At 67.8% G+C, this 57,671-nt stretch carries 51 protein-coding genes and 1 pseudogene (2 of these 52 running past the window's edge); 22 read left to right on the plus strand and 30 right to left on the minus strand.

From position 1 onward, the window contains the following. Window positions 1–1,051 carry the 3' portion of a precorrin-2 C(20)-methyltransferase gene (locus A5692_RS22740; RefSeq protein WP_068060180.1) on the plus strand. 443 nt of this gene lie to the left of the window's left edge, so 1,051 of the gene's 1,494 nt are visible here — the last part of the coding sequence; the start codon falls outside the window, past its left edge; it ends in the stop codon at window positions 1,049–1,051. Here the strand turns inward: A5692_RS22740 and A5692_RS22745 are convergent. After that, window positions 1,048–2,625, minus strand: a complete 1,578-nt coding sequence (locus A5692_RS22745; RefSeq protein ID WP_068060183.1) for a PPE family protein — start codon at window positions 2,623–2,625, stop codon at window positions 1,048–1,050. The genes A5692_RS22740 and A5692_RS22745 overlap by 4 nt on opposite strands. Window positions 2,626–2,781: 156 nt before the next feature. Between A5692_RS22745 and A5692_RS30030 the strand changes: the two are divergent. Next, a pseudogene (locus tag A5692_RS30030) lies at window positions 2,782–3,423 on the plus strand (DUF2275 domain-containing protein); the annotation flags it as partial. A gap of 156 nt (window positions 3,424–3,579) precedes the next feature. Continuing rightward, window positions 3,580–4,134: an RNA polymerase sigma factor SigC gene (gene sigC, locus A5692_RS30035; protein WP_231984426.1), complete on the plus strand. Its 555-nt coding sequence runs from the start codon at window positions 3,580–3,582 to the stop codon at window positions 4,132–4,134. On the opposite strand, the gene A5692_RS22755 is transcribed toward sigC, so the two are convergent. From A5692_RS22755 to A5692_RS22770, 4 genes are read right to left on the minus strand one after another with little or no spacing between them, the layout of a single operon-like run. Next, window positions 4,131–4,859 carry a cobalt-precorrin-6A reductase gene (locus tag A5692_RS22755; RefSeq protein ID WP_197514544.1) on the minus strand — a complete coding sequence of 243 codons (729 nt, stop codon included), beginning with the start codon at window positions 4,857–4,859 and terminating at the stop codon, window positions 4,131–4,133. The genes sigC and A5692_RS22755 overlap by 4 nt on opposite strands. Then, the gene (gene cobM / locus A5692_RS22760) at window positions 4,856–5,611 is read right to left on the minus strand and encodes a precorrin-4 C(11)-methyltransferase (RefSeq protein WP_068060368.1); all 756 of its coding nucleotides are present in this window, start codon (window positions 5,609–5,611) and stop codon (window positions 4,856–4,858) included. Before cobM ends, A5692_RS22755 begins: the two co-directional genes overlap by 4 nt. Beyond that, the gene (locus tag A5692_RS22765) at window positions 5,608–6,780 is read right to left on the minus strand and encodes a bifunctional cobalt-precorrin-7 (C(5))-methyltransferase/cobalt-precorrin-6B (C(15))-methyltransferase (RefSeq protein ID WP_068060188.1); all 1,173 of its coding nucleotides are present in this window, start codon (window positions 6,778–6,780) and stop codon (window positions 5,608–5,610) included. The genes cobM and A5692_RS22765 overlap by 4 nt, the downstream gene beginning before the upstream one ends. Window positions 6,781–6,829: 49 nt before the next feature. Continuing rightward, entirely contained in the window at window positions 6,830–7,579 is a 750-nt protein-coding gene (locus A5692_RS22770; protein WP_068060191.1) for an SDR family NAD(P)-dependent oxidoreductase, read from the minus strand. 35 nt (window positions 7,580–7,614) lie between these two features. On the opposite strand from A5692_RS22770, the gene A5692_RS22775 reads away from it, so the two are divergent. Next, window positions 7,615–8,028, plus strand: a complete 414-nt coding sequence (locus A5692_RS22775; RefSeq protein ID WP_068060196.1) for a F420-dependent biliverdin reductase — start codon at window positions 7,615–7,617, stop codon at window positions 8,026–8,028. 309 nt (window positions 8,029–8,337) lie between these two features. Here the strand turns inward: A5692_RS22775 and A5692_RS30040 are convergent, their stop codons facing one another. The 5 genes from A5692_RS30040 to A5692_RS22805 form a co-directional block, all read right to left on the minus strand. Continuing rightward, the gene (locus A5692_RS30040; RefSeq protein ID WP_082963014.1) at window positions 8,338–8,601 is read right to left on the minus strand and encodes a hypothetical protein; all 264 of its coding nucleotides are present in this window, start codon (window positions 8,599–8,601) and stop codon (window positions 8,338–8,340) included. Window positions 8,602–8,635: 34 nt separating this feature from the next. Beyond that, window positions 8,636–9,145 (minus strand): TNT antitoxin family protein, encoded by a 510-nt coding sequence (locus A5692_RS28615; protein WP_231984422.1) that lies wholly within the window; start codon window positions 9,143–9,145, stop codon window positions 8,636–8,638. Continuing rightward, on the minus strand, window positions 9,138–11,990 hold the full coding sequence (locus A5692_RS28620) for a glycohydrolase toxin TNT-related protein (protein ID WP_082963018.1): 2,853 nt from the start codon (window positions 11,988–11,990) through the stop codon (window positions 9,138–9,140). Before A5692_RS28620 ends, A5692_RS28615 begins: the two co-directional genes overlap by 8 nt. Before the next feature lie 89 nt (window positions 11,991–12,079). Continuing rightward, the gene (locus A5692_RS22800; protein ID WP_068060208.1) at window positions 12,080–14,335 is read right to left on the minus strand and encodes an alpha/beta hydrolase-fold protein; all 2,256 of its coding nucleotides are present in this window, start codon (window positions 14,333–14,335) and stop codon (window positions 12,080–12,082) included. A gap of 34 nt (window positions 14,336–14,369) precedes the next feature. Then, window positions 14,370–15,497 (minus strand): Xaa-Pro peptidase family protein, encoded by a 1,128-nt coding sequence (locus tag A5692_RS22805; RefSeq protein WP_068060212.1) that lies wholly within the window; start codon window positions 15,495–15,497, stop codon window positions 14,370–14,372. 51 nt (window positions 15,498–15,548) lie between these two features. Between A5692_RS22805 and A5692_RS22810 the strand changes: the two genes are divergently transcribed. Beyond that, a complete protein-coding gene (locus A5692_RS22810) occupies window positions 15,549–16,559 on the plus strand; it encodes a 5'-3' exonuclease (protein WP_197514541.1) in 1,011 nt (336 codons plus the stop codon). Between the two features lie 4 nt (window positions 16,560–16,563). Here A5692_RS22810 and A5692_RS22815 read toward each other — a convergent pair whose 3' ends face one another. The 11 genes from A5692_RS22815 to dop form a co-directional block, all read right to left on the minus strand. Further along, window positions 16,564–17,322, minus strand: coding sequence for a DUF4333 domain-containing protein (locus A5692_RS22815; RefSeq protein WP_068060217.1), 759 nt, complete (start codon window positions 17,320–17,322; stop codon window positions 16,564–16,566). A 79-nt stretch (window positions 17,323–17,401) separates the two neighbouring features. After that, window positions 17,402–20,191 (minus strand): RNA helicase, encoded by a 2,790-nt coding sequence (locus tag A5692_RS22820; protein WP_068060377.1) that lies wholly within the window; start codon window positions 20,189–20,191, stop codon window positions 17,402–17,404. A 16-nt stretch (window positions 20,192–20,207) separates the two neighbouring features. Then, window positions 20,208–21,176: a twin-arginine translocase subunit TatC gene (gene tatC / locus A5692_RS22825; protein WP_156766227.1), complete on the minus strand. Its 969-nt coding sequence runs from the start codon at window positions 21,174–21,176 to the stop codon at window positions 20,208–20,210. Between the two features lie 45 nt (window positions 21,177–21,221). Beyond that, window positions 21,222–21,503: a Sec-independent protein translocase subunit TatA gene (tatA, locus tag A5692_RS22830; protein WP_068060219.1), complete on the minus strand. Its 282-nt coding sequence runs from the start codon at window positions 21,501–21,503 to the stop codon at window positions 21,222–21,224. A gap of 72 nt (window positions 21,504–21,575) precedes the next feature. Next, on the minus strand, window positions 21,576–22,547 hold the full coding sequence (locus A5692_RS22835) for a YafY family protein (RefSeq protein ID WP_068060221.1): 972 nt from the start codon (window positions 22,545–22,547) through the stop codon (window positions 21,576–21,578). After that, window positions 22,544–23,545 carry a YafY family protein gene (locus A5692_RS22840; RefSeq protein WP_068060224.1) on the minus strand — a complete coding sequence of 334 codons (1,002 nt, stop codon included), beginning with the start codon at window positions 23,543–23,545 and terminating at the stop codon, window positions 22,544–22,546. Before A5692_RS22840 ends, A5692_RS22835 begins: the two co-directional genes overlap by 4 nt. A gap of 136 nt (window positions 23,546–23,681) precedes the next feature. After that, on the minus strand, window positions 23,682–25,040 hold the full coding sequence (pafA, locus tag A5692_RS22845; protein ID WP_156766228.1) for a Pup--protein ligase: 1,359 nt from the start codon (window positions 25,038–25,040) through the stop codon (window positions 23,682–23,684). Window positions 25,041–25,222: 182 nt separating this feature from the next. After that, window positions 25,223–25,996 carry a proteasome subunit alpha gene (prcA, locus tag A5692_RS22850; RefSeq protein ID WP_068060230.1) on the minus strand — a complete coding sequence of 258 codons (774 nt, stop codon included), beginning with the start codon at window positions 25,994–25,996 and terminating at the stop codon, window positions 25,223–25,225. After that, complete coding sequence (gene prcB / locus A5692_RS22855) at window positions 25,993–26,871, minus strand: proteasome subunit beta (RefSeq protein ID WP_068060233.1); 879 nt, start codon at window positions 26,869–26,871, stop codon at window positions 25,993–25,995. Before prcB ends, prcA begins: the two co-directional genes overlap by 4 nt. Then, window positions 26,868–27,062 carry a ubiquitin-like protein Pup gene (locus A5692_RS22860; RefSeq protein ID WP_068060237.1) on the minus strand — a complete coding sequence of 65 codons (195 nt, stop codon included), beginning with the start codon at window positions 27,060–27,062 and terminating at the stop codon, window positions 26,868–26,870. Before A5692_RS22860 ends, prcB begins: the two co-directional genes overlap by 4 nt. Before the next feature lie 120 nt (window positions 27,063–27,182). Beyond that, complete coding sequence (gene dop / locus A5692_RS22865) at window positions 27,183–28,691, minus strand: pup deamidase/depupylase (RefSeq protein WP_067919988.1); 1,509 nt, start codon at window positions 28,689–28,691, stop codon at window positions 27,183–27,185. A 186-nt stretch (window positions 28,692–28,877) separates the two neighbouring features. On the opposite strand from dop, the gene A5692_RS22870 reads away from it, so the two are divergent. After that, window positions 28,878–30,068 (plus strand): hypothetical protein, encoded by a 1,191-nt coding sequence (locus tag A5692_RS22870; RefSeq protein ID WP_068060240.1) that lies wholly within the window; start codon window positions 28,878–28,880, stop codon window positions 30,066–30,068. Between the two features lie 9 nt (window positions 30,069–30,077). After that, the gene (locus A5692_RS22875; RefSeq protein WP_068060244.1) at window positions 30,078–30,719 is read left to right on the plus strand and encodes a hypothetical protein; all 642 of its coding nucleotides are present in this window, start codon (window positions 30,078–30,080) and stop codon (window positions 30,717–30,719) included. A gap of 78 nt (window positions 30,720–30,797) precedes the next feature. On the opposite strand, the gene arc is transcribed toward A5692_RS22875, so the two are convergent. After that, the gene (gene arc, locus A5692_RS22880) at window positions 30,798–32,627 is read right to left on the minus strand and encodes a proteasome ATPase (protein WP_068060380.1); all 1,830 of its coding nucleotides are present in this window, start codon (window positions 32,625–32,627) and stop codon (window positions 30,798–30,800) included. A gap of 322 nt (window positions 32,628–32,949) precedes the next feature. Between arc and A5692_RS22885 the strand changes: the two genes are divergently transcribed. Further along, window positions 32,950–33,537: a hypothetical protein gene (locus A5692_RS22885; RefSeq protein WP_068060247.1), complete on the plus strand. Its 588-nt coding sequence runs from the start codon at window positions 32,950–32,952 to the stop codon at window positions 33,535–33,537. Window positions 33,538–33,545: 8 nt separating this feature from the next. Next, window positions 33,546–33,839, plus strand: coding sequence for a DUF503 domain-containing protein (locus A5692_RS22890; protein ID WP_068060250.1), 294 nt, complete (start codon window positions 33,546–33,548; stop codon window positions 33,837–33,839). Here the strand turns inward: A5692_RS22890 and trmI are convergent, their stop codons facing one another. Continuing rightward, entirely contained in the window at window positions 33,840–34,682 is an 843-nt protein-coding gene (trmI, locus tag A5692_RS22895; RefSeq protein ID WP_068060253.1) for a tRNA (adenine(58)-N(1))-methyltransferase TrmI, read from the minus strand. Between the two features lie 73 nt (window positions 34,683–34,755). On the opposite strand from trmI, the gene A5692_RS22900 reads away from it, so the two are divergent. Continuing rightward, window positions 34,756–35,616, plus strand: coding sequence for a RecB family exonuclease (locus tag A5692_RS22900; RefSeq protein WP_068060256.1), 861 nt, complete (start codon window positions 34,756–34,758; stop codon window positions 35,614–35,616). Window positions 35,617–35,897: 281 nt separating this feature from the next. Further along, entirely contained in the window at window positions 35,898–37,193 is a 1,296-nt protein-coding gene (locus tag A5692_RS22905) for a DEAD/DEAH box helicase (RefSeq protein WP_068060259.1), read from the plus strand. Window positions 37,194–37,305: 112 nt separating this feature from the next. On the opposite strand, the gene A5692_RS22910 is transcribed toward A5692_RS22905, so the two are convergent. The 5 genes from A5692_RS22910 to A5692_RS22930 form a co-directional block, all read right to left on the minus strand. Further along, the gene (locus tag A5692_RS22910) at window positions 37,306–38,676 is read right to left on the minus strand and encodes an FAD-containing oxidoreductase (protein WP_068060262.1); all 1,371 of its coding nucleotides are present in this window, start codon (window positions 38,674–38,676) and stop codon (window positions 37,306–37,308) included. Window positions 38,677–38,696: 20 nt separating this feature from the next. Further along, window positions 38,697–39,206, minus strand: a complete 510-nt coding sequence (locus A5692_RS22915) for a DUF4126 domain-containing protein (RefSeq protein WP_068060265.1) — start codon at window positions 39,204–39,206, stop codon at window positions 38,697–38,699. Window positions 39,207–39,320: 114 nt separating this feature from the next. Further along, window positions 39,321–40,178 (minus strand): ATP phosphoribosyltransferase, encoded by an 858-nt coding sequence (gene hisG / locus A5692_RS22920; protein ID WP_068060269.1) that lies wholly within the window; start codon window positions 40,176–40,178, stop codon window positions 39,321–39,323. 2 nt (window positions 40,179–40,180) lie between these two features. Continuing rightward, complete coding sequence (locus A5692_RS22925; protein WP_067310353.1) at window positions 40,181–40,462, minus strand: phosphoribosyl-ATP diphosphatase; 282 nt, start codon at window positions 40,460–40,462, stop codon at window positions 40,181–40,183. A 56-nt stretch (window positions 40,463–40,518) separates the two neighbouring features. Beyond that, window positions 40,519–41,121, minus strand: a complete 603-nt coding sequence (locus A5692_RS22930; RefSeq protein ID WP_068060272.1) for a TetR family transcriptional regulator — start codon at window positions 41,119–41,121, stop codon at window positions 40,519–40,521. Between the two features lie 326 nt (window positions 41,122–41,447). Here A5692_RS22930 and A5692_RS22935 point away from each other — a divergent pair, with 326 nt between their 5' ends. From A5692_RS22935 to A5692_RS22980, 10 genes are read left to right on the plus strand one after another with little or no spacing between them, the layout of a single operon-like run. Further along, window positions 41,448–42,287, plus strand: a complete 840-nt coding sequence (locus tag A5692_RS22935) for an ABC transporter permease (protein ID WP_068060276.1) — start codon at window positions 41,448–41,450, stop codon at window positions 42,285–42,287. Window position 42,288: 1 nt separating this feature from the next. Further along, on the plus strand, window positions 42,289–43,152 hold the full coding sequence (locus tag A5692_RS22940; protein WP_068060278.1) for an ABC transporter permease: 864 nt from the start codon (window positions 42,289–42,291) through the stop codon (window positions 43,150–43,152). An 11-nt stretch (window positions 43,153–43,163) separates the two neighbouring features. Further along, entirely contained in the window at window positions 43,164–44,732 is a 1,569-nt protein-coding gene (locus A5692_RS22945) for an MlaD family protein (RefSeq protein ID WP_068060280.1), read from the plus strand. Then, entirely contained in the window at window positions 44,729–45,784 is a 1,056-nt protein-coding gene (locus A5692_RS22950; RefSeq protein ID WP_068060282.1) for an MCE family protein, read from the plus strand. Before A5692_RS22945 ends, A5692_RS22950 begins: the two co-directional genes overlap by 4 nt. Continuing rightward, window positions 45,777–46,832: an MlaD family protein gene (locus A5692_RS22955; RefSeq protein WP_068060285.1), complete on the plus strand. Its 1,056-nt coding sequence runs from the start codon at window positions 45,777–45,779 to the stop codon at window positions 46,830–46,832. The genes A5692_RS22950 and A5692_RS22955 overlap by 8 nt, the downstream gene beginning before the upstream one ends. Further along, a complete protein-coding gene (locus A5692_RS22960; protein WP_068060288.1) occupies window positions 46,829–47,944 on the plus strand; it encodes an MCE family protein in 1,116 nt (371 codons plus the stop codon). The genes A5692_RS22955 and A5692_RS22960 overlap by 4 nt, the downstream gene beginning before the upstream one ends. Then, window positions 47,941–49,188 carry an MlaD family protein gene (locus A5692_RS22965; protein WP_068060290.1) on the plus strand — a complete coding sequence of 416 codons (1,248 nt, stop codon included), beginning with the start codon at window positions 47,941–47,943 and terminating at the stop codon, window positions 49,186–49,188. Before A5692_RS22960 ends, A5692_RS22965 begins: the two co-directional genes overlap by 4 nt. Beyond that, window positions 49,185–50,444: an MlaD family protein gene (locus A5692_RS22970; protein WP_068060293.1), complete on the plus strand. Its 1,260-nt coding sequence runs from the start codon at window positions 49,185–49,187 to the stop codon at window positions 50,442–50,444. Before A5692_RS22965 ends, A5692_RS22970 begins: the two co-directional genes overlap by 4 nt. A 31-nt stretch (window positions 50,445–50,475) precedes the next feature. Continuing rightward, the gene (locus A5692_RS22975; protein ID WP_068060296.1) at window positions 50,476–51,171 is read left to right on the plus strand and encodes a tetratricopeptide repeat protein; all 696 of its coding nucleotides are present in this window, start codon (window positions 50,476–50,478) and stop codon (window positions 51,169–51,171) included. Continuing rightward, window positions 51,168–51,929 carry a mannan-binding family protein gene (locus A5692_RS22980; protein WP_082963021.1) on the plus strand — a complete coding sequence of 254 codons (762 nt, stop codon included), beginning with the start codon at window positions 51,168–51,170 and terminating at the stop codon, window positions 51,927–51,929. Before A5692_RS22975 ends, A5692_RS22980 begins: the two co-directional genes overlap by 4 nt. A 99-nt stretch (window positions 51,930–52,028) precedes the next feature. Here the strand turns inward: A5692_RS22980 and metH are convergent, their stop codons facing one another. Then, the gene (gene metH, locus A5692_RS22985; RefSeq protein WP_068060301.1) at window positions 52,029–55,829 is read right to left on the minus strand and encodes a methionine synthase; all 3,801 of its coding nucleotides are present in this window, start codon (window positions 55,827–55,829) and stop codon (window positions 52,029–52,031) included. Window positions 55,830–56,198: 369 nt separating this feature from the next. On the opposite strand from metH, the gene A5692_RS22990 reads away from it, so the two are divergent. Beyond that, a complete protein-coding gene (locus A5692_RS22990; RefSeq protein WP_197514542.1) occupies window positions 56,199–57,089 on the plus strand; it encodes a PAC2 family protein in 891 nt (296 codons plus the stop codon). Here the strand turns inward: A5692_RS22990 and A5692_RS22995 are convergent. Next, window positions 57,086–57,671: the 3' portion of an SDR family oxidoreductase gene (locus tag A5692_RS22995; RefSeq protein ID WP_068060303.1), read on the minus strand. The gene runs 296 nt beyond the window's last position; 586 of the gene's 882 nt are visible here — the last part of the coding sequence; its start codon lies beyond the right edge, outside the window — the gene reads right to left on this strand; it ends in the stop codon at window positions 57,086–57,088. The two genes, A5692_RS22990 and A5692_RS22995, sit on opposite strands and share 4 nt — an antisense overlap.

Below are 57,671 nucleotides of genomic sequence, written 5' to 3' on the forward strand. Positions count from 1 at the left end.
GGCCATCGCGACCCCGTTGGTCGCCGGTGACGAGGTGCTGTCGGTGCTGCCCGGTACCCTGCCGGTCGCGGAGCTGACCCGCCGCCTCGCCGACGCCGACGCCGCCGTGGTGCTGAAACTCGGTCGCTCGTATCATGCCGTGCGCGAAGCGCTTTCAGCGTCCGGGCAGCTCGACGACGCGTATTACGTCGAACGTGCCAGTACCGCGGGGCAGCGCATCCTGCCCGCCGCCGAGGTCGACGAGGCGGGCGTGCCGTACTTCTCGCTGGCCATGCTGCCCGGTGGGCGGCGCCGACGGCAGCCCTCCCCGGCCGGCGCGGTCGCGGTGGTGGGTCTGGGACCCGGCGACGCCGACTGGATGACGCCGCAGAGCCGGCGCGAGCTGGCCGCCGCCACCGACCTGATCGGCTACGGCGGCTACCTGGACCGCGTCCCGCTGCGCGACGGCCAGCGGCGTCATCCCAGCGACAACACCGACGAACCCGCGCGCGCCCGACTGGCCTGCGCGTTGGCCGAGCAAGGGCGCTCCGTCGCGGTGGTGTCGTCGGGCGATCCCGGGGTCTTCGCCATGGCGACCGCCGTGTTGGAAGAGGCCAAGGAGTGGCCGGGAGTGCGGGTGCGGGTCATTCCGGCGATGACCGCCGCCCAGGCCGTCGCCAGCCGGGTCGGTGCTCCGCTGGGCCACGACTACGCGGTGATCTCGCTGTCCGACCGGCTCAAGCCGTGGGAGATCATCGCCCGGCGGTTGTCGGCGGCGGCCGCCGCCGACCTCGTACTGGCCATCTACAACCCGGCCTCCAAGACCCGGACGTGGCAGGTCGCCGCGATGCGGGACCTCCTCTTGGAACACCGCGAACCCGGGACGCCGGTGGTGATCGGCCGCAACGTTTCCGGCCCCGACGAGGACGTGCGTGTGGTGCGGCTGGCCGACCTGGATCCCGCCGAGGTGGACATGCGCTGCTTGCTGATCGTCGGTTCCTCGCAAACCCAGTGGTACCCGGGCGATTCCGGCGACCGGGTGTTCACGCCCCGGCGCTACCCCCTCGGCTAGGCGTCGCCGTCCCAGCTGCTGGGCATCATCGGCACGGCGGGGCCGTCACCCAACCCGCCACGGGTCAGCGTGGCCAACCCGGCCGGCTGGCTGACACCGGATCTGGTTGCGGCCCCGGCGAATCCGAGCGGGCCCCCGCCCTGATCCGAGGCACCCACCGTGGCCCAGTCTTCCTCGTCGGCGCCCGCGTCCTGGTCGAGGTCCAGGAATTCGTAGCGGTAGGCGCGGTCGGTGGCGGTACCGGCGCGGCGCCGGCGCGCCCGGGCCTTCTTCCTGGCCGCTGCGGCCGCCGCGGCCGCAGCGGGCGCGTCGACGTCGTCGGGCGCCGGTTCCTCAGACTTCCGCCGGGCCCGGCCGCTGGCGGTGCCGCGCGCCGCCAGCCCCGACAGCGCCGCGGCGTAGAGGGCGTCGGACATGCCCGCGCCGATGCCGTCCGTGGCGGTCGGACTGAAACCGGGGCCCGGTCCGCCGCCGGCCGGCCCGCCCCCGGCGGGGGTGGCCACGGTCGACGCGGGAGCGCTGGACGCCGTCGGGGCATTGCTCACGCTCGCCGGAGCGGTGCCGACGGTGGGGGGCGCCGCGGACGCCATCGGCGCCGGGGCGGACGCGGGCGCCGGCAGCGGCGCGGTGACCGCGAGCGGCGTCGCGACGCTCACCGCGGTGACCGCCACCGCCGCGCCGCCGGCCGCGGCGGCACCCAGGACCGAAACGATCATCGGTGCGAGCACGACGGCCATCTGGATGGCGGCCTGCATGAACGGCCAGAAGATCATCAGCGTGTGGAAGATCGCCCATCCGAGCGCACTGGAGAGGGCCGGCGAGAATCCCAGCTGACCGAAGAACGAGGCGAGGCCGTTGACGAACGGCACCGGCGGGAACGGCCAGCCCCCGGGGTTGAGGTCTTTGGACACCGGCCAGGCGAAATTCTTGGTGTACTGCTGCAGCCAGGCCGTGAGCTGGTCCTGCCAGGACGGATAGCTCTGAGTGGCTTGCTGCTGGGCGGCTTGCGCGGTCGCGACGCTGGCCTCCGCGCCCGGGGTGACGATCGGCGGCGCGGGCGTGGTCGCCGGAACCGCCGCGAGGGCGGATTCCGCCACCACCTGATAGGTGGTCATCGTGGTGGCGGCCTGCACCCACATGCGCGCGTAGTCGGCCTCGTTCACGGCGATCGGAACGGTATTGATGCCGAAGAAGTTGGTCGCGACCAGCGCCGCGTGGGTCGCATGGTTCGCCGCGAGCTCGGGCATCGTCGGCATGGCGGCCAGCGCCGTGGTGTAAGCGCCGGCCGCGGTTTCGTGCAGTGCGGCCGCGGTCGCGCTCTTGGCCGAGCTCTCCTCCAGCCAAGCCAGGTACGGCCCATGTGCCGCGACGTACTGTTCGGCGCTGGGCCCCTCCCATGCACCGCCCTGCACGGCGCCCAACAGCCCACCGAGTTCCGCTGCGGCGTCGGCGTATTGGCCACTCATCGACGACCACGTCGCGGCGGCGGCGAGCAGCGATCCGGGTCCGGGACCGCTGCTGAGCAGGGTCGAGTGCACTTCCGGAGGGAAGGCGATCCAGATCGGGGCGGTCATCGTCGGGGGCCTTCGGGCACGAACACGAATACCTCTTTGGTGGATGTCGGGGGTGGGCTGCTGATGTTCAGTGGTCGGTTTCCCGGGCGGATTAGTTCCCGCCGGCCGTTTCGAACGCTCTTTGCACCCGGACCGGGCATGCGCAACGATGCAGGGATGCGGTGTGACGCGGCGCGTGAGGCGCTTTCGGCTCGACTGGACGGCGAACGTCCCCAGGTGCTCGCGCAGCAGGTCGACGCTCATCTCGAATCGTGCCGGCGGTGCCGCTCCTGGCTCATCGACGCCGCGGCCCAGACCCGCCGGCTGGCCACCGTTGAGCCGGGCGAGGGGCCCGACCTGGTCGCGAAGATCATGGCGAGCATCGGCGAGGAATCCTCCGGGCGCCAGCGCAGGATGCGTTGGCTGCGCAAGCACTACCGGCGGTGGGGCCTGATCGGAGTCGGTCTCTTCCAGGTGGCGATCGCCGCCGCGCAAATCAGCGGCATCGATTTCGGGATGGTGTCGAGCCACATGCACGGCGCCATGTCCGGAGAACATTTGATGCACGAGTCCACCGCCTGGTTGCTGGCGCTGGGCCTGGCTATGGTCGCCGCCGGTGTTTGGCCCGTCACCGCGATTGGGGTGGCGGCGATTACGGGCGTCTATTCGGTCGCGCTACTGGGTTACGTGGTCGTCGACGCCTTCGCCGGCGACGTCACCGCGACGCGCATCGCCAGTCACATGCCCCTGCTGTTGGGGCTCGCGTTCGCGTTACTGGTGGCGCGGGAACGGATCAGGTCGGATCGCGCAGGCGCGCCCGAGGTGGCCGATCATGGGTTCTGGCCCAGCGAGTTCCCCGCCCCCCGACGCCGCGGTCACCTGTGGCCCATCAATCGATCGGCTTCCCACCCCGCCACCGCCGCTACGACAGAGCGTCGTAGACTCGGTGAGCCCGCGACACAAAGGTGGTTCGCCATGATCGCGTCAAACGACGACGAGGTTACCGATCTCGCGTTGGCCGCCGCGCGTGGGAACGACAGGGCGCTCGAGGCTTTCATCAAGGCTACCCAGCAAGACGTGTGGCGGTTCGTTGCATATCTGTCGGACGCGGGCAGCGCCGACGACCTGACCCAGGAGACCTTCCTGCGCGCGATCGGCGCCATCGAACGATTCTCCGGGCGCTCGAGCGCCCGGACCTGGCTGCTGTCCATCGCGCGCCGTGTCGTGGCCGATCACATCCGCCACGTCCAGTCGCGTCCCCGCGCCGCGCTCGGTGCCGACCCGGAGCACGTACTGCGCGGCGACCGTCACGCGCGCGGATTCGAAGACCTGGTCGAGGTCACCACGATGATCGCGAACCTCACCGCCGAGCAACGAGAAGCCTTGTTGCTCACCCAATTGCTCGGGCTGCCTTACGCCGACGCGGCGGCGGTGTGCGGCTGCCCGGTGGGCACGATCCGATCCCGCGTCGCCCGCGCCCGCGACGCGCTGCTCGCCGCCGACGCCGAGCGCGACGACCTGACCGCCTAATCCAGTCCCACCAGCCATTCGGCGGCTTGTTCGACGCTGCCCACGGCGCTCACCCCGGCCGGAAGCGGCGGGCGCGCCACCATCACCACCGGGATGCCCAGGGCCGCAGCGGCGTCCAATTTCGCCCGAGTCATGTTTCCCCCGCTGTTCTTGGTGACCAACGCGTCGATCCGGTGCTCCCGCAACAGCGCGACCTCGCCGTCGTAGTGGTACGGACCGCGAGAGAGCACCAGCTGGTGATGGCGGGGCAAAGACGCGGGGTCGGGTTCAGTGACCGCGCGGATCAGAAACCACGCGTCGCTGTCGGCGAAGGCCCTCGTCCCCGAGCGTCCGGTGGTGAGAAATACCCGCGAGAAGCGTTCCTTTGCAACGGTTTCGGCGGCCCTGGTGTCGGATTCCACGATGATCGCATCGCCGGGCTCCCACGCCGGGCGGGCCAGGACCAGATGCGGAATCTGCAACTCGCCGCACGCTTGCGCGGCGTGCGCGGTCATGGTCGCGGCGAACGGATGGGTCGCGTCAATGACGGCGTCGACGCCTTGCTCGAGCAGCCAGCGCCGGAGGCCCTCGACGCCGCCGAAGCCGCCGATGCGTACCGTGCCCACCGGCAGGGCGGGGTCCGGCACCCGGCCGGCCAGGGAGCTGACGATGTCGATGCGCGGGTGCAGGTTTTTGGCCAGCGCGCGACCTTCGGCCGTGCCGCCGAGCAGCAGCACTCGCATCAGTGCCCGCTCCCCCGTGTCCGCCCGGCCGAATACAGGTAGCTGTCGGTGAATCCCTCGGCGGCCAGCACTTCACCGACGATGATCACCGCCGTCTTGGTGATACCCGCCTGTTGCGTCTGCCCGGCGATGTCGGCGAGCGTGCCGCGCAGCACTGCCTCTTCCGGCCAACTCGCGAAAGCCACGACGGCGGCTGGTGTTTCGGGACGATACCCGCCGTCGAGGAGTTGCGGCACGATGACATCGATCTGCGCCGCGGCCAGGTGCAGGACCAGCGTAGCGCCGGATCGGGCGAGGGTGGCCAGGTCTTCCCCGGGCGGCATGGCCGTCGACAGGGTGGCGACCCGGGTCAGCGTCACCGTCTGCGCGACCCCGGGGACCGTGAGCTCGCGCTTGAGCGCGGCCGCCGCCGCGGCGAAAGACGGCACCCCGGGCACGATTTCGTAGTCGATGCCCAGCGTGTCGAGCCGCCGGCATTGTTCGGCCAGCGCGCTATAGAGCGACGGGTCACCGGAATGCAGGCGCGCGACGTCGTGGCCGGCGGCGTCGGCGTCCGCGAGTTCGGTGATGATCTGCTCGAGCGTCAGCGGGCCGGTGTCAATGACTTTCGCCCCGGGCGGGCACAGCGCCAAAAGATCGTCGGGCATGATCGATCCCGCGTATAGGCACACCGGGCACCTTTCGAGGAGCCGCTGGCCGCGGACGGTGATCAGGTCGGCGGCGCCCGGGCCCGCGCCGATGAAATACACCGTCACTTGGTCACCGACCACTGGGTGACCGGCATCTGTGGGCGCCATCCGGTGAAGCCGCCGAGCGGCTCGCCGTGGTAGTGCTGGAAGCGTCTCAGCTGGCCCCCGAAACGCGAATGCGACTGTGCCAGCAGTGCTTCGGATTCCGCGGTGACCGCGTTGGCGACGAGGCGGCCGCCGTCCGGCAGGCTGGCGAGGCAGGCGTCGAGCAGGCCGGGTTGGGTGAGGCCGCCGCCGATGAAGATCGCCGACGGTGGCTCGAGCCCGCCGAAGGCGCCCGGAGCGTCGCCGTGAACGTCGATGGCGGCGCCGCAGGCCGCGGCGTTGAAGGCGATGTTGTGGCGGCGGCGTTCGTCGCGCTCGAATGCGGCCGCGCTGCAACCGATGCCGCTCAGACACCACTGGACGCTGATGCTGCCCGAGCCCGCGCCCACATCCCACAGCCGCTCGCCCGGGCGCGGCGCCAGCGCCGCCAGCGTCACCGCGCGGATGCCATGCTTGGTGATCTGCCCGTCATGGCGGAACGCGTCGTCGGGCAGCGGCGACAGCCGTTCGTCGGGCAGGTAGCGGATCGCGACGACGTTGAGGTCGTCGACGTCGTGGGGCGCGTCCGCGGCCCATTGGCGCACGGTGGCGTCGCGACGCCGTTCGGTTGGGCCACCGAGGTTTTCGAGGACGCTCATTTCGGAATCACCGCGGCCGTGGGCTTCGAGCAATGCGGCGAGCTCTCGGGGCGTGGCCGCGCTTTTCGACAGCACGATCGCTTGGCCGCCGCGGCGCACTGCGGTGTGCAGCGGCGCGGTAACGAGGCTGATGACCTCCGTGTCGTGGGCGTTCCAGCCCATCCGGGCACACGCCAGCGTCGCCGAGGACACGTGCGGCAGGACCCGGACGTGTTCGGGGCCGTAGAGCCGGATCAGCGTGCCCCCGATGCCGTGCATGAGCGGGTCGCCGCTGGCCACCACATGGATGTCGTCGGCGTGGCGGTCTCGCAGGGTTTGCAGGGCGGGCAGCATCGGCGAGGGCCATTGCCGGCGCGGCGCGGTCACAGTGTCGTCGAGCAGGTCGAGTTGCCGTTTTGACCCGTAGATTACTGTTGCGCTTCGCAATTCACCGCGAGAGGTTTCCGCGAGTCCCGCCATGCCGTCGGCCCCAATGCCGACCACGATGATCATGAGCGCCGTTCCTCCCCATCGCTTCGCTCTGCATCGTCACCGGCGCGGATCATCGCGGCATCCTGCGCCACAGCGACTGCGGCAGCAGCCGCATCACGGCGGCCGCTGGCCCCAACGCCCACGGGATCCACACGGTGCGTCGACCCTTGGCCAGCGCACGCGCGGTGGCCGCGGCCACCTGGGCGGGCGTGCTGGACAGCGGCGCGGGATCCATACCTTGCGTCATGCGTCCGATCACGAAACCCGGTCGGGCGATCAGCAGTTTCACGCCGGTGCCGTGCAGGGCGTCGGCCAGCCCGCTCGCGAAGCCGTCCAGGCCGGCCTTGGCCGAGCCGTAGACGTAGTTGGCGCGACGCACACGCGCGCCGGCGATCGAGGAGAACACCACCAGCTGGCCGCTGTCGGCTGTGCGCATCGCGGCCGCCAAATGGGTGAGGATGCTGACCTGCGCGACGTAGTCGGTGTGCACGATGGCGACCGCGTGCGCGGCGTCGGTCTCAGCGCGGGCTTGGTCGCCGAGGATTCCGAAGGCCAGCACCGCCGTGGCGATGGGTCCGTGGCCGGCGACGACCGAGTCGACCAGCGGACCGTGCGAGCCCAGGTCGTCGGCATCGAACTCGACTGTGTGCACCGTGTTGGCCCCGGCGGCTTTGAGCGCGGCGACCTGCTCGTCGAGTTGGCCGGCCTTGCGTGCGGCCAGCACCACCGTCGCCCCGGGCGCGAGGAGCCGCGCCAGCTCGATGCCGATCTCGCTGCGGCCGCCCAGGATCAGTACTGGACCTGCGCCCGTGTCGTCCACGGCTGCGATTATGACCTGCGCTAGCGTGAGCGGTGATGGCGAATACCACTACCCGGCTCACCGACGATGCGCTGGCGTTCCTGTCCGAACGGCATCTGGCCATGCTGACCACGCTGCGAGCCGACAATTCGCCGCATGTCGTGGCGGTGGGTTTCACCTTCGACCCCAAGACGCACATCGCGCGGGTCATCACCACCGGCGGATCGCAGAAGGCGGTGAACGCCGACCGCGGCGGGGTGGCGGTGCTCAGTCAGGTCGACGGCGCGCGGTGGTTGTCACTGGAGGGCCGGTCGAAGGTGAACAGCGATGTCGACGCGGTCCGCGACGCCGAACTGCGATACGCCCAGCGCTACCGGACTCCGCGGCCGAATCCGCGGCGGGTGGTCATCGAGGTGCGCGTGGAGCGGGTGCTGGGTTCGTCAGGGTTGCTGGACCGGGGCGAGGTGTAGGGCACGCCCGCCGACATGTCGGACCGCCGCTAACTGCCTTTCCTCCGAGGGTCGTACTCCGTCCCTGAGATGTCATCCCAGAACTTTGGCGAGACATCTGTCGCCCTGTCTTCCGGAGCAACAGCGTTTACTTTCTGCTCAAATTCATCGAACGCTCTGCGCGCGTCCGCCAGCTGCGCTTCCGTCGGAGGAGTCACGCCAGCCTCTTCTGGCGTAGAGAAAATCTTCCCGGCGATTTTTCTGCTCATTACACCGCATCCGCCCTTCTACTGCGCCTTTTGGCGCACCGTTCAGCTGTGCACTGCGTCTTTAGACAGGTGTTCCTCGGTTACTGCCTGGCGCCTGGAGAAGGAGATGGTCGCGCTCCCTCCTACGGCATGCGTCTACGAACTCGATCGCAGCTGCCCGGTCGTCAAGAAAGTGGCGGTACTGACCAGGCGTAAGTTCGTAGTGCTCTTCATAGTCGACAATGCCGTTGCTAACTGGTATTGACGCGTAGTAACGGCTGGCGATCGATTCAACACCTATAGAGTATTTATCTTCTCGTGAGAAATATGTGTCGTCGAATTTCATCGCTTCCTGCTAATTAAAGATCTCCGCTTGATGCCTAATGAGCAAACAGCCGCCCGCCATCGGGATCGAGGAATGATTTTTCAATGGTTTGTACAGGTACATCGACATAATGCGATAACTCAACGAGCCTATCATCTGCAGAAATCGCTATCATTGAACCTTCAGGACCTATGAGCGTGTCCCGCTCGCGATCATGGAAAGCAGTCTTGCCAAGGTTATACTTTTGGGCTAATTCATCCGGCATGGAAGGTTTCCGCACGCGGGGCAAACCGCGATTCTTGCGTACTGCATTACCAAAATAACCGTAAAGGTACTTTTCAATAAGCTCGCGACTCACCGCGCCCAGATGGAAACTTTCTCTGCCCATGCGGTCAGAAGACGTAATTATAAAAAAGCCGTCGACGGCGCTAATGAAATATCGCCGTTCTCCACCTTTGTTCCAGATCTGGGTTCGTCCATCATCCGTTTTGGACCCTTGGATCAGTTCCATCCCGGCGAGCCGAATCCACTCTTGCACGCCGGACGAGAGGTCCACATCACCCACCACGGGTCAACACCTTTCCAATCAATTCCTCGACGGTGCGCGACTCACCCTGGGCATCGAAGATCCGCACCTGCAGCGATCCACCAGGCTGACCGAGCCCGGGAGCCACCTCCGATACTTCGATTGTCCACTTTTCGGGCAGTTGACTCAGTGTGTATGCGTTGTACGGGTCTCGTAGAGAACTTACGTGAAGGCCACGCTCTTCCCAAGTCGCCGCGTGCCCGTCCTCCATAACCGCCAGATACGCGCCTTCGTCATCGCCAATGCGATCAACAAGGTCCCCATAATCTCGAACGAACACACTCAGGTTTGAATAAGCGACTCGCGTGCCTGGCACCGCCCCAGCGTTCTTGGGAAAATTGTACCAATGTTGGCCCCCTGGACCGAGTTTATTAAAACGCTCCTCGTATTCTTGCTGAGAATATGCGTGACCTTGCGCATCGCGTCCGAATGGGGCTTCGGGATCCTTTATCAGCTTTCTGACGGCCGAGTGTATGTGGCTCATATCTGAAGGATCGTACGGATAATTCCAATGTTCAGGTAATGGTTCTCCATAATGTGGGTCAAGTGGCTCATCCGGTAATCGATGCCATCCATCACCAGCGGGCTCATGTGAATGCACGGGGTCCTGGCGTTCACCACCCGGAGAATCGGCACCGCCACCGCCGTCGGGCGGTCGGTCATCTCCGCGGTCACCGGATGAATCTCCGTCGCCATGGTCTCCACGGTGGCCGCCGCCTGGCGGTTGTCCGTCTGGCTTACCGCCATCCGCATCGCTGCCGCGGGGGCCGCCCGGTTGTCCGCCATGCGGCGGCTGACCGTCTGGCGGACCAGCGTCACCCGGACTGTGCCAGTCGCGGCCAGGTGCGGCCATTTCCGACGGGCGAATGTCAGGAGGGGTGAAATGCGGTGCAGTAGCCGCGGACGCAACAGGCGCCGGCGCGCTGGCACCGCCCGGCGCGGCCTCAACCGACGATCCGCTCGGCATTACCGGCGCTCGCGCCGGCGAATGCTCGCCTAGTTGCGCCATGCCCGCCGGCACACGATCGACCGCTGCGGCGGGTACGGCTGCCGAAGCCGACCCGGGTGCCGTGGCCGGTAGCGGCTCCCGCGGCTCACCAAAGGGGGTTGGCACCGATTCATTTGGGCGACCCGACGGCACGGACACTGGGTCGCGAGGGCTCTCGACGGGCGCGGACCTAGGCTCATGCGGACCGCCACCAACCGCAGCGCCCGAACCATCCGAGGGCTTTGGCCCAGACGGAGAGCTCGGGCCTTGCACACCTGGTGCGCCATCATCCGGCCGGGGCGCCGACTCAACCGGTGGTTCAAACGGCTTACCGGGCGCCATTGCCACAGGAGTACCGCCAGCGGGCGGTTTGATTTCCGGCAGATCACGGGTGGCCCCTTCGAGGTTCTTGGTCACGTCACCGCCGGCTTTGGTGATATCGGTCAGCACGCCGCGCGCTCCCGCTGCGCCTTCCCCACCAGCACGCCCCGCAGCGCCACCCGCAGCCTCCGCCTCTTCCTCTGCGCCAAGTGCGGCGGCTCCCGCACCGTCGGCCGCCGCACCCGCCTCACCGAGGCCCGGTGCGAACAGGGTGGCGCCGTCGAATGCGACTTCGCCGGCGCCCAATCCCGGCCGAGCCGTACTCCAATCCTCGGCATGCACAAGGCCTTTCAGCTCCTGCAGCCTCGCTTCCGAAAATTCGCTGGGATTGACCGCAGCATTGAAAAGACTTTCTTTCCAGGCGTTTTTCACCATGCCCGTCCAGGTGGCGGCCGCACCCTGCGGATCGGCGACGATCCACTGCGGGCTCAGGTCGACGAGGCCCAGTCCGATGCCGACCGCACCTTTGAGGACACCCTCATGGGCGTTGATCCAGGTGTCGGCTAGGGTCGCGACGGGGTTACCGACGTCCTCTCCCAGGAAGGTGACGAGCCCGCGGCGCGCGTACTTTTCGCATGTGACGACCGCGCGATCGGCCTCGTGCATGAGGAACCTGATCGCCTCCTCGCAGGCCCTGGCTTCCTGCCCAAGATGCTGCAGCACCGCGTTGATGTCCTTGACGATCTGTTTGATCTCGTCCCACGCGTCACCGTCGATGATGAGCATGACGTCGTGACCGAGGTCGCCCAGGGACTCGATCCGACGCAACAGATCCCGGATCGCGGTTTGGGCGTGGTCGACCCTGTTCGCGAACGTGTCGATGGTGCCGGCCAATGAGCCGCACAGCTCGCCGATACGCTCTGTCGACGAGCCGATTTCGGTCAAAGCGTTGTCGATGTTCTCGCCTTCAGGAATGTGTTGGCTGTCGAACAGCGTCTTCGATGCGTTGAGGGTTCCCTTCACACCTTTGGCCGCCGCACCGAAGGCACGCCAACGAGAGGCAGCCGCACGCAGACCCGCCACATCGCCATCGGGCCACGCTTCGAGGACGAACGCTTGCACGAACGACCACAGCGGTGGGGGCGGCTGGCCGGGCCCCCACGTCCCAGGCGGACCCGGCGCGGCAAGCTCGGCCGGCGGGGACGGTGGCTTCAAAGCTGCTCGCCCGCCGCCCAGCGTCGAAGCCGCGTCGACGTTGGAGTAGTTCGACGCGCCTTGCTGGATGACGGCTCCGCTTCTCCGGCAAGCGTTGACGGCGGCAGCGGCCGCCTTCAGCACCGACTCGGCCTTCTCCTGGTACGCCAAGCCGAACACCTCGCCGGCTCGGTCGACACCGGTGTGGGCCGAAAAGCCGGCCGTCAATATCGACAGGTTCGCCGCCAGAGCGTCCCCCGCGGCTGCCACGGCGCTGCCCGCGGCGTACATCGCCTCGGGGTCGACCGACAAGGGAGCCACGCGCGAAATTCTCGTCGAGACCGCGCGCCGAAGCTATTCACCCAATGATGGCTTTGGCCAAGTTAGCGGCCGCCACCAGCTGCCACAACTCATTCATCAACAGCCCGGGCGGCCAGCGTGATGCGGTGCCGTCCCACCGGCACCGCCAACATCGGCTCGGCCGGGTGACCGTCGAGCTGGACGCCGACCCCGGCCGGCAGCCCACTCAGCGTGATCCGCGCGGCGGTGTCCGTGGCCAGCGTGATGGTCGACGCCGGCAGCGCCGCCAATCCGGCCCGCTGGACATCCACCGTGATCGCGGCGACGCCGGCCAGCCGCAGCGTCAGATACGGCAGCGGACCCACGGGCGGACCCACCCGCCAGTCCAGTTCGCTGTAGACGCCGGGGGTCGGGCCGAAGTTCAGGAGGAACCCGCGTTGATGCCGAACGGTGTGCGTCGGATCCGGGCGCGCGTACGACCGCGCGTCGACTTCGGCGATGGCCCCCCGCCGCGCCGTCACCGCGGGATCCGCGGTCAGGCCGGACAGCCACCACACCCGATGCGGCCCGATACCCAAGTCGTCGCGCACCAGTTGCGGGTGCCACGCGAACGTGATGTGTCCCGGATCCGCTTGGCGCAAAGCGGTTTCCATGTGGGCGATCGGGTCTTCGAACTTATCCTGCAGCACCCAGGCGATGTGATCCTCGAACGGATACACCGTGAAGCGGTGCCGGTAGCCCAGCCGGTCGAGTTCGAGCACCTGCTCGGCGGCCGACGGGAACGGCACCAGCTCGTCGACCAGCCCGTGCGCGATCACGTAGGGCAGCCAGCGAGCGTTCACCAGCAGCTTCCACGTATCGCCCTCGCGGGCACAGGACGAGTCCGGGTCGAGGTCGGCCGGGATGTCGACGTCGGGAAGCAGCCGCACCCCGCACGTCGGCGGGCCGGCCAGCACGACGGCCTGCGAAAACACTTGCGGATAGGTCAATCCCAGCTTGTAGGCCGCATACCCGCCCATCGAGTAACCGGAGATCACGGTGCGGTTGGGGTCGGTGCCCAGTTGCTCGGCGACGCGCGCCCACACTTCCCAGACGTCCAACTCCCCGGTATCGAAGTACCACGTCGACGGCCCGCGGGCCAGCGGCGTGATCACCACCGAGTCACGCCCCTCGCACACCTGATGCAGCAGGCGCGGGTCGATCGCGGCGAACTGGCTCTGCCCCAACGCAAGCGAATGCAGCAGCAGGGTCAACGGCAGCGCCCGGCCTGGCTTGAAACTCGACGGCAGACAGACCGAATACGGCTGCACCCGGCCGAGGAACTGCGGCTTGGTGCTCAAGATGTCGTCGGCGGTTACACCCTGGCCCAGCTCGATCGAGGACACATACCAGCGCGTCGACGGGCCGGTGATCACCGGCTCGGGAGCGGTCTCGCCGGCCGCCAGCCGCGCCCACTCCACCGTCGCGGCGAACCTCGACACGTCGCCACCGGTCAATGCCTCGGCCTGCGCCGCGTCCGACCAGAAGTTCAGGTGTGGCGGCTCTTGCTCGTTGGTGCGGAATGCGACGTTGTACACGTTGGGTTGGCCGGGCAGTGCGCCGCGCTCGGCGGGTACGTCGGCGAACCCGTCGCCCGCCGCATTGGCCAGCCCCGCGGCGAGCCGCACCGTCCAGGTGCCGCTCGGCTCCAGCAGGGTCCGCGGCACCCGCGCCAGAAACGTTCGCGATCCCATGTCGACGCTGTGCTGCACCGGCGTCGTCGACTGGTTGGTCAGGTCGATCAGAGCGGCACCACTGCCCGAAATCCGCAGGGCCATGTCGATTCCGGCCGAGCGCACCCCGGCCCCGGCGGGCCACTGGTCCGGCGCGGTTCGGGTGGGGTCGGTGTCGAGAGCGAACAGCGCGATGGGGACCGACGCATCGAGCAGGGTGTTCCAGTCGACCCGCCACCACGTGTGGGTTGCGGTGAGCCCGATCGCGACACGGAAGATGTCGGCGCCGTTGCGGGCCGCGGGACCCTCGGGATAGATGTAGGTGCCGCGCGGCGGTGCCTGCACTTTCAGGTCGCCGATCGGCAGGCCCGTCGCGCCGTGGTCGTCGTACAGGAAGTCGGTCCAAAACAGGGCCCCGCCGGCGACACGGCCCGCGCCGCAGGTGCGTGGAAACTCCTCGCCGAACGGCCAGCCCGACGGCACCGGGAGCTGCGGCTCTGGGCGCAGCGCCGCCGGGGGAACCCCCTCCGGCATTCCGTCGACGACGACGAGCTCGGCCGGCGGCGCGGGTGCCGTCGCGGCGGGATGCACCAGCGTGTCGGCGATGTGGCGTGCGATGCGGATCGGAAGGAGAGTCAAATCCAGAAGTGACATCAACGCCAACGTACGCCCCGATGAGCGCCGGATGCTATGCCACGGGCACCACAATCAGGTCGTGCGGCCGGTTGTTGACGGCCAGCGCGCCGTCTTCGGTCACCACGACGATGTCCTCGATGCGGGCGCCCCAGCGGCCCGGAAAGTAGATGCCCGGCTCGATCGAGAACGCCATGCCCGCGGCCAGCGGCAGGTTGTTGCCCGTGACGATGTAAGGCTGCTCATGAACGGACAACCCGATGCCGTGACCGGTGCGGTGCACGAAAGCCTCCGCGAGCCCGGCGTCGGCCAGCACATCGCGCGCGGCCGCGTCGATCTGCTCGGCCGTCACGCCCGGCCGCACCGCATCGACGGCCGCGCGCTGCGCCCGCTGCAGCACTGAATATTGCTGTGCAACTTCGGAATTCGGCTCACCGATGCTGTAGGTGCGGGTCGAGTCGGAGTGGTACCCGGGCTTATAGGCGCCGCCGATGTCAACGACGACGATGTCGCCGACTCGCAGTTCGCGATCCGAGTAGCCATGGTGCGGGTCGGCGCTGTGCGGCCCGGAACCGACAATGATGAACGCCACCTCCGAATGGCCCTCGGCCACAATCGCTTCCGCAATGTCGGCGGCCACATCGGCCTCCGTTCGGCCCGGGACCAAAAATTCCGGCACCCGGGCGTGCACCCGATCGATGGCCGCGCCGGCTTTGCGCAGCGCGTCTGTCTCGCATTCCTCCTTGACCATGCGGAGCTTGCGCATCACGTCGGTCGCCAGCACAGGCAGCACCCGGAGCGCATCCGCCAGCGGCAGCAGGTGAAGCGCCGGCATGGAGTCGGTGACGGCGGTCGCAGCGGGAACCCCGCCCAATGCGGCGCCCACCAATTGGTACGGGTCGTCCCCGTCGACCCAATCCCGCACCGCCAGACCCAGTTCCGCAATTGCCGACCCCTTGAGCGAGGCGAGCTCCAGCCGCGGCACCACCACCGTCGGGTCACCGGACGCCGGCAAGACCAGCGCGGTGAACCGCTCGAGGGTCTGGGCGCGCGACCCGACAAGGTAACGCAGGTCGTAGCCCGGGGTGATGACCAGGCCGGACAACCCCGCCTCCGCGGTCGCGTCGGCCGCCGCCTTCAGCCGGCGGGCATACACCCCGGTGGCGAACCGATGAGAGTCCATGGCAGCCAGGCTAACCCGGTTGGCGCTCGGCGGCGTGAGACGATACCGGGCATGACCAGACCCTCAGGTACTAGCGGCGACGCGCAGCGCCCGGCTTCGCCGCGCTCGCGATCGCCGCTAGTGCTGCTCGACGGGGCCAGCATGTGGTTCCGGTCGTATTTCGGGGTGCCCTCCTCGATCACCGCGCCCGACGGCCGGCCCGTCAACGCCGTGCGGGGATTCATCGATTCGATGGCCGTGGTGATCAACCAGCAACGCCCCGGCCGACTGGTGGTGTGCCTGGACCTGGATTGGCGGCCGCAGTTCCGGGTGGACCTGGTCCCGTCCTACAAGGCGCATCGCGTCGCGGAGGCGGAGCCGGCCGGCGAACCGGACATCGAAGAGGTCCCCGACGACCTCACGCCGCAGATCGACATGATCATGGAGTTGCTGGACGCCTTCGGCATCCCGACCGCGGGCGCCGAAGGTTTCGAGGCCGACGATGTGCTGGGCACGCTGGCCGCCCGCGAACGTCGTGACCCGGTGGTCGTGGTCAGCGGGGACCGCGACCTGCTGCAGGTGGTGGCCGACGACCCGGTCCCGGTCCGGGTGTTGTACCTGGGCCGCGGGCTGAGCAAAGCCACCCTGTTCGGGCCCGCGGAGGTCGCCGACCACTACGGCGTGCCGCAGCACCGTGCCGGGCCCGCCTACGCCGAGTTCGCGCTGATGCGCGGCGACCCGTCCGACGGCCTGCCCGGCGTGCCGGGCGTCGGCGAAAAGACCGCGGCGACCCTGCTGGCCCAGCACGAGTCGCTCGAACGGATCCTGGCGGCCGCCCGCGACCCGAAATCGAAGATGGCCAAGGGTCTGCGCTCGAAACTGCTGGGCGCCAACGACTACATCGAGGCCGCCGGACAGGTGGTGCGGGTGGCCACCGACGCGCCCGTCAGCTTTTCGACCGCAACCGACGCGCTCCCGCTGGCGGCCGACGACCCGCAGCGCACCGCCAAGCTGGCGACCACATTGGGCGTCGGCTCCTCGATCGCCCGGCTGCAAAAGGCGCTCGACGCGCTGCCGGAGTAACCGGCTACTGCGGCCGGCCCACCTCGTAGGTGCCCTTGTTGTCCTGGAAAGTCACCGTCACGTGCTTGGGGGCGCCGTCGATGCTGACGTCGCAGTCGAACGTCGCGCCCTTCTTGACGGTCGGATTCTGGCCGTGGTTGCACTTGACGTTTTGGACGTTCTTGGCGCCATAGCCGTTGGTCTCATCCGACAGCACCTGCTGCACACCGGCCTGCGCCTTGTTCACGTCCAGCTTGGTGGTCACGAAGAAACCGGGCTGCCAGAAGCCCAGCACCAGGACGACCGCGATGAGCAGGAAGGCGATCACGCCGCCCACGCCCAGGATCACCGCCGTCGACCGCTTCTTGGCCGGCTGCTGGTCGTAGGGCGGGTACTGCTGCGGGTACTGGCCCGGCTGCCCATACTGGCCCGGCTGGCCATACTGGCCGGGCTGCGCGTACTGCCCGGGCTGACCGTACTGCCCGGGCTGACCGTACTGGCCCGGCTGGCCGTATTGACCGGGCTGCGGGTACTGGCCCGGCTGCGCGTACTGCCCGGGCTGACCGTAGCCGGGCTGCTGCGGGTATTGCTGCGGGTACGCCTGCTCGGTCGGCTGTTGGTACTGGGGGTACTCGGCGGGGGGCGTGTAGGCCGGGGCCTGCCACGTCGCCTCCTGGCCCGGCTGCTGCTGCCAGGGCGAACCGGCCTGGGTCGGCTCGGAGGACTGATCGCTACCCTGGCCCGGCGGTTGCCACTGCTGTTCCGGTCCTTGCGGTCCGCTCATCGTCTCTCCTCAGCCCCTTGTGTCTTGGCATGAACTATCGGCGTTGTGATTTCCGGATCTACGGTAGCTCCGGCTCAGCCTACCCGGCGTCAACAGCGACGACGCCGCGCCGAACGTCATTGATGGCGCGCTTGGCGGTGGCTCGCAACTCGGCGTCCGGGGCGGCGTTGCGGACCTGGTCCAACAGGTCGAGCACCTGGCGACACCAGCGCACGAAATCCCCCGCCAGCAGGGGCGAGCCGGTGCCGACCGGGTCGACGGCCGCCAGCGCCGCCGCCAGGTCCCCGGTCTTGGCCCACCGATAGATGACGTTGACGAACCCGTCGTCGGGTTCCCGGCTGAGCGTGATCCGGTGCGTCTGCTCGTCGGAGCGCAGCGCATACGACAGCCGCGACGTTTGCTGCAGCGCCTGCCGCACCCGCTGGGTGGGCGCTTCGGCGCCGAACGCCGCCCGTGGGCCCTCACCGCCCCGGGTTTCGTACAGCACCGCCGAGACCACCGCGGCCAACTCGGGCGGCTTCAGGTCAGCCCACGCGCCGGTGCGCAGGCATTCGGCAACCAGGAGGTCGCTCTCGCTGTAGATGCGGGCCAGCAGCCGGCCGTCATCGGTGACGTGGGGATCGGTGTCCGGGCCTTGGATGAATCCCCGCTCGGTGAGCAGCCCGACGATGCGGTCGAACGTGCGCGCCAGCGAATTCGTCGCTGCGGCAACCTTTTTCTCCAGTTGCGCGTTGTCGCGTTCGATGCGCAGGTAGCGCTCGGCCTGCCGGACCTGCGCCTCGAGGCCGGGGCTGTTGTGCGACGGGTGCCGACGCAGCTCGTCGCGCAACGACGTCAGCTCCGGGTCTTGAAACGCGCCGTCGTGGTCGCCGCGGCCGCCGCGGCGCCGGGACGGAAGCGCCAGCCCGGCGGCCGCCGACCGCAGCGCCGACGCCAAATCGCGCCGGACCCGCGGCTGGCGGTGCTCGACCCGCTTGGGCAACGGCATCGAGCCGACCGGAGCCGACGCCGCCGGGTAGTCGGCCGTCGAAATCCGCCCTGCCCAACGGTTTTCGGTGAGCACCAAAGGGCGCGGGTCCTCGCCGTCGCGGGCCGATTCCAGCACCACCGCCAGCCCGCCGCGCCGGCCTTGGGTGATGTTGATGATGTCGCCGCGCCGCAGTGCGGCCAGCGCATCGCTGGCCGCCTGGCGCCGGTGCAGCCGCGATGCACGGGACTGCGCGCGCTCCAGCTCGGAGATGCGCGCCCGCAGCCGGGCGTAGTCGAGAATGGGCGACTGCGGACCGCCCAGCTCGCCGGCGATCTCGGCGAGCATGCCGGTGCCGCGCTCGATGCCGCGGACCAGGCCGACGACCGAGCGGTCGGCCTGATATTGGGCGAACGACTGCTCCAGCAGCCGGTGCGCCTGCTCGGGACCCATCTGCTGCACCAGGTTGATCGTCATGTTGTACGACGGGGCGAACGAGCTGCGCAGCGGGAAGGTGCGAGTCGAGGCCAGGCCGGCGACCGCGGCCGGCTCGGTGGTCTCTTCGGCGGGATTCCACAGCACCACCGCGTGGCCCTCGACGTCGATGCCGCGCCTGCCGGCACGCCCGGTCAGCTGCGTGTACTCCCCCGGGGTCAGCGGCATGTGTTGCTCGCCGTTGAACTTCACCAGCCGCTCGAGCACCACCGTCCGGGCGGGCATGTTGATGCCGAGCGCCAGGGTCTCGGTGGCGAACACGGCCTTCACCAGCCCTGCCGTGAACAGTTCCTCGACGGTGTGCCGGAACACCGGCAACATTCCGGCGTGGTGGGCCGCCAGCCCGCGCAGCAGCCCTTCCCGCCACTCGTAGTAGCCGAGCACCGCCAAGTCGGCGTCGGCGAGATCGCCGCACCGGTGGTCGATCACCTCGGCGATCTGGGCCCGTTCCTCCTCGGTGGTCAGGCGGAGCGGCGAGCGCAGGCACTGCTGGACGGCGGCGTCGCAGCCGGCGCGGGAGAACACGAACGTGATCGCGGGCAGCAGCCCCTCGGAGTCCAGCGTGGCGATCACGTCGGCCCGCCCGGGCGGCCGGTAGAAGCGCGGCCGGCCGGGTGCGCCGCGGCCGCCACCATGCCTTCCCGCCTCCCGGCGGGGACCACGCCAGTCCGACATCCGGTCCGCCTCCCGGCGGTGCGCGATGTGGCGCGCCAGCTCGGGATTGACCCGCGCCTCACGTCCGGCGCCCGGCTGCTCGCCGGCTTCCGCGTTCCGGTAGTCGAACAGGTCGAAGAGCCGCTTCCCCACCAGCACGTGCTGCCACAGCGGAACGGGCCGGTGCTCGTCGACCACCACGGTCGTATCGCCCCGCACGGTCTGGATCCAGCCCCCGAATTCCTCGGCGTTGCTCACCGTCGCCGACAGACTGACCACCCGCACGTCGTCGGGCAGGTGCAGGATCACTTCCTCCCATACCGGGCCGCGCATCCGGTCGGCCAGGAAATGCACCTCGTCCATCACCACGTAGGAAAGCCCTTGCAGCGCGGGCGAATCGGCGTAGAGCATGTTGCGCAGCACCTCGGTGGTCATCACCACCACGGGCGCGTCGGCGTTCACCGACATGTCGCCGGTCAGCAGGCCGATCCGGTCGCGGCCGTAGCGTGCGGTCAGGTCGGTGTGCTTCTGGTTGCTCAGCGCCTTGAGCGGCGTGGTGTAGAAGCACTTCCCGCCCGCGGCCAGCGCGAGGTGCACGGCGAATTCGCCCACCACGGTCTTACCGGCGCCGGTCGGCGCGCACACCAGCACGCCGTGCCCTCGTTCCAGCGCCGCGCACGCCCGCCGCTGGAAGCCGTCCAGCGCGAACGGCAAGTCCGCGGTGAACCGGGTCAGCTCGACGAGCTCCGCCACGTCCTGCGGGAACGGTTCAGGTGACATCGTCATGCTGGCCGGCGGTGTACGACGGCTCCGGGACCGACTGCTCGATGGACGTCGGCGGCTCGATGACCGATGCCTCGTCGTCGGGGATCGCGGTCTGGGCTTCGCGCTTGGCCTTCCGCCGGTCGTGCAGGCGGGCGATCTGGATGGCGAACTCGAGCAGCACCGACAGCGCCACGCCCAGGGCGGTCATCGAAAACGGGTCGGAGCCGGGTGTGAAAACGGCGGCGAACACGAACATCGCGAAGATCAGGCCACGCCGCCAGGATTTGAGGCGCCCATACGGCAGCACACCGGTCATGTTGAGCATGACGATCAGCAACGGGAATTCGAAGCTGACCCCGAAGACCACCAGCAGGTTGATCAGGAAGCCGAAGTACCGGTCGCCGGACAGCGCGGTCACCTGCACGTCGCTGCCGACGGTCAGCAGGAAGCTCAACGCCTTGGACAGCACGAAATAGGCCAGCACCGCACCGGCGACGAACAGCACCGCCGCGGGGACCACGAATCCGACCGCGAAGCGGCGCTCCTTCTGGTACAGGCCCGGCGTGATGAAGGCCCACAGCTCGTAGAACCACACCGGACACGCCAGCACGACCCCGGCGGTCAGCCCGACCTTGAGCCGCAACATGAACTGGTCGAACGGCGCCGTGGCCAGCAGTCGGCATTGACCGTCGGCGCTGATGCTGGCGCGTGCGGATTGCGGCAGCGAACAGTAGGGGTGGCGCAGCCACTCGCCCAGGCTTTCCAGCCCGAAGATCGAATGCGAGTACCAGACGAACCCGAAAATCGTGGTGACCAGGATGGCGGCCAACGACAGCAGCAGCCGGGTTCGCAGCTCGGTCAGGTGGTCGACGAGCGACATCGTCGCGTCGGGGTTGGTGCGGCTGCGCCTGTTACGCGGATTGAGGCGCCTCAGCACGCCGGCAGTGCGCGCTGAAACCTTGAAACCTTTCACGACGCTCGTTCAGTGGCGTTCGGGCACCGCGACGATGACGGCGGGCTAAGCCGGGCGTGCTTCAGAGTGCCCCTGCTCGGGGGCCGCCGCCGGAGCGTCCACCCGCTGCGACTGCACGGGAGTGGGGTTGGCCGCGGAGGGGGCGCTGTTCGTGTCCAACGCGGACGGCTCCCCTTTGTTCTCGCTCTGCATTTCGCGCAGCTCAGACTTGAAGATGCGCATCGACTTGCCCAACGAACGTGCTGCATCGGGGAGCTTCTTGGCACCAAAAAGCAGGATCACCACCACCGCGAGGATCGCCCAGTGCCACGGACTAAGACTGCCCACTTTGATTACCTCCAGACGTCTACCCGATGCTACCGCAGTGCGGCCATGGACCGGGCCGCCCGCGCCGTGGCCTCAGGGGGCAAGCGCCTGATAGGACTCACACGCTGCCGCCGCGGCATCCCGTACACGTCGTGCCAGCGACTCCGGTTCAAGCACCCGCACGGCTGACCCGAAGCCCAGCACCAGACGCGTCATCCAGTCCTCCGAGGCATAGGTCATCACCGCCTCACAGGATCCGTCCGCCAGCTCCCGCACCTCACGCATCGGGTAGTACTCGAACATCCACGACGCCGAGGGTGCGACCCGGAGCGTGGCCGACGGCAGGGAGGGATCGCCGTCGAACAGCGACGTGTCCGGCGGCGCCTGGACGGCCAGTTCGGGTGCGGCCGCCGGCTCCTCCAATTCGGTGGCGTCGACGATCCGGTCGAAGCGGAACAGCCGAACCCCTTCGGCCTCGCGCGACCAGGCCTCCAGGTAGCTGTGTCCGCCGATCAGCAGCACACGGATGGGGTCGACGATCCGGCTCGTCAGGGTGTCATGCGAGGCGGAGTAATAGTCGATGGCCAGCGCGTGTCCGGCCTGCACCGCAGTGCGCACCGCGGCCGCGGCGCGACTCTCCGCCGGTGCTTGTTGATCGACCGCTGCGGCCGATCCGGTGGCGTCATGGCCGACGGCGCCGGCCGCGGCCTCGATCTTGGCGATCGCACTGCGCGCGGCTTCGGGGTCGACCACACCGGGAATGTCGGCGAGCGCCCGCAGGGCCACCAGCAGGCCGGTGGCCTCCGGCGACGTGAGCTTGAGCGGCCGGTCGATTCCCGCCGAGAACGTCACTTCGATGGTGTCGCCGGAGAACTGGAAGTCGATCAGGTCGCCCGGGTAGTAGCCGGGCAGGCCGCACATCCACAGCTGGTTGAGGTCCTCTTCCAGTTGCTTGGCGGTCACGCCGAGGTCGGCAGCGGCCTTGGCGCGGGTGACCCGCGGGTTGGCCTGGAAGTACGGCACCATGTTGAGCAACCGGATGAGGCGGGTGGAAACGGGTGTCATCCGCGCGGCACCTCCAGATGAGCGCGCAGCCGGGCCAGCACGTCCTCGCGCAGTGACTGCGGTTCGAGCACGACGGCGTCGGCCCCGTAGCCGGCGATGTCACGCGCCAGCCGGTCGCTGGACCCGATGTCGATTTCGATCACATCGCCGTCGCGGCCGGCCAGTTCCCGCGCACCGGTGGTCCTTCCGGCGCGCCGCAGCGCGGTGGCCCGCCCGTCGGCAACCCACACGCGCGCCTGCCCGCCGGTCGGGGTCTCGGCGATCGTGCGGGCCACGATCTGGCGTAGGTCCACACCCTCGGGCACGACGACCGCCCCGGGCGGACCGATCGGCCTCACCTCGGAGCCGATCCGTGAGAGCCGGAACGTGCGGGTGGCGTCGCGGTCGCGATCGTGGCCCACCAGATACCAGCGTCCCTTCTGGGTGACGACGCCCCACGGCTCGACGGTGCGCATGCTGTACGGCTCGGCGCGCGACGGCCGGTGCGGGAACTGCACCGCTTGCCGGGAATCGATGGCCGACAACAGGATTCCGAGCACCTCTTCCGACCCCCGCAACCCCGGCACGCCGGCCGGCGAGGCGATGGCCACCGGCGCCCCCATCTCCATGGGGTCGACGTCCACCCCGGCGGCGCGCAGCTTGAGCAGAGCTCCCTGGGTGGCGGTGACCAGTTCAGGGGATTCCCACAGTTGTGTCGCGACGGCGACCGCGGCCGCCTCGTCAGCGGTGAGCTCGACCGTCGGCAGCGAGTAGGCGTCGCGGTTGATCCGGTAGCCCTCGGTGGGATCCGAGGCCGACGCCCTGCCGACCTCGAGCGGGATGCCCAGATCACGCAGCTCGTTCTTGTCGCGCTCGAACATGCGGGAGAACGCCTCGGCGCTGGGGCTGTCCGCGTAGCCGGCCACGCTGGACCTGATCTTCTCCGCGCTGATGTACCCGCGGGTGGACAGCAGGGCGATGACGAGATTGACCAACCGCTCGACTTTCGAGGTTGCCATTCGCACCAGGTTATAACCGCCGCCCCGCCGGCGCCTGCACCGGTTCGCGAGTCGCAGGACTCACATTCGCCACATCAGTCACCGGTGAGTGGGCATCACCGCCCCGCGACGGATGGGAGCAGCCGGGGGCGACGAGCTACATGCTGGCGATCAGCCGCTTGACCCGCTCGTCGACTGCGCGGAAGGGGTCCTTGCACAGGACCGTGCGCTGGGCCTGGTCGTTGAGCTTGAGGTGCACCCAGTCGACGGTGAAGTCACGGCCCGCGGCCTGGGCGGCGCTGATGAACTCGCCGCGCAGCCGGGCGCGGGTGGTCTGCGGCGGGTGGTCGACCGCCTCCGCGATCTCCTCGTCGGTGGTGACGCGCGCCGCAAGGCCCTTGCGCTGCAGCAGGTCGAACACGCCCCGCCCCCGCTTGATGTCGTGGTAGGCCAGATCGAGCTGGGCGATCTTCGGGTCGGACAGCTCCATGTTGTAGCGGTCCTGGTAGCGCTGGAACAGCCTGCGCTTGATCACCCAGTCGATCTCGGTGTCGACCTTGGCGAAGTCCTGGCTCTCGACGGCGTCGAGCTGACGGCCCCACAGGTCGACGACCTGCTCGATCTGGGCGTTGGGCTCCCGAGTCTGCAGGTGTTCGACGGCGCGGCTGTAGTACTCGCGCTGGATGTCGAGCGCGCTGGCCTGGCGCCCGCCGGCCAGCCGGACCGGCCGCCGTCCGGTGACGTCGTGGCTGACCTCGCGGATGGCGCGGATGGGGTTGTCCAGTGAGAAGTCGCGGAAGGGAACGCCGGCCTCGATCATCTCCAGCACCAGTGCGGCCGTCCCCACCTTGAGCATGGTGGTGGTCTCGCACATGTTCGAGTCGCCGACGATCACGTGTAACCGCCGGTACTTCTCGGCGTCGGCATGCGGCTCGTCTCGGGTGTTGATGATCGGCCGGCTGCGGGTGGTCGCCGAGGAGACGCCCTCCCAGATGTGCTCGGCGCGTTGGGACAGGCAGAACGTCGCCGCCTTGGGGGTCTGCAGCACCTTGCCGGCCCCGCAGATGAGCTGGCGGGTGACCAGGAACGGCAGCAGCACGTCGGAGATCCGGGAGAACTCACCGGCCCGCACGATCAGGTAGTTCTCGTGGCAGCCGTAGGAGTTGCCCGCCGAATCGGTGTTGTTCTTGAACAGGTAGATGTCGCCGCCGATGCCCTCGTCGGCGAGCCGCTGCTCGGCGTCGATCAGCAGGTCCTCGAGCACCCATTCACCGGCCCGGTCGTGCGTGACCAGCTGCACCAGGCTGTCGCACTCCGCCGTCGCGTACTCGGGATGGCTGCCCACGTCGAGATACAGGCGGGCGCCGTTGCGCAGGAAAACGTTGGAGCTGCGCCCCCAGGACACGACGCGCCGAAAGAGGTAACGGGCTACCTCATCCGGGGATAGGCGACGGTGACCGTGGAAAGTGCAGGTGACACCGAACTCGGTCTCGATGCCCATGATTCGCCGCTGCACGTAATCGAGGGTACTGGTTGTCGGACCGGGACGGTGCGGAAGCCGCGCCTACGGGTCCCGACGAGTTTCACGATGCCCCGCTTTCGGCGACCACGCTGGGGTTGCCGGCAACGCCGGCGTCGTCGTGCCAAGCCGAGCGTTTCGCCCTCAGCGAACACAGCCGGTGTGCCGAATCGGCCGGTTCAGCCCGCGGAGTCGCCGTTGGAATCGGGCACTTCGCCGTTGGTTTCCGGCTGTTTCGAATCGCCCTCGTGCAACAAGCTTTCCAGGGTGGCCCGGTTGATCCGCCGGAACGCCCGTCGTGGCCGGTTGACGTCGAGGATCGCGACCTCCAGGCTGCCCACGTCCGGGGAGGGCTGATCCCCGCTGGATCCGTCCCCACTGCCGGCCCGCAACGCCTTAACGGCGATCTGCGTCGCGTCGCGCAGGTCGGCGTTCTCGGCGTAGGACTCCTTGAGCGCGGTGGTGATCGGCTCGGTGGTACCGCCCATCACCACGAAATGCGGTTCGTCGGCGATCGACCCGTCGTAGGTGATCCGGTACAGCTCAGGCGGTTTCGACTCGCCGTAGTGCGCTACCTCGGCGACGCACAATTCGACCTCGTAGGGCTTGGCCTGCTCGGTGAAGATGGTGCCCAGGGTCTGCGCGTAGACGTTGGCCAGCTGGCGTCCCGTGACGTCCCGGCGGTCGTAGGCGTAGCCCCGGGTGTCGGCGAACTGGATCCCGCCGCGGCGCAGATTGTCGAACTCGTTGAACTTGCCGGCGGCCGCGAAGCCCACCCGGTCGTACAGTTCGCTGATCTTCTGCAGGGACCGCGAGGGGTTCTCCGCCACGAAGAGCACACCACCGGCGTACACCAGCGCCACCACGCTCTTGCCGCGGGCGATGCCTTTGCGGGCGAGCTCGCTGCGCTCGCGCATCGCCTGCTCGGGCGATATGAAATACGGGAAGCTCACTTCTCACCGCCGTCGGGGCCGAAAGTGTCTGCGCGCGAGCGACTTTGGATAACCTCGCGGGCCAATTCGGCGATCCGGCTCTCGGGCACCTCGGCGGCCCCCTCGGCGCCGATGGTGACCGCCGTCGGGTAGATACCGCGAACCAGGTCGGGTCCGCCCGTGGCCGAGTCGTCGTCGGCGGCGTCGTAAAGCGCCTCCACCGCCACCCGCACCGCGGAATCGGCGTCGACGACCCTCGAGTACAACTTCTTCATGGACGACTTGGCGAAGATGGACCCCGAACCCACCGACTGATAGCCCTCTTCTTCCAGGTTCCAGCCGCCGGCGGCGTCGAACGACACGATCCGGCCGGCGCCCTCGGGATCGGCCGCGTCGATGTCATAGCCCGCCAGCAACGGCAGGGCAACCAGCCCCTGCATCGCCGCGGCCAGGTTGCCGCGCACCATGATCGCAAGCCGGTTCACCTTCCCGGCAAACGTGAGCGGCACACCCTCGAGCTTCTCGTAATGCTCGAGTTCCACCGCGTAGAGGCGGGCGAACTCGACGGCGATGGCCGCGGTGCCCGCGATGCCCGTGGCGGTGTAGTCGTCGGTGACATACACCTTTTTCACGTCGCGCCCGGCGATCATGTTGCCCTGGGTGGAACGCCGGTCCCCGGCAATGACCACGCCACCGGGGTATTTCAGGGCGACGATGGTGGTGCCGTGCGGCAGCTGCGACCCGGCCCCCTCGGCGTGCGCGCCACCGCCGAGGCCGGCCGGCAGCAGCTCGGGCGCCTGACGGCGCAAAAAGTCAGCAAAGGATGACAGGTCTACGGCGGGATTTGCCGGGAGTGCGGAGTTAGTGGACAGGCGATCGGAGAAGGGCCAGGTCACTGTCCGCCCTTTTGGACGTATGCCCGGACGAAGTCTTCGGCGTTCTCTTCGAGGACGTCGTCGATCTCGTCGAGCAGATCGTCGGTGTCCTCGGCTAGCTTCTCGCGGCGCTCTTGGCCCGCGGCCGTGCTGTCGGCGAAGTCGTCGTCTTCGCCACCACCACCGCCACGCTTGGTCTGCTCTTGAGCCATCGCCGGCCTCCTGCTTCATCTGAACTTGTTCAGCGGCTTGCCTGGTTCCTGAGAGCCACACTGCCCGCTGGTATTTCTCTACCCTACCGGTCAACCCCGACGTTCCCCGGTCTAACCGGCTTAGCTGGTGAGTTGTTCCACGAGTTCGGCGGCGCTGTCCACCGAGTCCAGCAGCGCTCCGACGTGCGCCTTGCTGCCGCGCAGCGGCTCCAGCGTCGGAATGCGCACCAGCGAGTCGCCGCCCAGGTCGAAGATCACCGAGTCCCAGCTGGCCGCAGCGATGTCGGCGCCGAACCTGCGCAGGCACTCGCCGCGGAAGTACGCGCGCGTGTCGGTCGGCGGGTTGTCCACCGCCTCGAGCACCTGGTGTTCGGTGACCAGACGCTTCATCGAACCCCGGGCGACCAGCCGGTTGTACAGTCCCTTGTCCAGCCGAACATCGGAATACTGCAGGTCGACGAGGTGCAGCCGCGGCGCCGACCAGCTCAGGTTCTCCCGCTGCCGGAAACCCTCGAGCAGGCGCAGCTTGGCGGGCCAGTCGAGCACCTCGGCGCATTCCATCGGGTCGCGCTCGAGTTGGTCGAGCACGTGCGCCCAGGTCTGGACGATGTCGGCCGCGCGGGGATCGGGGTCGCGGCTGTCGACCAGCTTCGCCACCCGGTCCAGGTAAATCCGTTGCAAGGCAAGGCCGGTCAGTTCCCGGCCGTCGGCCAGAGCCACGGCGACCCGCAGCGACGGATCCCGGCTGATCGCGTGGACCGCGTGCACCGGGCGGGCCAGGACGAGGTCGCTCAGGTCGATCCCGTGCTCCGGGCCGACTTCGATCAGGTCGAGCACCAGCGCCGTGGTGCCCAGCTTCAGGTAGGTCGACGTCTCGGCGAGGTTGGCGTCGCCGATGATGACGTGCAGTCGGCGGTACCGGTCGGCGTCGGCGTGCGGTTCGTCGCGGGTGTTGATGATGCCGCGCTTCAGCGTGGTCTCCAGGCCGACCTCGACCTCGATGTAGTCGGAGCGCTGGGACAGCTGGAAGCCGGGCTCGTCACCGGAGGGGCCGATGCCGACCCGCCCGGAGCCGGTCACCACCTGCCGGGACACCAGAAAAGGGGTCAGGCCGGCGATGATGGACGAGAACGGCGTCTGCCGCGACATCAAGTAGTTCTCGTGTGCGCCGTACGAGGCGCCCTTGCCGTCGACGTTGTTCTTGTACAGCTGCAGCTTGGCGGCCCCGGGCACGCTGGCGACGTGCCTGGCGGCGGCCTCCATCACCCGCTCGCCGGCCTTGTCCCAGATCACGGCGTCCAGCGGGTCGGTGCACTCTGGCGCCGAGTATTCGGGGTGGGCGTGGTCGACGTAGAGCCTCGCCCCGTTGGTGAGGATCATGTTGGCGGCGCCGACCTCGTCGGCGTCGACTACCGGTGGCGGGCCGGCCGAACGACTCAGATCAAAGCCGCGGGCGTCCCGCAGCGGTGATTCCACCTCGTAGTCCCAGCGGGTGCGCTTCGCGCGCTGGATGCCGGCCGCGGCGGCGTAGGCCAGGACCGCCTGTGTCGAGGTGAGGATCGGGTTGGCCGTCGGGTCCGACGGCGATGAAATGCCGTACTCGACCTCCGTCCCGATAATCCGTTGCATGTCCTAAGCGTAGGCCCGCCGACGATGCGTCCCGCGCGGCGGGGCGTTGAGGAGGCGGGCAATCGAGCTAGGCCCGCCGACGATGCGTCCCGCGCGGCGGGGCGTTGAGAAGGCGGGCAATCGGCGGATGTTTGCCATCGCTCAACGCCCAGCGCGGGAGACTTGCCCGCCGTAGGGTGAGCCGGCATGGACCTAACTCTGCGCCGCACGCCGCGCCGCCGGGGTTCGGCGAGCGGTGCGGCCGAAAGCTGGTTCCTGGAGCGGGGTTTACCGTCCGTTTTGACCAGGCGCGCCCGGTGGCGGCGGCTGTGGCCGCGCTCGGCGCCCATGTTGGCGGCGTACGCGACGCTGCAGGCCTGCATCCTGCCGGTGTACCTGATCACCGGCGGTCACGACGTCGAGATCAGCGGTACCCCAACGACTTCCGAACTGGTCGTGCTGGTGATCGTCGGCCTCGTTCTCCCGCTGATGGTCCTCGTGGGCTGGCTGGTGTCCCGGTCGCGAAACGGCCGGGCACGCGCGGCGATCGCGACCGTGTCGGTTCTGTTCGCGGCCGGCGTCGGGGTGACGACCGCGGACGCGACGCAGCTGCAGCAGGACGCCGCCGTGATCGCCGTCGTGCTGATCCTGACCGGCCTGGGCGTCGGATCGGTGGTCGGCTGGGCGGTGCGCATGATGCTGTCGCACTTCGCCATGGTGGGCGCACTGGCGGTCCGGGCACTGCCGGTCGTGCTGCTGACCGCGTTGGTGTTCTTCAACACCTACGTCTGGTTGATGGCCGCGACGATCAGCGGGAACCGGCTGGGGCTGGCCATGGCCTTCCTCGTCGCCATCGCGGCCGCCTTCGTCGTCTCCGCCACGGTGGAACGGGTCCGCCCGATGCTGAAGTCGACGGCCGCTTTGCCCGCGGAGACCGAACATCTCGCCGGCACGCCGTTCGCGGCCATGCCGGAGGCCACTGGCTGCGCACCGCTGAGGAGAGCCGAACGCCTCAACGTCGTCTTCGTTCTGGCCGCCTCCCAACTGGCGCAGATCCTGGTGGTAGCGGTGGTCACCGCCGCGATCTACCTGATTCTGGGGCTGATCGTGCTCAGCCCCGAACTGCTCAACGAATGGACTCACACCTACAAGAGCACCGCGACGGTATTGGGATTCACACTGCCGGTTGCGGATTCGCTGGTGCACATGTGCCTGTTCCTCGGCGCGCTGACCTTCATGTACATCAGCGCCCGCGCGGCCGGCGACGCCGAGTACCGCTCCACCTTCCTGGACCCGCTGATCGAGGACCTGCACACGACGCTGATCGCGCGCAACCGCTACCGTGGCGCCATCGTGCCGCCCGCGCGTGCTGTTGACGGCACCGACGGCAGTGACTAACTTCACCGTGTGTCCGCCCCCCAATCCGACCACGTCGGCAAACACGCGCTCGATCTGGCAGGTAAACGCTACGGCGAAGTGCTGCTGGTAACCGCCGGCGAAGCCGGTCCGCAGGCAACGGTCTACAACAGCTTCCCGCTCAACGACTGCCCCGCCGACCTGTGGTCGGCGCTCGACCCACACGCGATCGCCGCCGAGAACGGTGTGGCCGCTGCCTTGCTGAACGGCCCCCGGTACTGGCTGATGAACGCCATCGAAAAAGAAGCCCAGGGTCCGCAGATGACGAAGACCTTCGGCGGGATCGAGATGATCCAGCAGGCCACGGTTCTGCTGTCGTCGATGAATCCGGCGCCCTACATCCCCAACAAGGTCAACCGCCACACGGTGTTCGTCTTCAACGCCGGCGAACAGATCTACGAGCTCATCGATCCGCAGGGACAGCGCTGGGTGATGCAGACGATGAGCCAGGTCGCCGACCCCAACCTGACGCAGGCCGACCTGCCGCGGCTCGCCGACCGCCTCGACCTGCCTGCCGGTTGGACCTACCAGCCGCGAGTGCTCACCGAGGAGCTGCGGGTGGACACCAGGAGCAGGGCGGCCCAGGTCCTGCAGGACAACCTGACCAACAGCTACTCGCTGGTGACCGCCTGACCCCTGGCAGCACAGCGCCGGCACTCGAGCCGCGACGCGCGGTGCGCCCGGTTCGAGTGCCGGCGTGGCCGAGCGGCCTTACAGGTACTGGCCGAGGTTGGATTCGGTGTCGATGGCCCGCGATGCGCTCGAGCTCTTGCCGGTGACCAGGGTGCGGATGTAGACGATCCGCTCGCCCTTCTTACCCGAAATCCGCGCCCAGTCATCGGGGTTGGTGGTGTTGGGCAGGTCCTCGTTCTCGGCGAACTCGTCGACGATCGAGTCGAGCAGGTGCTGGATGCGCAGACCGGGTTGCCCGGTCTCGAGCACCGACTTGATCGCGTTCTTCTTCGCCCGGTCGACGACGTTCTGGATCATCGCCCCGGAGTTGAAGTCCTTGAAGTACATGACTTCCTTGTCACCGTTGGCGTAGGTGACCTCCAGGAACCGGTTGTCGTCGATTTCGGCGTACATCCGCTCGACGACCTTCTCGATCATCGCCTTGATGCAGGCGGTGCGGTCCCCGCCGAACTCGGCGAGGTCGTCGGCGTGCAGCGGCAGCGACTCGACCAGGTACTTCGAGAAGATGTCTTGCGCCGCTTCGGCATCGGGCCGCTCGATCTTGATCTTCACGTCCAGGCGGCCGGGCCGCAGGATCGCCGGGTCGATCATGTCCTCGCGGTTGGAGGCGCCGATCACGATGACGTTCTCGAGGCCCTCGACCCCATCGATCTCGCTCAGCAGCTGCGGGACGACGGTGGTCTCGACGTCCGACGAGACGCCGGTGCCGCGGGTGCGGAAGATCGAGTCCATCTCATCGAAGAACACGATCACCGGCGTACCTTCGGACGCCTTCTCCCGCGCGCGCTGGAAGATCAATCGAATGTGACGCTCGGTCTCGCCGACGAACTTGTTCAGCAGTTCGGGGCCCTTGATGTTGAGGAAGTAGGACTTCGCCTCGCGCGCGTCATCGCCACGCACCTCGGCCATCTTCTTGGCCAGCGAGTTCGCCACCGCCTTGGCGATCAACGTCTTCCCACAGCCCGGCGGGCCGTACAGCAGGACGCCCTTGGGCGGGCGCAACGCGTACTCCCGGTACAGCTCCTTGTGCAGGAAGGGCAGCTCCACGGCGTCGCGGATCTGCTCGATCTGTCGGGTCAGGCCGCCGATGTCGGAGTAGCTGACGTCGGGCACCTCTTCGAGGACCAGGTCTTCGACCTCGGCCTTGGGAATGCGTTCGAACGCGTAGCCGGCCTTGGTGTCGACCAGCAACGAGTCGCCCGGCCGCAGCTTGCGCGGGCGGCTGTCGTCGTTGAGCGCGTCGGGGTGCCCCTCCGGGAGGTCCTCGGCGACCAGCGGCTCGGCGAGCCACACGATGCGTTCCTCGTCGGCGTGGCCGACCACCAGCGCCCGGTGCCCGTCGGCCAGTAGCTCGCGCAACGTCGAGATCTCGCCGACCGATTCGAACGTGCCGGCCTCGACCACGGTCAGCGCCTCGTTGAGGCGAACCGTCTGGCCCTTCCGCAGCGAGGGGACATCGATGTTCGGCGAGCAGGTCAGGCGCATCTTGCGACCGGAGGTGAACACGTCGACCGTGTCGTCCTCGTGCGTACCCAGCAACACGCCGTAGCCACTCGGCGGCTGCCCCAGCCGATCCACTTCCTCCCGCAGCGCAAGTAGTTGCTGGCGCGCTTCTTTGAGCGTCTCCATCAACTTCGAGTTGCGTGCCGCCAGCGAGTCGATACGGGCTTCGAGCTGATGCACATCGCGCGCCGACCGGGTGCCGCCCTGCGTCCCGGCTGCGTGCTCGAGTTGCTCGCGCAGCAACGCTGCCTCGCGGCGTAATTCTTCCAACTCGGCAGCATCGCCGCTGGACATGCCTGACTCGTGGGGGGTACCGAATGATTCAGAACGCTCTGAGCCACCCATGTTGCGCTCCTTTCCCACACCTAATTGGCGCGGTGGATACTTCAAAGCTACCGGCGATTGGCCAATGATGTGCGGAGTCAAATACCCACGAAAAGTTAAGATTTTCGTCACGCTGGTAATCTCGGCCACTAATCTCGCTGATCGAAAGGGCCCTAGGAGGTGGCAGAGTGACCGCAAAAAGCCTCGCCACGGGCTTGGTCGGCACGACCGGCGCCGGCGTGGCGACCGCGGGTGTGAGTTCAGTTGCACCCGTTGGCCCCACCGCGCGGCGGGCACCCGCTTCGGCAAGCGCCCCTACCCCGCGACCGGCCTGATCGACTGGATGCACCGGCATCTGGGCGCGACCTTGAGTGCAGCCACCGTCGTGGTGGCGGTCGGGATCTCGGGATGCTCGTCGCATCAACAACCCAGAATCGCCTCCTCCGCGCCCGCGGCGGCACCGGCCACGTCGAGCACCGTTGTCGTCACTCCGACTACCCCGCTGCCGCCGCCCGACGCCCTTACCGACATCCTGGCCCGGCTCGCCGATCCGAACGTACCCGGTATCAACAAGGTGAGTCTGGTCGAAGGCGCGACCCCCGAGAGCGCAGGCAGCCTGGACAAGTTCACCAACGCGTTGCGCGACAACGGCTACCTGCCCATGACCTTCGTCGCGCACGACATCGCCTGGTCGGACAAGACCCCCTCCGATGTGGTGGCGACGATCGACGTCAACACGGCCCAGCCCGCTAACGGCAGCTTCCACTTCCCCATGGAATTCACGCCCTTTCAAGGCGGTTGGCAGTTGTCCCGGCGAACCGCCGAGATGCTGTTGACGCTGGGCAACTCGCCGGCGGTGCCGCCGCCCAACCCGGCCCCGGTGCCGGCTCCCGAGCCCGCCCCCGTTCCGACCCCGAGCCCACCCGGTTGAGCCGCGGCATGTGGGTCGGCTGGCTCGAATTCGAAGTGCTGCTGGGCGACGTCCGATCGCTCAAACAGAAACGGTCGGTGATCCGCCCCGTGGTCGCCGAATTGCGACGCAAGTTCAGCGTGTCGGCGGCGGAGACGGGCTCACCCGAGCTGTATCGACGGGCGGGCATCGGGGTGGCCACGGTGTCCGGCGACCGCAGCCATGCGGTCGACGTTCTCGACGCGGCCGAACGGCTGGTGGCCGCGCATCCGGAGTTCGAGCTGCTCTCGGTGCGGCGGGGGCTGCAGCGCAGCGACGATTAATTAGCCGTCGCGGCCCTCGCGCTTGCGCCCCAACGGCGCAGGCGCGACCACGCCCGGCGCGAGCCGCCGCGTGAAGACCAGGAACGCGGTGTGCCCGCGCATCGAGTGCTGGGGCCGCACTGCCAGGCCGACCACGTTCCAGCCGCGTTGCAGCGTCTCCCACGACCGCGGCTCGGTCCAGCACTGCTGCGCCCGCAGCGCCTCCACGACCCGTGACAGCTGCGTCACGGTCGCGACATAGACCATCAGCACCCCGCCGGGGATCAGCAGCCGCGAGACCGCGTCGAGCACCTCCCAGGGCGCCAGCATGTCGAGCACGGCGCGGTCGAAGGAACCGTCGGGCAGGTCCGAGTCGGCGACGTCGCTGACTATCAGCTCCCAGTTCTCCGGTGCCCCGTCGAAGAACACCGACACATTGCGCCGAGCGTGTTCCGCGTGATCGGCGCGCTGTTCGTAGGAGACCACCCGCCCGCCGGGGCCGACGGCGCGCAGCAGGGAGCAGGTCAGCGCACCCGAACCCGCCCCGGCCTCGAGCACGCGGGCGCCCGGGAAGATGTCGCCTTCGTGCACGATCTGCGCGGCGTCCTTGGGGTAGATGACCTGCGGGCCCCTGGGCATCGACATGATGTAGTCGACCAGCAGCGGGCGCAGCACCAGGAAGGGTGCGCCGTTGCTGGACTTGACCACGCTGCCCTGCTCGAGCCCGATCAGCGCATCGTGGGCGATCGAGCCGCGATGGGTGTGAAACTCCGCGCCGGGCGTGAGCGACATCGTGTAGTGCCGGCCCTTGGCATCGGTGAGCTGGACGCGTTCCCCGACGGTGAACGGGCCGGTTGCGGACACGCCGTCTAGCGTGCCAGCCGACTCGCCGCGGGCGGTGCCCGGGGTTGTCGGCACCCGGTTCTACGCTGCGGGCATGACCGACCAGCTGCAGGAGAGGCCGCCTTCGAGGCCGGCGCTGTCGCCGTCGCGGGCGGCCGACTTCAAGCAGTGCCCATTGCTCTACCGGTTCCGCGCGATCGACCGCTTACCCGAGGCGCCGTCGACCGCCCAGCTGCGCGGCTCGGTGGTGCACGCCGCCCTGCAGCACCTCTACGGCCTGCCCGCCGCGCAGCGCGGTCCCGACACCGCCCTGTCACTGCTCGAACCCGCCTGGGACCAGGTGATCGCCTCGGCACCCGACCTGGCCGGCGAGTTCGATCGCGAGCAGCGCGACCAGCTGCTGGCCGAGGCACGCGCGTTGCTGTCCGGCTACTACCGGCTCGAGGACCCGACCCGTTTCGATCCGCAATGCTGCGAGGAGCGCGTGGAGGTCGAGCTCGCGGACGGCACCCTGCTGCGCGGCTTCATCGACAGGATCGACGTCGCCGCTACCGGAGAGCTGCGCGTGGTCGACTACAAGACCGGCAAGGCGCCGCCGGCCGCACGGGCCCTGGCGGAGTTCAAGGCGATGTTCCAGATGAAGTTCTACGCAGTGGCCCTGCTGCGCACGCGCGGCGTGCCGCCCAACCGGCTGCGGCTGATCTACCTGGCCGACGGGCAGGTGTTGGACTATTCGCCCGACCACGACGAATTGCTGCGCTTCGAGAAAACCCTGATGGCGATCTGGCGTGCGATCCAATCCGCCGGGCAGACCGGCGATTTTCGTCCCAGCCAGTCGCGGTTGTGCGACTGGTGCCCCCACCAACAGCACTGCCCGCTGTTCGGCGGAACCCCGCCGACCTACCCGGGATGGCCGGATTACGCGCTGGCACAAGGTATTTCGCACCAGAACTAACCGGCAGCGTGACCTCCGGCGGTTTTACCGATGTGACAAGGGTCATTACGGCGCAACCACCCGGACGGAGTAGGTTCGGCGGCGAGTGCGCTATGCTGTTGTCAACGTTGGCGCCGAATGGCTTGCCAGCACGTCGTGATCGATTCGTTATTTCTTCTCAGATCCCCGCGGGGCGCCGAGTCCGAGATGACTAGGTGCGCACCGCACAGCCTCGAGTCGCGGCGATCGATGTTGCCAGACGGGCAATCTCGCTACCACCGACGCTTTAGGGACATTGAAACATGCTTGAAGACACAACTTTTGCTCACCTCGGGGTGAGCGCACCGCTGGTTGACGCGCTCGCCAAGGGCGGCGTCCACCGACCGTTCCCAATCCAGATCGAAACACTGCCGGATACGCTTGCCGGCCGAGATGTGTTGGGCCGCGGCAAGACCGGCAGCGGCAAAACGCTCGCCTTCTCGATTCCGCTGGTGAGCCGCCTCGATGCCGGCAACCGCAGGCCGAGCAAGCCAACCGGTCTGGTCTTGGCGCCCACCCGCGAACTGGCGACACAGATCGCCGCAACTATCGCGCCGCTTGCCGCGGCTCGGGGCCTACGCGTGGCCACCATCTTCGGCGGGGTGCCGCAGCACAAGCAGGCCGCGGCGTTGAAGTCGGGCGTCGATATCGTCGTCGCCTGCCCGGGCCGCCTGGACGACCTGATGAAGCAAGGCCTCGTCAAGCTGAGCGCGGTGCAGGTGACGGTTATCGATGAGGCGGACCACCTCGCCGATCTGGGCTTCCTGCCCACCGTTACCCGCATCCTGGCGGCCACGCCCGCGGGCGGACAGCGGATGCTGTTCTCGGCCACTCTCGATGCCGCTGTCGACACCCTGGTGAAGCGATTCCTCACCACCCCGGTAACGCGGTCGATCGCAGAACCGACGTCCCTGACTCCCGCGATGACACATCACCTCTTCTGCGTCGACGGGCCGCAAGCCAAGAAGGAGTTGGTACAGCGGCTGGCCGCGGGAGACTCCCGGCGAATCCTCTTCATGCGAACCAAGCATCAGGCCCGGAAGCTGGCCCGCCAGCTCACCCAATCCGGCATCGCGTCGGTGGAGTTACACGGCAACCTGTCCCAGAACGTGCGCGACCGGAACCTGGCGGCGTTCGCGACTGGACAGGCGCGAGTGCTAGTCGCGACCGACATCGCCGCGCGCGGCGTCCACGTGGACAACGTCGAGCTCGTGGTCCACGTCGACCCGCCCGCGGAGCACAAGGCCTATTTGCATCGATCCGGCCGCACGGCCCGGGCCGGCGCCTCCGGTGACGTGGTCACCATCGCGCTGCCCGAGCAACGCCGGGACACCGAATCGATGATGCGCAAGGCGGCCATCCGCGCCGTTCCCCAGCAAGTCACGGCCGCCTCCCCCGTCATCCACGCCCTGGCCGGCGAGCCCGCGCCGCGCCAGGCCGTCGCGCCCGCTCCGACGGAGGTCCGTCGGTCCGCGCCCACCCCCGCTGCCCCGCGCGGCGCGTCGGCCACTCGTCCCAGGCGCCGCCGATCCCGTCGTCCCGCCACTGCGTCGCGGTAGGCGGGCGCGACCGATGGTGGCGACCCAACGCGCCCGGCTACGCCTTGGCGGCGACCCGCTTCGCCCGGCTACGCCGCGCTCGCGATCGCCGCGGCCGCGCTCGCGATCGCCACTAGACCAGCGGGGCCATCTCCTGCAGCATGGTGGGAACGAGTTCGCTCACGGTGGGATGGATGTGCATGGTCCGCGCCAGCGTCGTGTAGGGCGCCTTGGCCGACATGACGTCCAGGATGGCGTGAATCGCTTCGTCACCGCCGACGCCGAAGATGGCCGCTCCCAGTATCTCCCGCGTGTCGGCATCGACCACGACCTTCATGAAGCCTTGCGTCTCACCCTTTTCCACCGCCCGGCCGACTCGTGTCATCGGCCGCTTACCGACCAGCGCCTTGCGGCCCGATGCACGGACCTGGTCGACAGTCATGCCGGCCCGCCCCAGCGGTGGGTCGATGTAGAGCGCATAGGTGGCGATGCGGTCGCTCACGCGCCGCGGGTCGCCGTCGAGCAGATTGGCGGCAACGATTTCGAAATCATTGTAGGAGGTGTGGGTGAAGGCCCCCTTACCGTTGCAGTCCCCCATCGCCCAGATGTGCTCGACGTTCGTCTTGAGCTGGTCGTCGACCACGATGTAGCCACGGGCGTCGGTCCGCACGCCGGCGGCCTCCAGCCCCAAGTCGTCGGTATTGGGCCGCCGGCCCACGGCCAGTAGCAGGTGACTTCCGGCGATGGGAGCGGAGCCCGCGCGTGGCGTGAGCTCAAACCCGCTGTCGGTCTTATTGATTCGCACGTTGTCGGCGCCGACGACGACGTCGATGCCCTCGTCCTCCAGGATGTCCCGGACGGTGGCGGACACGTCCTCGTCTTCCCGGGACGCCAGGCGCGCACCCCTCTCGACCACCGTCACCCGGGCCCCGAAGCGCCGGTACATCTGCGCGAACTCCAGCGCGATGTAGCTGCCGCCGAGGATGACCAGATGGGCTGGCAGCGTATCCAATTCGAGAATCGAAACGTTGGTGAGGAACTCCACGTCCGACAGCCCCGGGATGTCGGGGACCACGGCGCGGCCTCCGACGTTGAGGAAGATGCGGTCGGCGCGCAGCAGGTCGCCGTCCACGCTGAGGGTGTGCGGATCCTCGAAACGGGCGTGCCCACGAAAGACGGTGCAGCCGTCCATGCCCGCCAGCCAGTCCTCGACACCCTTGCGGTCGCCCAGCATGATTTCGTCTTTGCGCGCCTTGACTTTCGCCATGTCGACGCTGACCGGCCCGGTCGCCACGCCGTAATCGGCGCCGCGGCGGGCGAGGTGAGCGGCGTGCGCGCTGGCCACCAGCGTCTTCGTCGGGATGCATCCGGTGTTGACGCAGGTGCCGCCGATCAGTTTGCGTTCCACCAGCGCGACCCGCTGCCCGGCAGCGGTCAGTCGCCCCGCCAGCGGTGGGCCGGCCTGACCGGCGCCGACGATGATCGCGTCGAAATGCTTTGTCACTTAACGGGTCACTTAACGGGTCACTTAACGGCCGACAGCAGGTATTCGGTCAGCACGTGCCCCGTCACCGCGGCGATGGCGAGTCCGCCGACGATCGCGACCGCGTCCTCCAGCAGCGCGATGGGCAGGTCCCTGCCGGCCACCGCGGCCAGCCGCTTGCGTGCCTGGTAGCCGCCGAGGGTGCCGAGCACCGCGCCGATCACGCCCGCACCGAGCGCGGAGAAGGTCCAGTGCGGCCAGGCGCCCAAGGCGGCACCCGCCAACCCGCCCATGACGATCCGGGCGGCGAAGATCGGCGGCGCCGTGCGGGCCGGCGTCTTGGGCAGCTTGTCGTTGACCAGTTCGCCGACGGCCAGAACGGTGAACACGACGACGGTGATGATGTTGCCCATCCAGGAAGCCCATGTGCCGTGCAGGTCGATCCATCCCAGGTAGGCGGCCCAGGCGACCACGGCGGGAGCCGTGAGGGAGCGCAGCCCGGCGACGACACCGATCAGCAAAGCCAGCAGCAGAATAAGCGCATGTGTCACGAAACCCTCCTGGGGAACGACCCGGCAACGGTAGGGATGACGGCCCATGGGCGTGACACGGGCAAGCAGCCCTAGGCGGACGCTAACACAACCGCGGGCACCGCACCCGTGCGGTCAGAACCGGCAGAACCTGATATCCGACGCCAGAATCGCTTTGGCACCGATGGCGGCAAGCTCGTCCATGATCTCGTTGACACCCCGGCGCGGCACCAGCGCGCGGATGGCGACCCAATCCGGGTCGGCCAGCGGCGCGATGGTCGGCGACTCCAGCCCCGGCGTGATCGACGTAGCCCTGTCCAGCACGGACCGCGGGCAGTCATAGTCGAGCATCAGATATTGCTGCCCGAACACCACGCCCTGGATCCGCGCCACCAGTTGATCGCGCGCTGCCCGCGTCCCGTCTTGGCCGCCCGGATCGCCGCCCTCGATCAGCACCGCCTCCGAGTCGCACAGCGGGTCGCCGAAGGCCACCAGGTCGTGCAGGCTCAGGGTGCGGCCGGAGCCGACCACATCGGCGATGGCGTCGGCCACCCCTAGCTGCACCGAAATCTCCACGGCCCCGTCGAGCCTGATGACGGTGGCCTCAATACCCCGTTCCGCCAAGTCCTTTCGGACCAGATTCGGGTATGCCGTCGCGATGCGCTTGCCCGCCAGATCGGCCGTCGTCCAATCACGCCCGGCGGGGCCGGCATACCGGAAACTCGACGACCCGAAACCCAGCGCCAGGCGTTCGCGGACCGGTGCGTCCGAGTCGCGTACCAGGTCCCGCCCGGTGATGCCGAAGTCCAGCTGGCCCGAACCCACGTAGATCGCAATGTCTTTGGGCCGCAGGAAGAAGAACTCGACCTGGTTGACCGGGTCGATGACGGTGAGGTCCTTGGAATCGGTGCGGCGCCGGTAGCCCGCCTCCGAGAGAATCTCGCTGGCCGGCTCGCTCAGCGTGCCCTTGTTGGGAACCGCAACGCGCAACATGGTCACAGCTTCCGGTACACGTCGTCGAGGGACAGGCCACGCGCGATCATCAGCACCTGCGTCCAGTAGAGCAACTGGCTGATCTCCTCGGCCAGCGCCTCGTCGGGCTCGTGCTCGGCGGCCAGCCACACCTCGCCGGCCTCCTCCAGGATCTTCTTGCCCAGCCCGTGTATGCCGCCGTCCAGCGCCGCGACCGTCGCGCTGCCGGCCGGCCGCGTGCGCGCACGCTCACCGAGTTCGGCGAACAGATCCTCGAACGTCTTCACGGCCAGCGATTGTTTCACGCGGTGGCGAGCAAAGTCACGGCGGTTTCACTCCGGCGCCGTTTTCAGCTGTCCGGTCAGTCGAATCCGGCGAGCGTGATCCGCAACGCCTCTTCCAGTTGGACGTGAAACGGCGGGCTCGCGGCGATGTCCGCGCTCAGCCACCCATCGAGAACGAATTTGACTGTGGCCAAACTCGTGTGGACCAGCAGCGCGGGCCGGATGTCGACTGCCGCATCGACACCCATCCGGTGTGCGACCTGCTCGATCAGCCCGCGGTGGTCGGCCTCGCTGACGAGCACGGACTTGCTCAACAGGTGGGGCGCGGTCGCCACGGCGTGACGCCACGGATCGAGGTCGTCGACCTCGCTGACATCTTTGGCGTGCGTGACGAACAGCTGAATCAGCGCCTCGACCGGCGACTCGTGTGGGGGCCGCGCGCTGTAGGAACCGACGATCTCGGCGGCCGCCTCCCGGACCGGATCGACCAGCAGGCCTTCCTTGGTCGGCGCATACCGGAAATAGGTGCTGATGGAAATCCCGGCGGCCGCCGCGATGTCCTCCGTCGTCACCGCCTCGAAGCCGCGCTCGGCGAAAAGCCGGTGTGCGGTCTGCTGGATCTGGGAGAGCAGCGCGGCGCGGCGGCGATCCCGCAGCGAGCCAGTGTTTGCTGACGGCATGCCATCACCTTCGTCAATCCGACATTCCAACCCCGCGGTGCCGTCCAACGACGAACTCAGATGAGTGACTCTACACTATTGAAAGTCCCTATCAAGTACGCTACTGTGATGCAGCACACACCGATGAACTGCAGATTCTTGGGGCCTGTTGACACTATTTTAATAAGGATGCGCGCCAACGCGCGTCAATCCGCGTCAAAGGCGCCCGAAGTCATCTGCTCGGCACTCACGGATTCAAGGGGCGGGAAGAGGGCCGATGCGAGCGGTAGCCGATAAGCCATGGCCGCTGTCATGAGTTTGCTGACTGGCGTCCAGCTCACACCACCATGACGACACAGGTCGATGGCGTCGTCGCCGTTCGGGACTGGTCGGTCGGGTACGTCAGACGTCACCCGATCGCCTCGCTGACGACGGTCGGCGAACAGTTCGTCCTGGGTGTGCGCACCGTTCAATACTTCTTTTTCGACCTGATGACCGGGCGTTTCCAGTGGCAGGAGTTCGTCCGGCAGGGCGCATTCATGGCGGGCACCGCCGTGTTGCCGACGATCCTGGTGTCGCTGCCGATCAGCGTCACCCTCTCCATCCAGTTCGCGCTGCTGGCCGGCCAGGTCGGGGCCACGTCACTGGCCGGGGCCGCCAGCGGGCTCGCCGTCATTCGACAGGGCGCGTCGCTGGTGGCCGCGGTGCTCATGGCGTCGGCCGTCGGTTCGGCCATCACCGCCGACCTGGGTTCGCGAACGATGCGCGAAGAAACCGACGCGATGGAGGTGATGGGCGTCTCGGTGATCCGCCGTCTGGTCGTCCCCCGCCTCGCCGCGGCGGTGATGATCGGCGTGGCCCTCACCGGCGTCGTGTGCTTCGCCGGATTCTTCGCGAGCTACATGTTCAACGTGTACTTCCAGAACGGGGCGCCGGGCAGCTTCGTGTCGACGTTCGCGTCGTTCGCGACGACCGGCGACATGATCTTGGCGCTCGTGAAGGCGATCGTGTTCGGTGCCATCGTGGCCATCGTGTCGAGCCAGAAAGGCTTGTCCACCAAGGGCGGACCGACGGGGGTCGCGAACTCGGTGAACGCGGCGGTGGTCGAGGCGATCCTGCTGCTGATGATCGTCAACGTCGCGATCAGCCAGCTCTACATCATGTTGTCGCCCAGGACGGGACTGTGACGTGACCGCCTCCGCGTATCAACCGTTCGCACCGATTTCGGTCCCGCTCGTCCGGCTCTACCGGCGGGGGAAAGTACCGATCATCCGGCTCGGCCATCTGCTGGTCTTCTTCGTGCGCGCGCTGGTCGCCGTCCCGCTCGCCTTGCGCCAGTACCGAGCCGAGTTCTTGCGGCTGTTGTCGAACATCACCTGGGGCAACGGCTCGATCGTGGTGGGCGGCGGCACGGCCGGCGTGGCCGTGGTGCTCGGCATGACGGTCGGTGCGCTCGTGGGCATCGAGGGCTACAACTTCCTGGATCTGCTCGGCCTCGGGCCCGCCACCGGGTTCGTGTCCTCGTTGGTCAACACCCGCGAGCTGGCGCCCTTGATGGCATCGCTGGCCTTCGCCATGCAAGGCGGCTGCCGCTTCACGGCGCAGCTGGGGTCCATGCGCATCGCCGAGGAGATCGATGCCATGGAATCGATTGCGATCCGCCCGATCCCCTACCTGGTGACCACCCGCTTGATCGCCTCGGTGGTGGCGATCGTCCCGCTGTACGCCGCCTGCCTGGCGATCGGCTACCTGAGCACACAAGTAGTGGTGGGAATCAGCAGCGGCGGCTCGACGGGTTCCTACCTGCACTACTTCACGCTCATGCTGGCCGGGCAGGACATCGTCTACTCGTTGATCAAGGCCGTCATCTTCGTCTGGATCGCGTCCACCATCCAGTGCTACTACGGCTACTACGCGGGCGGCGGCCCCGAGGGCGTCGGTGTCGCCGCGGGACACGGGATGCGGGCCAGCATCACCGTCGTGATCATCGTCAACATGCTGCTCACCATGGCGCTGTGGGGCGTGGACTCGGGCGCGAGATTCGGCGGCTAGGTCGGTGGAACATGCCCAATTCCTTTGAGCTGGACGGCCGCGGCCCGTCCGACCGCCAGCTGTTCGGCATAGGCATCGCGGTAGTGGTGGTCAGTGCCCTGCTCACCACCGCGATGGTGGTCAAATCGACCGGCCGGCTCAACGATTACGTGCGGGTGGTCGCGGATCTGGTGAACGTCGGCGACGGCCTTCCGCAGAAGTCCGACGTCAAATACCACGGCGTCCTCGTCGGCATGGTCAACGGCGTCGTGCCCGCGGCGCACGGCAAACCCAACTACGTCCACATCGACCTCAAACAGGAATACGCCAAATCGATTCCGGCCAGCGTGACCGCGCGCGTGGTGCCCAGCAACGTGTTCGCGGTGTCGTCGGTGCAGTTGGTGGGTAACGGCTCCGGCGCGGCAATCCGTGCGGGCGCGCACATCCCGGAGGACAACCGGCTTCCGACCGTTCTCTTCCAAACGACCGTCAGCAAGTTGCGCGACGTGCTCGCCGCGGCGGGGCGCGGACGTGACGACAGGTCCGTGGGGATTCTGGCCGCGCTCGGTGCCGCCACCAACCACCGCCGCGTCGGTCTGCTCAACGCCGGCGCGCAACTGAATCGCCTTCTCGACCAGCTCAATTCGATTGTCAGCACCGACACCGGCCCGTCGACGGTGTCCGCGCTGCTGGATGCGACGCGCGGTCTCGCGCAGACGGCCCCCGACCTTCTCGACGCACTGCACCAGGCCGTCGAGCCGATGCAAACCTTCGCCGAGACCCGCGGGCAACTGGCCTCGCTGCTCTCGGGCGCCGACTACACGGTCGGCACGACGCGCCAATCGTTCGGCAACCACATCGACCAACTCATCCAGATCACCACCGATTTCACGCCGGTCCTCGGCGTGCTGGCGCAGAAGTCGAACAACTTCGTGCCCGCCGTCGTCAAATTGGACAACCTGGCCAACCAGTTCATGGAACAGGTCTGGAACCCCCGGACCAATCTCGGCAACATGCGCGCGATGCTGACGTTCACGCCCAGTTCCACATACACACGTGCCGACTGTCCTCATTACGGAGAGTTGAAGGGGCCGAGTTGCTTTACCGCGCCGCTGATTCCGGTGCGGCCCGATCTGCCCGAAGTGCTGCTGCCGCAGAACTATCAACCGCCCAAGGATCTCGCGCCACCGCCGGGCACCGTGATCGGCCCGGACGGCAACCTGGTGGCCGTCGGGCCACCGTTGATCAACCCGCATCCCGACCTGTCCGATCCCAATCCCCCACTGCCCGCCGGGATCACGCCGTCACCGCCCGTTCCCGGCAGCGCGAATCCCGATAACCCCTCACCCGGCGCGCCAGCGACACCGCAACCACACGAACCATGGGTCGCGCCGGTGGCGCCCAAGGCGCCGTGGATACCCCAGGCCTCTTTCGGAGGGAACGTGGGGCCGGTCGGCAGCCAGTACGAACGAAACGTGTTGGGCGTGATCACCGGCGCGCCCGCGACCGAAGCCACCGAGCTGCTGCTGGGTCCGGTCGCCCGCGGCACCACGGTGTCACTGGCGCACCCACCGGCTCAGCCCCCCGGGGAGGCGAAGTGAGGTTTCGCGGCCCGCTCGTTGCCCTGACCCTGTTCATGGTCGTCTCCTTGACGCTGACGTGGCTGGTGTATGTGAGCCTGCGCCGCGATGTGGCGGGCAACACCGCCGGGTATTCGGCCGTGTTCAGCGACGTCTACGGGCTTCGCGAAGGCGACGACGTCCGGATGGCCGGGGTGCGCGTGGGCCGAGTCGAAAAGATCGAGCTGGAGGGCAACCTCGCGAAAGTCTCGTTCGTGGTGCAGCAAGAACAGCGGTTGTTCGGGAACACCCTGGCGTCGGTCACCTATCAGAACATCGTCGGCCAGCGTTACCTCGGACTGTATCTGGGCAAGGAGGGCAGTCAGGAGCTGCTCCCACCGGGCAGCACCATCCCACTGGAACGCACCGAACCCTCTTTCGACGTGACCACGCTACTCAACGGCTACGAACCGTTGTTCAGCCTGCTGAACCCCCACGACGCGGACAACCTCACGAAGGGCATCATCGCCTCGCTGCAGGGCGACACGTCGTCACTGGCCACGCTGGTCGGCCAGACCTCCACGCTCACAGAGACATTCGCGGGCAGGGATCAGGCGCTCGGCAATGTGATCACCAACCTCGACAAGGTGATGGGCAACCTGGCCCAGCAGAACGACGATCTCGACGGAGTCATCACCCAGACCCGCAGCATCGTCGGCGAGCTCGACGCCCGGCGCCCGGACCTGGTCGCCTCGGTGGGTTCGCTCGCGCGGGTGACCGGCCGGCTGTCGACATCGGCGGCGGACGTCTACCCGGCACTGCGTGAATTCATCGATCGCCAGCCCGGTGTCACCAAGCACATCATGGACGTCGAACCGCAGGTGGCGTTCTTCGGCGACAACATTCCGCTGCTACTCAAAGGGCTGACCCGGGTCGGCAATCAGGGCGCCTACGGCAACGCCTACGTGTGCGACGTGAACTTCATGGGGTTCTTCCCCGGGCTCAACGACGTCGTACCGATCATCGTCAACGCCGCCACACCGGGCAACAAGGCCTGGCACACCCCGAGGTGCAGGAGCACGGCCGATGGCTGAAACGTCCGTCCGGCTTCGACTTTCGGCGATGAGAAAGCGTCCGTTGGAGAGCTACCACAAGACGTGGCTTGGGTTCATCGCCGTCGCGGTGGTCGCGGTGCTCATCGGGGTCATGCTGCTCGTGCACGCGCTCGGCGCCGGATACCGGCACTACACCGCTGAGTTCCTGCAGGCGGCCTCGCTGCGAGCGGGCAACCCGATCGTGGTCGCGGGCATCCCGGTGGGCAACGTCACCAGCATGAAACTCGTCGGAGACCATGTCGAGGCGGGGCTGAAGATCCGGGACAACATCGCGCTGGGCAAGGATTCCCGGGCCCAGATCAAGGTCACCACCATCCTGGGTTCGCGGTACCTGGCGCTGGAACCCAGCGGCCCTGCGCACCTGCCCGACAACACCTTCGACCTGGCGCACACCGAGGTGCCCTACGACCTGCAAGCCGCGTTGCAGGACGCCACCACCACGTTCGAGCAGGTTGACTCCGACCGGTTCGCCCAGTCGCTCGCGGTGCTCGGCAAGCAACTCGAGGGCCTGCCCGCCGTTGTGCCCCAGGCCATTTCGAACATCAACACCCTCTCGTCGATCATCGCCGTGCGGCGCGACCAACTGGGACAGCTGCTGCGCAGCACCGAGCAGGTGACCAACACGCTGCGGCGCCAGCAGGCCGGCATCGGCAACCTGGTCGACCAGGGCCAGGACCTGCTGGGCCAATTCGTCGCGCGGCGCACCGTCTTCCACGCCATGATGCAATCGCTCTCGAGCCTGATCGACACCATGAGCCAGGTCGTGGTCAACGACCGGTCGGGGCTGGACGCGTTGATCAAGGACATGCGCGACTTCACCAACTTGATGGCTCAACACGACGACCTGCTGCACAGCATGCTGCAAACCAGCCCGATCTTCTTCCGCGAGGCCGCCAACCTCACGGGTGACGGCAACGCGATCAACTTCAACGCCCCCAACGTTCCGTTGATCGACTCGTGGATGTGCGCGATCAGCGGCCGTGCCAAGCAGTTCGGCATGATCCAGTACTTCAAGGACTGCAAGTGACGGGGCTCGGCGCCAAGGCGCTGGCCATCGTCGCCGCGGTCGCGGTCATCGTTGCGGCGGTCGGAATCGGTTGGTGGTACCTGAGTTCCGACGAGGACACGATCACCGTGAACGCCCAATTCGACAGTGCCTCCGGCCTTTACGAGGGCAACGTGGTGGCGGTGCTGGGCATGCCGGTCGGCAAGGTCACCAAGATCAACGCCAAGGGCGGCTACGTCGAAGTCGAGTTCACCGTCGACCGCCACGTGAAGGTTCCCGCCACCGTGCAGGCCGTCACCGTCTCGACCTCCATCCTCACCGACCGGCAGATCGAACTCACGCCGCCCTATCGCGGTGGGCCGACTCTGCAGAACCACGACACCATCGGCTTGCCGCGGACCAAGACGCCCGTCGAATTCAGCAGCGTCCTCAACGTTTTGGACAAGGTGACCAAGTCGCTCGAGGGCGACGGCCGCGGCGGCGGCCCGATCGCCGATGTGCTCAATGGCGGCGCGGAAGTGGTCAACGGCAACGGCGAAAAGATCAAGGCGGCGCTGGGCGAACTCTCCAAGGCGCTGCGCCTGTCCGGTGACCGTGGCGCGACGACCCGCGAGCAGATCACCACGATCGTCAGAAACATCAGCACCCTGTTCGACGCCGTCACCGCCAATGACACCAAGTTGCGCGAATTCGCCTCGACCATCCACCAGGTCAGCCAGATCATGGCCGACGAGGACCTCGGCAACGGCAGCACCGGACGCAGACTCGACCAGCTGATCCAGCGGGCGGGTGACCTGCTCGATGCCAACCGCGACAACATCAAGCAGGCCGCGCTGAACGGCAACGCCACCTTGAAGATGGTGACCGACCAGCGGCGCGACCTCGCCGAGCTCCTGGACCTGGCGCCGCTGGTGGCCGACAACGCCTACAACATGATCGATCGGGCGAACGGCAGCGTGCGGGCCCGCTTCCTCACGGATCGATTGCTCTTCGACAGCCAGTACACCAAAGAGATCTGCAACCTGATGGGGCTTCGTCAACTGGGCTGCAGCACGGGGACCATCCAGGACTTCGGCCCCGATTTCGGGTTGACCTATGTGCTCGACGGCATGGCCGCAATGGGGCAGAAATGAGGAGCGCGGGCGCGCGCGGCGTTCTGGCGGCCGTGGCCGCGGCGATGGTGACCGCGGGATGTGCCACGAACGGGCTTGCCAGCCTGCCCCTCCCGGCGCCGGGGCTGGGTTCGGGAGGTTATTCGCTGAACGCGGTTTTCTCCAACGCGCTCAACCTGCCGATGAACGCCAAGGTGAAGCTCGGCGGCGCCGACGTCGGGCAGCTCGAATCGATGGTCGCGCGCAACTACACCGCGGTGACGCGGCTGCGCATCCGGGACGGGGTGCAACTGCCCCGGGGCAGCACGGCCGAATTACGCACCGCGACACCACTGGGCGACGTGTTCGTCGCGCTGAAGCCGCCGCCCCCAGGCGAACCCCCAGGCGAAGCGGACGGGCCCCCGTTGAAGGACGGCGACACCATCGGCCTGGATTCGACGGCGGCCGCCGCAACCGTCGAGTCGGTGTTGAGTTCGGCGGCGATTCTGGTGAACGGCGGGGCGGTACGCAATTTCACCAACATCATCAACGGCTTCGGCAAGGCCACCGGTGACCAGGGCCAGGCGTTCGGAGACATGATCCGCAAGTCGAACGAGTTGCTCGGCAGGCTGGATTCCCGCTCCGATCAGATCTCGGCCGCACTGACCCAATTGTCGCAGCTGGCCGACCAACTCGACGCCAAGAACCAGACCATCACCGACCTGATGGTCGCGGCCGGGCCCGCCACCTCGGCCCTGGCCGACAACACCACCCAGCTCTCCGACCTGGCGGTCCAGGTGGGCGACACCTCCAGGTTGCTGGCCAGGTTCCCGTCGATCGGCGGGATCGACACCAGCGGCCGCAGCGTCATCCGCGACCTGAACACCGTCGCCGGGGCCGCCAACGACGTCGCGATGAGCCCGGACACCAGCTGGCTGTCGATAAACCGGCTGATCCCCGCGTTGGTCAAATCAACTGCGGGAAACTCGATCTCGGTGAACGTGGGTGTGGACAAGATCATGCTCGGATCGCTGCCCGACATCGGATTCCCCGGCGACATCGGGCTGCACGGGCCCCACCACTACAACGTGAACCTGCTGGTCGGCACACTCAAGTACACCCTGTGGCGGCTACAGGAACGCGTGGTCGGGCGGGGGCCGAACTCGCCGCAGGTTCCCGTCATCCCGGACCCGAATATCCCGGGCCAGATCGATGTCGCCCCCGGCCCGCCGCCGGCACCCGCGCCGGGACCGCAACCGGGACCGCAACCGGGACCACAGCCGTGATCCGCGTCATCGACAACGTCGCGAATTTCGTTGTCCGCGCGGTCCGCACCGGTCACCGGCAACAGGTCTGGCTGTCGGTGGCCGGACTGGCGCTCATCCTGGTCGTTGCAACCGCCTACTTGCTTGTCGGCGCGTTGCGGGTGAAGCCGTTCGCCTCGTCCTACCGGGTCACCGTGCAATTGCCGGAATCCGGCGGCCTGCTGCCCAATCAGGATGTCGCCCTGCGCGGAGTGCGCATCGGCCGGGTGGAGTCGCTGCAGATCACCGACACCGGGGTGAACGCCGTCGCCAGCATCACGTCCAAGGTGCGGATCCCGGCGAACAGCGTCGTGCACGTGTCGGCGCTGTCGCCCGCGGGTGAGCAGTACATCAACTTCGAGGCTGCCTCCGACGCAGGGCCGTACCTGCACGACGGCAGCCTCATCACCTCGGACCGCACGACCGTCCCGGTCAGCCTGGCGCAGTTGCTCGGTGACGCCGACGGGCTGCTGGCGCAGGTCGATCCGCACAAGATCGAGTTGATCAAGAGGGAATTGAGCCTGAGCAAGGAGGGGCCCGCCAAGCTGACCGCCATCGTCGACGGCGGCACCTTCCTGCTCTCGACGCTGGATTCGGTGCTGCCGCAGACCACCAGCGTCATCAAGACCAGCCGGGTGGTGCTCACCTTGGCAAGCGACAAGAACGCCGGGTTGGGCGCTGCGGCAACCGAACTCGACAAGACGCTGACCGGTGTGGCAAGGATGCAGGCCGGCTATCGCCGTCTGACCGGGCAGACGCCGCGCACACTTTCGGCAGTCGACAATCTGTTCGCCGACAATTCCGACACGATGGTGCAGTTGCTGGGCAGCATGGCCACCATGTCGCAGCTGCTCTATCTACGGGTCCCCGCGCTCAACGCGCTGTTCCCCGACTACCGCGGGTCGGTATTGGACGCGGTGACGAGCGCCTTTCATGACGGCGGTGTCTGGGCGACTGCTGATCTCTATCCCCGCTACGTGTGCGACTACGGGACACCCGCGCACGCCTCGTCCGCCGCCGACTATTACGAGCCATTCATGTACACCTACTGCCGCGACGACGACCCCGCCGTCTCGATCCGTGGCGCCAAGAACGCGCCGCGGCCGGGCGGCGACGACACCGCCGGCCCGCCACCGGGGGCGGACCTGGGCCAGCGCACCGATCCGACCCCGCGGGGCCGCTACACCATTCCCACCCCCTACGGCGGCCCGGCACTGCCGATCGAGCCGCCGCACTGAGACGTAGACCAGCCGACCCGCACACTAGGAGATGACCGTGATCGTGACCACCGAGAAGAACCCGAAGGCCAAGGCGCATGCCGAAGTCGCGCCAGACACCCAAACACCGGACACCGCAACACCGGACACCGCAATCGAAGACTCCGCAATCGAAGACGCGGACGAGGCGCGCACCGACGAATCAACCGACGAAGGCGAGGGCGCGCTGCTCAAACGCAAACCCCCCGCGGCCGAGCGCCGCAAGCGCCCCTGGAAGCACTATCTGCGTCGCAGCGTGCTGCCGGCGCTTCTCGTTGCGGCGCTTGCCGTTTCGGGATTCCTCGGCTGGCGGCTCTGGCAGGAGCATCAGGTCAAACTCGCCGGCGATCAGGCCCAACAGGCGGCGATCTCCTACGCGCAGGTGCTGACGAGCATCGACTCCAACAAGGTCGACGACAACTTCAGGCAGGTGCTCGACGGCGCGACGGGCGAGTTCAAGGACATGTACACCCAGTCCAGCGTCAAGCTTCGCCAGCTGCTGATCGACAACAAGGCGACCGCGCACGGCGTGGTGGTGGACTCGGCGATCCAGTCCGAATCCACGAACAAGGTTGTCGTGCTGGTCTTCATCGACCAGACCGTCACCAACACGGCCGCTCCCGACCCGCGCATCGACCGCAGCAGGATCAAGATGACGATGGAGAAGGTCGACGGTCGCTGGCGGGCAAGCAAGGTCCAGCTGCTGTGATGCGACGAATGCTCGCGGCGTCGGTAATGATCGCCGCCGCAACGCTTCCCGGCACCGCGCACGCGTCCGCACCGTCCTTCTGTGGCGAGCTCGGCGGCGACTGGGACGGCCAGTACTGCCACACCTCCGTGACGTCGGAACGCATGGCCGTCCGGGACATCAAGGTCGCCATGCCCGACGACCTGGTCGACAATCCGACCACGGGCCCGGTGATCCGCGACTACCTGCGCACCCTGGTCAACAATTGGAAGACGGCCAACGGCGCCATGGCCGCCGACAGCTACGGCGAGGAGAACTTCGAGGTATTCCGCCACGGCAACCTGCTCAGCGCGGTGTTTCACGAGGACTACCACGCCGACGGGCCGAAGCCCAACAACGCCTACCGGACGTTCACGTTCGACATGGCCAGTGGCCGGCGGGTGCAGCTGGCGGACCTGACGACGTCAAACCCGCTGACCGCCATTCCGCCACTGGCGCAACCGTTTATCGAAGCGGCGCTCAACCAGGCGCCACCGCCACACGACCCGGGGACCTACCCCTTCACCGTCGACCGCTGGACTCCGGACAAGGTCTACTCCGGGGCGTACAAGGCGTGGGCGGTGACTCCCGATCAGTTGATCCTGTACATGCCGGACTACCCGGTGGGTCACGACGAGCCGCTCAACTTCACGCCGGGCGTCATGCAGTGGTTCATGGACGGCGGCACCGTCCAGGCTCACATCCCGCTGTCCGCCCTGGCACCCGTGCTGCGGATCTAGCCTCCAGCCCCGCACCGGACGCGCGAGCGACCGCAAACTGCCAGGCGGGACGGCGTGTCGTCGTGCAAACACGGTCGCTCGCGGTCGCTGGGTGGGCAATTAATCCTCGGGGTTGTAGCCGAGGTTCGGGGCGAGCCAACGCTCGGCTTCCTGCAGAGTCCAGCCCTTGCGCCTCGCGTAGTCGGCGACCTGGTCCTGGGCCATCCGGCCGATCACGAAGTACTGCGACTGCGGGTGCGAGAAATACCAGCCGCTGACGGCGGCGCCGGGCCACATCGCCATTGACTCGGTCAACTCGATGCCGGTCCGTTCCTTGACGTCCATCAGCTTCCAGAGCGTCACCTTCTCGGTGTGATCCGGGCAGGCCGGATAGCCCGGGGCCGGGCGGACCCCCACGTACTTCTCATCGATGAGCGCGTCGTTGTCCAACTGCTCGTCGGGCTGAAATCCCCAGAACTCCTTGCGGACCCGTTGATGCATCCGTTCGGCGAACGCCTCTGCCAGCCGGTCGGCGATCGACTCCAGCAGGATCGCGCTGTAGTCGTCGAGGGCCGCCTTGAACTCCGCGATCTTCTCCTGGCTGCCGAGCCCCGCGGTGACCGCGAAGGCGCCGACGTAGTCGGCCAGACCGGTGGCCTTGGGCGCGATGTAATCGCCCAGCGACCGGTTCGGGACGCCGTCGCGGTGCTCGCCCTGCTGGCGCAGGTTGTGCAACGTGGTCAGCACCTCGGTACGGGTGTCGTCGGTGTAGAGCTCGATGTCGTCCCCGACCGCGTTCGCCGGGAAGAACCCGATCACCCCGTTGGCGGTCAGCCACTTCTCCTTGATCAGGGTGTCGAGCATCTGCTGAGCGTCGTCGTACAGCTTGCGGGCCGCCTCGCCCGAGGCGGGGTTGTTGAGGATGTCCGGGAAGCGGCCCTTCATCTCCCAGGCGTTGAAGAACGGCTGCCAGTCGATGTACTCGCGCAGCTCGGCGAGGTCGTAATCCAGGAACTCCCGCACGCCTTCCCCAACACCAACGCCCTGGGCCGGCGCCGGCGGCGTGTAGCCGTCCCACTCGACCGGCGTCCGGTTCGCGCGGGCCTTCTCCAGCGTCAGCATCGGCCGCTCGTTCTTCTGGGCGTGCCGTTCACGCAAGGACGCGTAGTCCGCCTCGGTCGCCTCCAGCAGGGCGGGACGCTGCCTGTCGTCGAGCAGCGCAGCGGCCACCGGCACCGAGCGGGAGGCGTCCTTGACCCACACGACCGGACCGCTGCGACGCGGCGAGATCTTCACCGCCGTATGGGCACGCGAGGTGGTCGCGCCGCCGATCAGCAGCGGGATCTGAAGCCCCTCGCGTTCCATCTCGACCGCGAAGTTGGCCATCTCGTCCAGGGACGGGGTGATCAGCCCGGACAGCCCGATGATGTCGGCGTCGTGCTCCTTGGCAGCGTCCAGGATCTTCTGAGCGGGCACCATCACCCCGAGGTCGATCACTTCGAAGTTGTTGCACTGCAACACGACCCCGACGATGTTCTTGCCGATGTCGTGAACGTCGCCCTTCACGGTCGCCATGATGATCGTGCCGTTGGTGTCCTTCGCCGCAGCTCCGTTTTGGGAGGTGCCGTTCTGCTCCTTCTCCTCCTCGATGAACGGCAGCAGGTACGCGACGGCCTTCTTCATCACCCGGGCCGACTTCACGACCTGGGGCAGGAACATCTTGCCGGAGCCGAAAAGGTCACCGACGACGTTCATGCCGTCCATCAGCGGGCCCTCGATCACCTCGATCGGGCGGCCGCCCGCTTCGGCGATCTCGGCCCGCAATTCCTCGGTGTCGGCGTCGACGTGGGCGTCGATCCCCTTGACCAAGGCGTGCGTGATCCGCTCGCGGACCGGGAGGCTGCGCCACTCGGCCACCGCCGTGTCGCCGGCGTCTTCCTTGCTGTTGAACCGTTCGGCGATCTCCAGGAGCCGTTCGGCCGCGTCCTCGCGACGGTTCAGGACGACGTCCTCGATGCGGTCCCGCAGCTCGGGGTCGATCGAGTCGTAGGGCACCAGCGCGCCGGCGTTGACGATGCCCATGTCCAGGCCGGCCTTGATGGCGTGGTACAGGAAGACCGCGTGGATCGCCTCGCGGACAGGGTTGTTGCCCCGGAACGAGAAGGAGACGTTCGAGATACCGCCGGAGATGTGCACTCCGGGAAGGTTCTCCTTGATCCAGGCGCAGGCCTCGATGAAGTCGATGCCGTAGGTCGCATGCTCCTCGATACCGGTCGCCAGGGCGAAGCAGTTCGGGTCGAAGATGATGTCCTCGGGCGGGAAGCCGACCTCTTCGGTCAGGATCCGGTAGGCGCGACCGCAGATCTGCTTGCGGCGTTCCAGGTTGTCGGCCTGCCCCTGTTCGTCGAAGGCCATCACGACGACGGCGGCGCCGTACTTGCGGCACAGCCGTGCCTCGCGGACGAACTTCTCCTCGCCTTCCTTCAGGGAGATCGAGTTGACGATCGGCTTGCCCTGCACGTTCTTCAGGCCCGCCTCGATGACCTCCCACTTGGAGGAGTCGATCATCACCGGGACGCGGCTGATGTCCGGCTCGGCCGCGACCAGCTTGGTGAACCGGTCCATCGCGGCGACGCCGTCTATCATGCCCTCGTCCATGTTGATGTCGATGACCTGCGCACCGACCTCGACCTGCTGCAGGGCTACCGACAACGCGCTGTCGTAGTCCTCGGCCTTGATCAGGTTGCGGAACCGGGCGGAGCCGGTGATGTTGGTGCGCTCACCGATGTTCACGAACAGGGATTCGTCGGTGATGTTGAGCGGTTCCAGGCCCGACAGCCGGGTGGCCACCGGAATCTCCGGCACCTCGCGCGGCGGCTTGCCCTCGACGACCTTGGCGATCTCGGCGATGTGCGGCGGCGCGGTCCCGCAGCAACCACCGACCAGGTTGACCAGACCGGCCTCGGCGAAGTCGGCGATGTAGCTCGCCTGGCGCTCCGGGTCTTCGTCGTATTCACCGAAGGCGTTGGGCAGGCCCGCGTTGGGGTAGCAGGAGACGAAGGTATCCGCGATCCGCGACACCTCGGCGATGTACGGTCGCATCTCCGGCGCGCCCAGCGCGCAGTTGAGTCCCACCGCAAGTGGCTTCGCATGCCTGATCGAGTTCCAGAATGCCTCGGTGACCTGCCCGGACAACGTTCGGCCGGAAGCGTCGGTGATGGTGCCCGAGATGATCACCGGCCAGCGGCGTCCGCGCTCCTCGAACAACGTCTCGACGGCGAACACCGCCGCCTTGGCGTTCAGCGAGTCGAAGATCGTCTCGATGATCAGGAGGTCGGCACCGCCATCGATCAGGCCGTTGGCGGCTTCCAGGTAGGCGGCGACCAGCTGGTCGTAGGAGACGTTGCGGGCCCCGGGGTCGTTGACGTCGGGCGAAATCGACGCGGTCCGCGTGGTCGGCCCGATCGCGCCGGCGACGTAGCGGGGCTTGTCCGGGGTGCTGTACTCGTCAGCGGCCTTGCGCGCCAGGGCCGCGCCGGCGTAGTTCAGTTCGTAGGCCAGCTCCTGCATCTCGTAATCGGCGAGCGAGATCGCGTTCGCGTTGAACGTGTTGGTCTCCAGGATGTCGGCGCCCGCCTCGAGATATTCGCGGTGGATGCCCTCGATGATCTGCGGCTGAGTCAGGTTGAGCAGGTCGTTGTTGCCCTGCAGAGCGGTCGGCCACTCCGTGAACCGATCCCCGCGGTAGCCGGCCTCGTCAGGCCGGTCGCGCTGGATCGCCGTGCCCATCGCGCCGTCGATCACCATGATCCGCTGGCGCAGAGCGGCCTTCAGCTCATCGGTGCAGTCCGGCCGGATGTTCGGCACGAAGGTCTCTAACTGAGAGGTGTTCGGCGCCGGGGCATTTACGGGGGCGTTCACATACGTTCCTTCCGTTACGGAAGGCGTCCTTGACTCTGCCGAGCGTGGCGGATACCGGCGCGGACCCGTATCCGTTGCAACGCCTCTCGACCAGAAAAGTCTACGTCGTCACCCGTGCGACGTCTGGACGCCCAACTCATCGCCGCGATCGGTGGCACGATCATGTCGGCGACGTGGTAGTTACCAAGGTTAACCAGTGTGAAACCGAAGTATTTCGTTCCGACCGCGCCCGCTCCGGTTGTCGAACTCGTCCGGGGTCAGGTCGGCGGTCACCCACAAGGATAGTCGTCCTATGGAATGCGCCCACCGGTTGACAGGTCCTTTCCAGGCAAGGCCGAACTCCGGCGTCTGAGGCCGTACGCTGATTCTGTGACCCCGCCCGATGGCCCACCGTTTGGAAAAGGCGCGCTGCCCGAACTGCACAACACCATCGTCGTGGCGGCGTTCGAGGGCTGGAACGACGCCGGCGACGCGGCCAGCGACGCGCTCGAGCACCTCGAGGCCATCTGGGAAGCGGACCCGATCCTGGAGATCGACGACGAGTCGTACTACGACTACCAGGTGAATCGCCCGGTCATCCGCCAGGTCGACGGTGTCACCCGGGAGCTGGTGTGGCCGGCGATGCGGATCTCGCACTGCCGGCCGCCGGGCAGCGACCGCGACGTGGTCCTGATGCACGGCGTGGAACCCAACATGCGCTGGCGCACCTTCTGCGCCGAGCTGGTCGCCATCGCCGACAAGCTCAACGTGGACACCGTGGTCATCCTGGGCGCCCTGCTCGCCGACACCCCCCACACCCGGCCGGTTCCCGTCTCCGGTGCCGCCTACAGCCCCGAGTCGGCGAAACGCTTCGGCCTCGAGGAAAGCCGCTACGAAGGCCCGACCGGCATCGCCGGGGTCTTCCAGGACGCCTGCGTGGCCGCCGGGATCCCGGCGGTGACGTTCTGGGCGGCGGTGCCGCACTATGTGTCGCAGCCGCCCAACCCGAAGGCGACGGTGGCGCTGCTGCGCCGCGTGGAGGATGTGCTCGACATCGAGGTTCCGCTGGGCGACTTGCCGACGGATGCCGAGGAGTGGGAGCAGGCGATCACCGAGATGGCCGCCGAGGACGAGGACCTGGCCGAGTACGTGTCGTCGCTGGAGCAGCGCGGCGACGCCGAGGTCGACATGAACGAGGCCCTGGGCCAGATCGACGGCGACGCGCTGGCCGCGGAATTCGAGCGGTATCTGCGCCGCCGGCGCCCCGGGTTCGGCCGCTAAACCTTCTTGCCCAGGCCCTGGTTGTAGGCGCTGGTGGACCGGCCGAGCGCGGCGACTTGAGCGTCCAGCTGGGGCAGCAGCTCCGCCGTGGGTTTGTGCAGGGGTAGCTCCCCGGCCGGGGTGGACAGCACCGGCTTGACCCAGCGGAACAGGGCGACCCAGCCCGGGCAGTAAACGCGTTTCCGGCGGCCCTCGATGCCCTTGACGAACGCGTCCGCACATTTCGCGACGGTGGTGGTCTTGTTCAACGGCCACGGGAAGCTGGCCAGCAGTTTGCCGAAGGCGGGCAGGTCGGACTCGCTGTCGCGGACCAGCGCGGTGTCGATCCAGGACATGTGCGACGAGCCGACGTCGACGCCGCGATGGGCGACCTCCAGGCGCAATGCGTTGGCGAAGATCTCGACGCCGGCCTTCGACGCGTTGTAGGGCGCCAGGCCGGGACAAGCGGCGTAGGCGGCGAGCGACGAGACGATCAGCACGTAGCCGCGACTCTCGATCACCGCAGGCAGCGTGGCGCGCACGGTATGGAAGACGCCGAGCACGTTGATGTCCATCACCCGCTTGAACGCCTCCGGGTCGACC

It is taken from the genome of Mycobacterium sp. E342 (assembly GCF_001667665.1).
In the GTDB taxonomy this organism is placed as follows: domain Bacteria; phylum Actinomycetota; class Actinomycetes; order Mycobacteriales; family Mycobacteriaceae; genus Mycobacterium.

Coding starts and splice junctions, on each gene's coding strand:
- A5692_RS22745 (WP_068060183.1), bottom strand. CDS start 2,625: ATGACCGCCCCGATCTGGATCGCCTTCCCTCCGGAAGTGCACTCGACC.
- sigC (WP_231984426.1), top strand. CDS start 3,580: ATGATCGCGTCAAACGACGACGAGGTTACCGATCTCGCGTTGGCCGCC.
- A5692_RS22765 (WP_068060188.1), bottom strand. CDS start 6,780: ATGATCATCGTGGTCGGCATTGGGGCCGACGGCATGGCGGGACTCGCG.
- A5692_RS22775 (WP_068060196.1), top strand. CDS start 7,615: ATGGCGAATACCACTACCCGGCTCACCGACGATGCGCTGGCGTTCCTG.
- A5692_RS30040 (WP_082963014.1), bottom strand. CDS start 8,601: ATGAAATTCGACGACACATATTTCTCACGAGAAGATAAATACTCTATA.
- A5692_RS22800 (WP_068060208.1), bottom strand. CDS start 14,335: ATGTCACTTCTGGATTTGACTCTCCTTCCGATCCGCATCGCACGCCAC.
- A5692_RS22805 (WP_068060212.1), bottom strand. CDS start 15,497: ATGGACTCTCATCGGTTCGCCACCGGGGTGTATGCCCGCCGGCTGAAG.
- A5692_RS22810 (WP_197514541.1), top strand. CDS start 15,549: ATGACCAGACCCTCAGGTACTAGCGGCGACGCGCAGCGCCCGGCTTCG.
- A5692_RS22815 (WP_068060217.1), bottom strand. CDS start 17,322: ATGAGCGGACCGCAAGGACCGGAACAGCAGTGGCAACCGCCGGGCCAG.
- A5692_RS22835 (WP_068060221.1), bottom strand. CDS start 22,547: ATGACACCCGTTTCCACCCGCCTCATCCGGTTGCTCAACATGGTGCCG.
- A5692_RS22840 (WP_068060224.1), bottom strand. CDS start 23,545: ATGGCAACCTCGAAAGTCGAGCGGTTGGTCAATCTCGTCATCGCCCTG.
- A5692_RS22860 (WP_068060237.1), bottom strand. CDS start 27,062: ATGGCTCAAGAGCAGACCAAGCGTGGCGGTGGTGGTGGCGAAGACGAC.
- dop (WP_067919988.1), bottom strand. CDS start 28,691: ATGCAACGGATTATCGGGACGGAGGTCGAGTACGGCATTTCATCGCCG.
- A5692_RS22870 (WP_068060240.1), top strand. CDS start 28,878: ATGGACCTAACTCTGCGCCGCACGCCGCGCCGCCGGGGTTCGGCGAGC.
- arc (WP_068060380.1), bottom strand. CDS start 32,627: ATGGGTGGCTCAGAGCGTTCTGAATCATTCGGTACCCCCCACGAGTCA.
- A5692_RS22885 (WP_068060247.1), top strand. CDS start 32,950: ATGCACCGGCATCTGGGCGCGACCTTGAGTGCAGCCACCGTCGTGGTG.
- A5692_RS22890 (WP_068060250.1), top strand. CDS start 33,546: ATGTGGGTCGGCTGGCTCGAATTCGAAGTGCTGCTGGGCGACGTCCGA.
- A5692_RS22900 (WP_068060256.1), top strand. CDS start 34,756: ATGACCGACCAGCTGCAGGAGAGGCCGCCTTCGAGGCCGGCGCTGTCG.
- A5692_RS22905 (WP_068060259.1), top strand. CDS start 35,898: ATGCTTGAAGACACAACTTTTGCTCACCTCGGGGTGAGCGCACCGCTG.
- hisG (WP_068060269.1), bottom strand. CDS start 40,178: ATGTTGCGCGTTGCGGTTCCCAACAAGGGCACGCTGAGCGAGCCGGCC.
- A5692_RS22930 (WP_068060272.1), bottom strand. CDS start 41,121: ATGCCGTCAGCAAACACTGGCTCGCTGCGGGATCGCCGCCGCGCCGCG.
- A5692_RS22935 (WP_068060276.1), top strand. CDS start 41,448: ATGACGACACAGGTCGATGGCGTCGTCGCCGTTCGGGACTGGTCGGTC.
- A5692_RS22945 (WP_068060280.1), top strand. CDS start 43,164: ATGCCCAATTCCTTTGAGCTGGACGGCCGCGGCCCGTCCGACCGCCAG.
- A5692_RS22955 (WP_068060285.1), top strand. CDS start 45,777: ATGGCTGAAACGTCCGTCCGGCTTCGACTTTCGGCGATGAGAAAGCGT.
- A5692_RS22965 (WP_068060290.1), top strand. CDS start 47,941: ATGAGGAGCGCGGGCGCGCGCGGCGTTCTGGCGGCCGTGGCCGCGGCG.
- A5692_RS22975 (WP_068060296.1), top strand. CDS start 50,476: ATGACCGTGATCGTGACCACCGAGAAGAACCCGAAGGCCAAGGCGCAT.